Below are 57671 nucleotides of genomic sequence, written 5' to 3' on the forward strand. Positions count from 1 at the left end.
CCACCAGGTTGCGCACATTTGTAGTAATCTGACCTCGGTTGGTCACCCAGACCTCCAGGCGGGTGATCTGTACCTGGCTGCGGATGTAGGGGTAATCCGCCAGGGCCTGATCGTACTGGTCGCGGAAAAACTGGGCCAGGAAAAAGTGGCGGTCTTCGTCGTAGTCCAGGGCCGTAAGCTCAAATTCGTTCAGGGTGCCCCCGCCCTGGGCCACCACGGTGTTGTTCTGGGAACGCTGCTCGGAAAAGACGGCCGTAACGGTGGTACGGCCAAATTGCAATTGGGTCTTCACCCCAAAGAGGCTCTGGGCCCCGGAGATCAGGGAACTGTTCAGGGGCATGTTCACGTTCCCCACCTCAATCTTGCGGATGATGTCGTCTTCCGTGGGGGTATAGTCCAGTTTAATCAGGTTCTGGAAGTCGAAGGTAGCCTCGGTGTCGTATTGGGCCGTGACCTGCAGGCGCTCGCCAATGCGCCCCAGCAAACTCAGGCTGATGCGCTGGTCAAAATCGAAGGCCAGGTTGGTGCGGTTGCGGGGGGAAAGGGCCGGGTTGTCGTTCTTTTGCCAGATCACCCCCAGGTCCATGGCCACGGACCCCTGGGGTACCACCTCAATGGTATTGCCTCCAAAGAGGGTTTCAAAGAAATTGTTATTGACGTAAAAGTTGGGCAGCAGGTTCTTGCGGGCTTCTTCGCTCCCGGCTTTCTTACCGGAAAAAGCGTCGATCTTCTGCTTGAAGTAGGCCTTCATGTCCTGTTTGCGGACCAGCTCCAGGTATTGCTCCGGCGTCAGGATAATGGGGTATGAAATATCGTAGTCCCCCACGGTCTCGGTGTAGATATACCGGTCCAACTGGGGGTCGTAGGTGTATTTGGAGAGGATGCTCGGGGGGTTTTCGAGCTCGATGCGGCCCAGGGACGCCCCGGTGCGAACCGTATCCGCCTCCGTTTCGGTATCCTGTGCCCGGGTGGCCCAGACGGCCCCCAGCAGGAAGGTGAGGAGGAAAAACGGTTTACAGTAAGCAGTGTAAAATGCTGAAGCCCCTGTTTTCAAACTTTTTACAGATTTTTAAGCGCGGTTTTGATAATGCCCTCCACGCTCAGGTCCGGGTCCTGTTTTAACGCCTTGTCCACCACCTTTTCGGCAGGCTTCCTGGCGAACCCGAGAACCTCTAAAGCTGATAACGCTTCTTCTCTGTGAGTATTGTCTGTTTTCAGGGAAACTTCGTCTGTGTCGTAAATTTTCAGAACCTTGTCCTTAAGGTCCAGAATAACGCGCTGGGCGGTCTTGGAACCAATCCCTTTTACGGACTGTATGGCCCCCGCATTTCCGGAGGCAATGGCATCGCGTACCTGGGCCGGCGTCATAGAAGACAACATGGTACGCGCTGTACTGGCCCCTACCCCGCTCACGGAGATCAGCAGCCGGAATATTTCCCGTTCCTGGGGGGTGCTGAACCCGAAAAGCGTATGGGCGTCTTCCCGCACCTGCAAATGGGTATATATTCGAAGCTGCTCCCCTTCGGGAAGGGTGCCATAGGTGTTCAGGGAAATATGGACCAGGTAACCCACGCCGGCGCATTCCACCACCAGGTGGGTCGGGTATTTTTCAAGGAGCCTGCCGTTTAATTGGTCAATCATTGGTTAGGTTGGTTTAGGCCACAGGCCGGAATCTAGGATTTGCTGTTGCGGCGCTTCTGACGTTCCTGGGCGTCAATCACGGCCACGGCCGTCATATTGACCATCTCCTCTACGCTGGCGCCCATCTGCAGGATGTGTACCGCCCGGCGCAGCCCCAGCATAATGGGCCCGATGGTATCCGAGGCCTGTAGCTCCTTGATAAGCTTGTAGGTAATGTTGGCAGATTCCAGGTTCGGGAAGATCAGGGTATTAACCTGCTTGCCTGCCAGCTTGGAAAAGGGGAACTGACTCTGGTGCAACTTGCTGTTCAGGGCAAAATCCGTCTGGATTTCCCCATCTACCACCAGGTCTGGGTTTTGTTCGTGCAAAATTCGGATGGCTTCCCGCACCTTCACGGCCCTGGGGTGGCTGGACGACCCAAAGTTCGCATAGGACAGCAGGGCCATCACCGGGTCGAAATTAAAGGCCTTGGCCAGGTTAGCCGTCATCCGGGTAATCTCGGCCAGCTCTTCGGCACTGGGGTCGATATTGATGGAGGTGTCCGCCAGAAACAGCGGCCCCCGGGAAGTGATCATGATGTGTACCGTAGCGGCCCGGGTTACCCCGGTAGCCCGCCCGATGACCTCAAAAATGGGCTTCACCACCGTACTATAGGCCCGGGAATACCCGGTAATCATCCCGTCTGCATCCCCTTCGCGCACCATCATGGACCCGAAATAATTCCGCTCCCGCATCTTACTTCGGGCATTGTACAGGGTACATCCCTTGCGCCGGCGCATTTCCCAGTATTTCCGGGCATAGCGCTCCCGCTTCTCCTGGGAGGCCTCCTCGTACTGGTCAATGATGGGAACATCCGCGTCAAACTCCAGTTCCTGTTTCAGGGACTCAATGGTTTTGCGGTTCCCCAGCAGGATGGGGTGGGCAATGCCTTCTTCAAAAGCGATCTGCGCCGCCTTAAGCACATCCAGCTGGTCGGCTTCGGCATAGACGATGGTCTTGGGCTGTGCCTTGGCCCGGTTCATCATCAGGCGCATCACCTTTTTGGTATCCCCGGAGCGCTGCAGCAGCTCTTCCCGGTAGCGGTCCCAATCCTGAATAGGCGCCTTGGCTACCCCGCTCTCCATGGCTGCCCGGGCTACGGCCGGGGGTACCTCCGCAATCAGGCGGGGGTCGAAGGGTTTGGGAATGATATACTCATCCCCGAAAGTCAGGCGGGTTTCCCCATAGGCGATATTGACCTGTTCCGGCACGGGCTGTTTGGCCAGGTCTGCCAGGGCCTTTACGGCAGCCATCTTCATGGCCTCATTGATCTTGGTGGCGCGAACGTCCAGGGCGCCCCGGAAGATGTACGGGAACCCAAGCACGTTGTTCACCTGGTTGGGGTGGTCGGAGCGGCCGGTGGCCATAATCAGGTCGTCCCGGGTTTCCAGGGCCAGATCATAGGCAATCTCCGGGTTGGGGTTGGCCATCGCAAAGACAATAGGCCGGGGGTTCATGCTTCGCAACATCTCCGGGCTCAGAATGTCTGCAATGGACAGGCCGATAAAGACATCCGAATCCTTTACGGCCTCTTCCAGGGTATCGATCTTCCGATCCGTGGCAAATTCCTTTTTCTCCGGACTCAGGTTGTCCCGGTCGTTGCGGATTACCCCTTTGCTGTCCAGCATCACCATGTTTTCCGGGCGCACCCCAAAGGCGCGGTACAAGCGGCTGCAGGAAATGGCAGCAGCCCCAGCCCCGCTGATCACTACCCGCACCTCTTCGGCTTTTTTCCCGGCCAGCTCCAAGGCATTCAACAAGGCCGCTGCAGAAATAATCGCAGTTCCGTGTTGGTCGTCGTGCATCACCGGGATGTCCAGCTCCTCTTTCAGGCGGCGTTCGATTTCGAAGGCTTCAGGCGCCTTGATGTCTTCCAGGTTTATGCCCCCAAAGGTGGGCGAGAGGATCTTAACGGTCTCCACAAACTTGTCCACATCCTTCGTGTCGAGCTCAATGTCGATCCCGTCGATGTCGGCAAAGATTTTAAAGAGCAGGCTCTTGCCTTCCATGACCGGCTTGGAAGCCTCCGGGCCAATATCCCCCAACCCCAGTACCGCGGTACCGTTCGAAATCACGGCCACCAGGTTGCCTTTTGCCGTGTACCGGTATACCTGCTCCTTGTCCTTTTCGATCTCCAGGCAGGGCTCGGCCACCCCGGGCGAATAGGCCAGGGCCAGGTCGCGCTGGGTGGAATAGGGTTTTGTAGGGACAATCTCTATTTTTCCGGGGGTAGGCTTGGCGTGGTAAATCAGCGCTTCCCGCCGTTTTTTCTCCTTGCTCATATCAGGTGCGTTGTTTCACAAAGGTACGGGTGCAAATCGAATTTTTAGAATGGGCGGCACCTCTTATTTTCAGGCGGCTTCCCTATGAGTCTGAAGCCTGGAATTTGCCAGGAGCAGTACCAGGCAGAGGCTGCTGGGGTATTGCAGGTTCAGGGGGTATCTTGTCGCTGGGGGGCGGGAAGGGGGGAACCCGCAGGCTCCTCCACCCCACTCTATTTCCATCAAAATCTTAGCCTTCCACCTCTGCCTTGGCCTTGGCAACATTCAGCCGCAGGGCCAGCAGGCCCGAAATGGCAAAGAAAGTTCCCGCAAACAACATGGCGTTTACAGAACTCTCCCCCAGTAGGTTTTTAAAGATGGGGCCAAAGGAAACGGTTTCAATCCCCATGGGGATTACGATCATCATATTGAGGATACCCATATACACCCCGCGCCGCTCCTGGGGCACAATTTTGGACACCATACTGTAAGGGATGCCCATCATGGCCGCCCAGCCGATCCCAAACAACACCATGGGGAATAACACATAAGTCGGGTCTGAAATCTGCGGAATGGCAAACAGGGCAAAGGCCGTACCCAAAAGGCTCAGGGCATAAACCCGTTTGCTGCCAAAGCGCATGGTCAATGGCACCAAAATCAGGGCCACCACTGTGGTAACCACATTATAGGTCGTACTCATTTTGGCCGCTTGTGCCGTGGCTTCCGAGGTATCGAAACCCAGGGTAGACCGGAATAGGGGGGTTATGAATTGCCAGTACACAAACAGCGCATACCACTGGAAGAAATACACCCCGGCCAGCTTCCACATAAACTTGGGCATCTCCCGAACCGCCTCGGCAATCTCCATGAAAGGGATTTTTACCCGCTGGCCAAAGGGCAGGGCGCGGTGCTTGTTAATTACATCCATTTCCTCCGGGCTGGGCGGTATTTCGGGGGTTTTTACCACCGACCACAAAATGGTTGAGAGGGAAAGGAAGGAACCTATAAAAAAGGAGTAATACAACCACTTGGGCACCTGACCGGTAATTTCCTCCCCGCCCCCAAACCAATCCTGAAACAGGAAAAGGGAGGCATTGGCCAACAGGATGCCGGCACCCACAAACAGGCTCTGCATCTGGTATCCCAGGTTCATCTGCCGGTCCGGCAATTTGTCGCCCACAAAGGCGCGGTACGGCTCCATGGCCATGTTGTTACCCACATCCAGAATCCACAACAGGCCCACGGCAAACCAGAGGGCCGGGCTCAGGGGGAACAAAAAGAGACAGATACTCCCCAACAGGGCGCCAATCAGGAAGAATGGCTTCCTCCGGCCCCAGCGCGGAGACCAGGTCCGGTCCGAAATGGCCCCGATAATAGGTTGTACGATCAGGCCGGTTACCGGCCCGGCAATGTTTAGGATGGGCAGGATTTCTTCCTTGGCACCCAAGAACAGAAAGATGGGGTTAATGGCGCTTTGCTGTAGCCCGAAACTGTATTGGATTCCCAGAAAGCCAACATTCATGTTGAATATTTGCCAAAAACTCAGCTGGGGCTTCGGAATTTTCATCTTTTCACAAGGTTAGGGGGTTCGCTCTGAAGGCTGAATATAGTGTTTTCATCTTTGGCCCGGGCCGGCATGTGGATAAATTCTCCCCATGCGGCCCAACGAAATCGTTTTCGTTTCAAGGATCAGTGCGAACCCTATTCCTTTTCGGGGTCAGCTTGCAGAAAACGGATATTCCGTTTCAGGCCTTCAAACTTGGTCCGCTTAACCGCAGATTTTTGAAAAACCTTCCCAAAGACACTTTCGGTAATGTCCTGCCAGTCTTCGGGCTGCATCTGCAAAAGGTCCGGGTGGGGCTCAAAGGCGGGTTCCCGGTGGGGTTTGGCAAAGCGGTTCCAGGGGCAGACGTCCTGGCAGATGTCGCAGCCAAAAATCCAATCGTCCCAGGCGCCCTTAAAGGCGTCCGGGATCTCATTTTTCAATTCGATGGTGAAATAGGAGATGCAGCGGCTGCCATCTACCACATAGGGCTGCACAATGGCCTGGGTGGGGCAGGCATCCAGGCAGGCTGTGCAACTGCCGCAATGGTCTGTTACCGGCCCGTCGTAGGCCAGGTCCAGGTCTACAATGAGTTCGGCGATAAAGTAAAAGGAGCCCGTCTTTTGGGTGAGCAGGTTGCTGTGTTTACCTATCCAGCCCAGCCCGCTTCGCGCGGCCCAGGCCTTATCCAGCACCGGGGCCGAATCCACAAAGGCGCGACCACCCACCTCCCCGATTTCCGTTTCGATAAAATGGTGGAGCTCCCGCAATTTGGCTTTGATCACGTGGTGGTAATCTGCCCCGTAGGCGTACTTGGAAACTTTGTAGGTGCCTTCCGGCTGGGTGGCCTCCGGGTAGTAATTGAGCAGGAGGGAAATCACCGAGCGGGCCCCAGGCACCAGTTTACGCGGGTCCAGGCGTTTGTCGAAATGATTTTCCATATAGGCCATCTCCCCGTGCATCCCCTGCCGGAGCCAACGTTCCAGGCGGGGCGCTTCCTCCTCCAGGAATTCGGCCCTGGAAATCCCACAAGCCATAAAGCCGAGGCGCTGGGCTTCGGCTTTGATCATTTGGCTGTATCGGGAAAGGTCCATAGGACCAAATTACGCTATTCGCCAGGAATACGAAATGTTCAGGACCCGGGGGGCGGCTGGTATGCAGGCACCACGTTGTCTTTGGGTTCCAGGGACTGCAGAAAGGCGAACATGGCTTCCAGGTCCGCATCGGTGAGGTTGCGCAGGGTCAGGGACGCGGGATCAGGGAAAGGGGTACCTGCCCGGGCTTAAGGGAAATTAGGGGCTGTATCTCCAGGGAACGGACAGGGGTATTGATTTGAAACTGGTGCAGCATCCACCCCAGGGCCAGGACCATTTCGTACATGGCAAAATTATTCCCGATACACATGCGCGGGCCGGCGCCAAAGGGATAAAAATGTTCGGATGGGCGCCGCGGGTTTTCGCTGGCAAACCGCTCCGGCCGGAAAGCATCCGCCTCTTCCCAAAGTTGGGGCAGCCGGTGCAATTCCACTACGCTCAGCAGCCAGGTAGTGCCTTTGGGGAATCGCTGGCCCCCGAGGGTTTCTTCCCTCAGGGAAACCCGGTCAATCACATACACCGGCGGGTACAGGCGCATGGCTTCTTCCACGCACTGGCGCACCAGGGGCAGGCCCTGCAGCAGGGCCATGGGCGGAGTGCGCTCCCAGTCCAGGCTGCGCGCCTGGGCTGCCGCCTTGTCCTGTACCTCCGGGTTACAGGCCAGCAAGTGCAGGGCAAAACTCAGGGCATTGGCCGTGGTTTCATGCCCGGCAGTAAAGAGGACCATAACCTCATCGATCAGCTGGGCACGGGTCATGGGCGTGCCGTCTTCATAGCGTGCAGCCAGCAGCATATCCAGTAAGTCGTGCTTTTCCTGGCCGGAGGCCACCCGCTTCGAGATGATGGTATCGAGCAGGCTGCGGGCATCGGCCGATAGGGACAAATGCCTGCGGATCCGGCCGGTAAGCCTGAACCACCAGACCAGGTAAGGCTGCCGCATTTCCCGGATCAGCATTTCCTGGTTATCCTGGGTGATTTGCTGCAGCCGGCGCATATCCCTGCGCAGGTCGCCCGCGCTGAACAGGGATCGGGCCACCACCTGAAAGGCCAGGTCACTCATATGCGGGAACACATCGAATTCCCTGCCCTCGGGCAGGGATGCCAACTCCGCCCGGATGGTTTGGAACATCAGCCCCAGCAGGCCTTCCAGCTTTTCTTTATGGAAGGCGGGTTGGATCAGCCTGCGGTGGCGTTTCCAGAATTTCCCTTCACTGGTCAGGATTCCATGGCCGATATATTTGGCCAGGTCCCGGGTCTGCAGGGTGGATTTGGAATACCCCCGGTGGTTTTTTTGCAGGATATGCCGGATCAGGTCCGGATGGCGGGTAAAGACGACCGGGGATCCCAACCCGATCTGCACCCGGAAGGTATGCCCGTGGCGTTCAAAATTTTCCCGGTGGAAGGGCAGGGGGTTTTTAAGGATGCGTTTGCGGTTGCGCAGGACTGTGCCGGTAGTCACCGTATGCAAGGCGGTCAGGTCCGCCTCCGGCACCGCCCCGGGGCCTTGCCCGCCCTGCGGCGCTCCGGGAACCGGCCGGGCCTCAACCCTCTCCACGGAACAAATCCGGTTGTGCCCCGCCTTTCATCCGCCCCAGGTGGCGGTAGGCCAATTCCGTTACTTCCCGGCCCCTGGGGGTACGCATAATAAAACCTTGCTGGATCAGGAAGGGCTCGTACACCTCCTCTATGGTTTCGGCGTTTTCGGAAACCGCTGTGGCCAGGGTGGTAATGCCCACCGGTCCCCCTTTGAATTTGTCGATGATGGTGGCCAGGATTTTGTTGTCCATCTCATCCAGGCCATAGGCATCCACGTTAAGGGCTTTCAGCCCAAAACGGGCAATGTCCATCCCGATATTCCCATCTCCCTTAATCTGGGCAAAGTCCCGTACCCGGCGCAGCAAGGCATTGCAGATCCGGGGGGTGCCCCGGCTGCGACCGGCAATTTCTATGGCCGCTTCCTCGGTAATGCGCACTTTCAGGATATCCGCCGACCGCTGCACGATGGTAGACAGCAGTTCGGTGTCATAGTATTCCAGCCGGCTGGCAATACCAAAACGCGCCCGCATGGGGGCCGTGAGCAGCCCGGAGCGGGTGGTGGCCCCTACCAGGGTAAAAGGTTCCAGGTTTATTTGTACGGAACGGGCGTTGGGCCCGGATTCGATCATGATGTCGATCTTGTAATCCTCCATGGCGGAATACAGGTACTCTTCCACCACGGGGCTCAGCCGATGAATCTCGTCTATAAAAAGCACATCCCGGGGTTCCAGGTTGGTCAACAGCCCGGCCAGGTCGCCGGGCTTATCCAGCACGGGGCCGGAAGTAACTTTTAGGCCCACCCCAAGCTCATTGGCCAGGATATGCGCCAGGGTGGTTTTCCCCAGCCCCGGGGGGCCGTGCAACAGGGTATGGTCCAGGGCTTCACCTCTCAGGTTGGCAGCCTGTACGAACACCTGCAGGTTCTCCAGTACCTGCTGCTGTCCGGTAAAGTCGTCAAAGGACACCGGCCTCAGGGCCCGTTCAATATCGAGTTCTTCTGGGGAAAGGTGTTCGCCGGTTGGATCCAGGTGCTCATTCATCGCCAAACAAAGATAACAAAAGCGCGGGTGCGCAACCAGCATTTAAAAGCTGCCGGCTGGGAATTGTCATTGATAATTGTCATATTTAACCCCAAAGCTCCCCCCTACCTTTGTCCGATACCCCCGGCTAAAGGCCCCGTGCCGGCCAGGGGCAAAAACAATCCTTAAAACCATTCGTCAATGGCAAGTTTTGACCTTTCCCAATACGGGATCCACGTAAATGAAATCCATCGCAATACCGCTGTCCCGGTGCTCTATGAAATCGGGCTGCGCAAGGAACCCGGCACCGCCATCTCGGATGTGGGCGCCCTGTTGGTGTATTCAGGCGAAAAAACCGGGCGCAGCCCCAAGGACAAACGCATTGTCCGCAGCCCGGAATCCGAAAAAAATATCGACTGGGGCGACATCAATATTGGCCTGGACCAGCACACCTATATGGTAAACCACGAGCGGGCCATCGATTACCTGAACATCTGCGAACGCCTCTTTGTGGTGGATGCCTTTGCCGGGTGGGACCCGAAGTACCGCATCAAGGTGCGCATTATCTGCACCCGGGCTTACCACGCCCTGTTTATGCAAAACATGCTGATTATGCCCTCGGCCGAGGAACTGGAAAACTTTGGGGAACCGGATTATGTGGTCTTTAACGGAGGGGGCTTCCCGGCCAACAGCTATACCTCCGAAATGACCTCCAAAACCTCTGTGGATGTACACCTGGAGCGGCGGGAGATCGTAATCCTGGGCACCCAGTATGCCGGGGAAATGAAGAAAGGCATCTTTGGGGTGATGAATTACCTTATGCCCCTGCAGGGCGTACTGCCCATGCACTGCTCGGCCAACGTGGGTACGGAAGGAGATGTAACCATCCTCTTCGGGCTTTCAGGCACCGGGAAGACCACCCTGAGTGCCGACCCCAAACGCAAGCTGATCGGAGACGACGAACACTGCTGGACGGACGAGGGCACCTTTAACATCGAAGGCGGCTGTTATGCCAAGGCCATTAACCTTTCCGCGGAAAGCGAACCGGATATTTTTAACGCCATCCGGTTTGGGACGGTCCTGGAAAACGTGGTTTACGACAAGGTAACCCGCGAGGTAGATTATACCGATACCTCCATCACCCAGAATACCCGGGCCTCCTACCCCATCCACCATATTGAAAACGTGCAGGTACCCTGCGTGGCCGGGCACCCCAAACACGTGATCTTCCTGACCTGCGACGCCTTTGGGGTACTGCCCCCGGTAAGCAAGCTCAGCCCGGAGCAGGCCAGTTACCATTTTATTTCCGGATATACGGCCAAAGTAGCCGGTACGGAAATGGGTATCACCGAACCCCAGGCCACCTTTAGCGCCTGCTTTGGGGCGGCCTTTATGATGTGGCACCCCAACACCTATGCCGAATTGCTGGCCGAGAAAATCCGCAGACATGAGGTAACCGCCTGGCTGGTGAATACCGGCTGGACCGGAGGGGCGCACGGTACAGGCTCCCGGATCAAACTGAAATACACCCGCGCCATGATCGACGCCATCCACCACGGGGATTTTGAAGGGGTCGACTTTACGGAAGACTCGGCCTTTGGCTTCCAGATCCCTAAATCCTGCCCCGGAGTACCGGATGAGGTTTTGGTGCCCGAAAACACCTGGGAGGATCAACAGGCCTATCAGGCTACCAAGGCAAAACTGGTGGGGTTGTTCCAGGAGAACTTCAAGAAATTTGAAGCAGGCGTGCATGCAGCCATCCGCGCTGCCGGCCCGAAGCTTCCCTAACCATGATGATGAAAAAGCCCCCTGAACCGGGGGCTTTTTTATTCGGGTTCCTTGTGAAGTTCGGCCCGGTCTGTAAACCGCTGAAGCTGTATGGCGGGCTGGCCGTAGAGGTAGGTGCGCGTTTGTCCGCTCAGGTCCAGCAGGGTTTCCTGCCGTGCCTGGACGCGGGCGGTCGCAGATCCCGCCAGTCGAAGCTCCAACTGGTCCGAGTGCAGGCGGGCGGCCTTTAAAGAGGTGTTATCACCCCCTTCAACCCGTGAAAAAACAGAGAGGCCTTCCAGGGTCAGGCCGGCATTCTGGGCCAGGGTAGCGGAAAGGCCGTCGGTAACCGTATAGAGCACCGCATCGGCCCGGGCCCCCAGGCGCAGGGAAACGGAATCCGCCTCCACATTCAGGTCTGCCCGGCTGCTGTCTTCCATAAAAAGGTCGAACCAGGCGGCCCGGGCGCGCAGGTTTACGCGTGCCCCGCCGCGGGCTACCACGGTTAATAGGTCCGTGGTAACCGGATTCTCCGAAAATACCTCTCCATCCAGGGCTTCCACGGCATTGAGCTGGTTGGCATAGACCACTATCTTAAGGGCCTTACTGGCGGTAATATTGTAAAACGAAGATACCTGTAGCACACTGTCCCTCACCTCAAGGCGCAGCACGTCTACCAGGTTATCGTCCACTTCCAGCAGGTAGCCGGGGGCAGCTCCCATCCGCACCTCCACCTCCAGGGGGTCTGCCAGCCTCAGGGTATGGAAGCCCGGGAGGTCCTGGCGTACCTCTACGGGTACGCGACTGCCTTTAATCTTGGGTTTGCGCTGGGCGTTTGCCTGCGCCGGGGCCAGGATAAACAACAGGGCCAGGCCGCATGTCATTTGCCAAATACGTTTCATAGGTTCTCGTTTTTCGCCTTTTAAAGATATCACAATTCCGGACCAAACTTACCGGATACGAAAAAGGCCCATCAAAAGACGGGCCGTTTTTCGTTCAGAATGAGCTGGGGAGCTTAGTGATGCATCTCCTCTTCTCCTTCCTGAAGGGGAATGTGCTGAGGCACAAAATCCTGTCCTTCCAGAATGTATTCCCCGTTTTCGTACGTTTTGCTGTAATCATACGGCCAGCGGTGAACTTCCGGAATGGCACCCGGCCAGTTGCCGTGAATGTGCTCCTGCGGGGCCGTCCACTCCAGGGTAGTGGCACCCCAGGGGTTTTGCGGGCCGCGTTTGCCGTAGAAGATGCTGCGTACAAAGTTGTAGACAAATACCAGCTGGGCGGTGGCGGTAATGATGGCAAATACGGTCATGAGCACCTGTACGTCCACCAGTTCGTCGAACATGGGGAAGGCGGTGTTCTGGTAGTAGCGTCGGGGGACCCCGGCCATCCCCACAAAGTGCATGGGGAAGAAAATCCCATAGGAACCGATGGCGGTAATCCAGAAGTGTACATACCCCAGATTCTTGTTCATCATACGGCCCTGGAACATTTTGGGGAACCAGTGGTATACCCCGGCAAACAGGCCGTATAGTGCAGAGATACCCATTACCAGGTGGAAGTGGGCCACTACAAAATAGGTGTCGTGGACGTTGATGTCCAGGGTGCTGTCTCCCAGGATAATCCCGGTAAGACCGCCGGTAATAAAGGTGGAAACCATCCCGATAGAGAAGAGCATCCCCGGGTTCAGCTGCAGGTTTCCTTTCCACAAGGTGGTAATCCAGTTAAAGGCTTTTACCGCAGAGGGGATAGCGATCAACAGGGTGGTAAAGGTAAATACGGATCCCAGGAAGGGGTTCATCCCGGAGATGAACATGTGGTGCCCCCAAACAATGGTAGACAAAAAGGCGATTGCCAGAATGGAGGCAATCATAGCCCGGTATCCGAAGATGGGTTTGCGCGCATTTACAGACATCACCTCAGAGACAATTCCCATGGCCGGGAGGATTACGATATATACCTCCGGGTGGCCCAGGAACCAGAACAGGTGCTCGAACAACACGGGGGAACCTCCCTGGTAATGGAGTACTTCGCCCTGGATAAAAATGTCGGAGAGGAAGAAAGAGGTGCCAAAGCTGCGGTCCATGATCAGCAACAGGGCTGCAGACAGCAGTACGGGGAAGGAAATCACCCCGATTACCGCGGTCACAAAGAAGGCCCAGATGGTCAGGGGCAGCCGCGTCATGGACATCCCTTTGGTACGCAGGTTCAGTACGGTTACGATATAGTTCAGCGATCCCAGCAGGGAAGAAGCGATAAAGATCGCCATAGACACCAGCCAGAGGGTCATCCCGGCCCCGGAGCCTGGTTGTGCCATAGGCAGGGCACTCAGCGGGGGATAAATGGTCCACCCGGCAGCAGCAGGTCCGGCTTCGACAAAAAGGGAGATAACCATGATCACACTGGAAAGGAAGAACATCCAGTACGAGAGCATGTTCAGGAAGCCGGAGGCCATATCCCGTGCACCAATCTGCAGCGGAATCAGCAGGTTACTGAAGGTACCGCTCAGGCCCGCGGTAAGTACAAAGAACACCATGATGGTCCCGTGGATAGTTACCAGTGCCAGGTAAATATCGGCATCCATTACCCCGTCGGGGGCCCATTTGCCCAGCAGTGCCTCGAAAATGGGGAAGGATTCACCCGGCCAGGCCAGCTGCATCCGGAACAACAGGGACATGGCAATCCCGATGAATCCCATGATCAGACCTGTAATCAGGTACTGTTTGGAGATCATCTTGTGATCCTGGCTGAAGATGTATTTGGTTACAAATGTTTCCTTGTGGTGGTGACCGTGATCGTCCGCGTGATCATCGGCGATGGCATGTGCATGTGCTGACATAGTCCTTCTTGTTTTGTCTTCTTCCTAAAATAGCAATTTTATTTTCCCATAACGGTCTGGGCAAACGTCTGTTGTTCACTCAGCCAGGCGTTAAAATCCTCTTCGCTTTCCACAATGATTTTCATCTGCATGTTGTAGTGGGATTTCCCGCAGATTTTGTTGCAAAGCAGAACATAGTCGAACTCCCAGGGATCGGAATTCGGCTCGCCGTTGGCCGCCCGCTCAGCGCGGATGGCATTGGTGCGCTGCACCTTTTCGATGATCTCCGGCCGCAACCGCATTTCTTCGGTGGTTACCGTAGGGGTAAAGGAGAATTCGGTAATCATTCCCGGAACACAGTTCATCTGAGCGCGGAAGTGCGGCATGTAGGCAGAGTGCAGCACATCCTGGGAACGCATCTTAAAATTCACCTTCCGACCTACGGGCAGGTGTAATTCCTTCACGATCACATCGTCCTCTGCGTTGGGGTCCGCTTCATCCAGTCCCAGCACGTTGGCCTTGTCGATGTCGATCATCCGGACATTGGACTCCCCCAGCACATTGTCGGCACCGCCGTAGCGGGCCGTCCAGTTAAACTGCTGGGCGTAGAGTTCCACGATCAGGGGATCGTCTTCCTCGTTTATGTCCATAATGTTGGTCCAGGTATACAGCCCCCAGAGGATCAGGCCGGCCAGGACAATTACCGGGATAATGGTCCAGATAAATTCCAGGCGGTCATTGTCTGCATAGAAAAGGGCCTTTTTCCCTTTTTCACCCCGGTATTTAAAGGCGAAGTAGTGCAACAGGGCCTGGGTGATGATCTGTACGATAAAGATGATCACAAAGCTCCAGAGCATCAGGGAATCGTACTGGCCTCCGTGGGCGCTGGACGATTCCGGGAGGATGTACTTCCCGTATTTCCAGAAGGAAAAGATGGTGAGCAGGTAGATGAACACCAAAAAGGCGAACATCAGGTACCCGTTTTTCTTGTTATCCTCGTCTGTGGCTACTTCCGAATTCGCTGCCTTAGTCCCGATCTGAGACAATTCAAAAATCTTGGTCATCTGCCAGATGGCGATGGCCACTAAAACTAAAACAGTGATCGTCAATAATGCTGTCATTGTCTGAACGGATATGATTCGCTAATGCTGTTAATAATGAAACTGCCGGCTCTCCTCGATGAACGGGTTATTGGTCGGTTGCAGGGGCGCCTTGGTAAGGGTATTGAAGACCCAGTAAATAAAGGCTCCTGCAAAAAAGAGTACGCCTCCGATTTCGGGGATCCCGATGTACCACTGGTCTCCCACGGTAGCCGGCATGATCATGACAAATACATCCAGGTAGTGCCCCATCAGGACCACAATCCCGGTCATGACCACAAACCAGTTCACCCGTTTGTAATCGCTGTTCATCAGCACCAGCAGGGGGAACACAAAATTCATGGCAACCATGCCAAAGAAAGGCAGTTTAAAGTCTTCGATCCGGGTTACGAAATAGGTGACTTCTTCCGGAATATCCGCATACCAGATAAGCATGAACTGTCCGAACCAGAGGTAAGTCCAGAAGATGCTGATACCGAACATAAATTTAGCCAGGTCGTGGATGTGGCTGTTGTTTACATCCGGCAGGTAACCGCGGGATTTCAGGTAGATGGTCACCAGGGCAATGGTGGTAATGCCGGAGACAAACATGCTGGCAAACACGTACCAGCCAAACAGGGTGCTGAACCAGTGCGGGTCCACACTCATGATCCAGTCCCAGGACATCATGGATTCCGTTACCAGGTAGAATACCAGGAAGGCGGCGGACCATTTAAAATTCTTTTTGAAGTTGCTGTGGTCATCGGCCTTGTCCTGCGCCAGGGAAAGCCGGCGAGAAATCTCCCGGTAGGCAATCCAGCCCCCCAGGAAGATGGCAGCGCGCACCAGGAAGAAGGTCGGGTTCAGGTACCCGGCCTTGCCCTGCAGCAATTCGTCGTGGGCCACGGTTTCGGGGTCCATCCAGGTAAAGAGGTGGTTCATGTGGAGTACGGAGAGTACCAGGATCACAAAAACCACAATACCTCCCGGCACCAGGTAGGCGGTAATCCCTTCCATAACGCGGAAGAGCAAGGGGGACCAGCCGGCCTGGGCGGCCCGCTGAATGGCGTAAAACGCCAGCACCCCAAGGGCGATCATAAAGAAGAAGAACGCTGCCACGTACAGGGCCGCCCAGGGGCGGTTCTGCAGTTGGTGCAGCAGGTGCTCATCGTGGGAAGACCCATGGCTTTCCTCGCCGTGGGCGGCTTCCCCGTGGGCCGCTTCTCCGTGGTCGGCTACTGCAGCCGCTTCCCCATGGCCTGAACCGTGCCCGTCGTCGTGGGCAGCCACCAGTGCCTTGGCTTCCTCCACGGTAGAAGGTGCAGAGACAAATCCGATCGCCATCCCCATCAGGCCCAGGGCCATAAGGATAACGGATCCTATTTTTAGTCTGTTCGAGAAGGTATACATCTGCAGTGCTATCTTATTGAGTTAGGTCTTCCTTGAGTTTCATCACGTATTCGGACACCTGCCAGCGCTCCTTGGCGTTCAGCTGGTTGGCGTAGGATCCCATGGCGTTAAGGCCGTAGTAGATCACGTGGTGGGTGCTCCCCACAGTAATGTTACGCCCGGCGTCCGCATAGCTGGGTACCCCCAGGATTTTCTCCCGTTTCACCAGGTTCCCCTGTCCGTCTCCCTTGTTGCCGTGGCAGATGGCGCAGTTGATCCCGTAAAGCTCCTTCCCAATGGCCAGGTTTTCCTCCCGGTTCAGGGAATCCAGCGGGCTTTCCAGGGTGCGGGCCATTTCTCTACCCTCCAGGGTGTTCGCATAGCGGTAGGGCATTTTGCCACGTGCCACGGTGTGTTCTGCAGGCAAAAGCGCCTCGGACCCCCCGGGGAGCCAGTCTACCGGCTGATAGGTTTCATACCCTACGGATTCGTACATATTGGGCATATACTGATAATTGGGCTGACGGGTATCCTGGCAGGACACCACGGCCATTACGGCAGCAACTATCACAAGGCCTTGTATCGTTTTCTTCATCATTCCGATGTTACTTTTCTACGGTTTTGATCTCCACAGCTCCGGTTTCCTGCAGCAGGGCGGCCAGCGCATCGGCACTGCCGTGTGCTTCCACTTCCATGATGAAGTGGTCGTCCGTGCTGCGCGCATCCGGGTTCTCAGCTTTTTTGAAAGGCCAGAGGCGGCTTCTCAGGTAAAAGGTAATCACCATCAGGTGGGCTGCAAAAAATACGGTCAGCTCAAACATCACCGGAACAAAGGCCGGCATGTTTTCGATGTAGCTGAAGCTCGGCTTTCCGCCAATATCCTGCGGCCAGTCCTGAATCATGATGTAATTCATCATCACAATGGCCACGGTAAGCCCGAGACAACCGTACATAAAAGAGGTAATCGCGATACGGGTGGGGGCCAGTCCCATGGCCTTGTCCAGCCCGTGCACCGGGAAGGGGCAGTACACCTCTTCGATGTGGTGCTTGGCAGCCTTCACCTTCTTGACAGCGTGCATCAGCACGTCGTCGTCGTCGTAAAATGCCTGTATTACTTTAGATGCCATCTGTGCTTACTTGTTTTCGTTAAAACCTTTTGCCTGCCCTGCCCAATCGTCGCGCTGGGCCCGGCCCGGGAAGGAGCCGGTAATGGAATCGAGCAGGTCGTATTCGCGCTGGGTCATGCGGCCCACCTGTGCAAAGGTGAAGATACCGAGCTGGTTCAGGGCCTGCTCCATCTGCGGACCTATACCCTTAATTTTCTTGAGGTCGTCCGCTTGCTGGGTTGCCGGGTCAAAAGTACCCAGGGTTTCCAGCAGGCTGCTAACCTGTTCTTCTTTGGCTTCCGGGGTGGGAGCCGCAGCCTTCACCGGCGCTGCAGTTGCAGACACCTGGTACAGGGGCTTGCCTGCATCCCGAAGCTTTTTATAGCGCTCCCCGGAGGATTTCAGGATGGATTTAACCTCGGCCTGTGCAATTACGGGGAAGGTACGGGCATACAGCAGGAACAACACGAAGAAGAACCCGATGGTACCGATAAAGATCCCGATGTCCACAAAGGTGGGGGAGAACATGGTCCAGGAGGACGGCAGGTAATCCCGGTGCAGGGAGGTTACGATAATCACGAAACGCTCGAACCACATCCCGATGTTTACCACAATGGAAATGATAAAGGAGACCATGATGCTGGTCCGGATTTTCTTGAACCACATCACCTGGGGGGAGACCACGTTACAGGTCATCATCAGGGTATAGGCCCACCAGTAAGGCCCGGTGGCACGGTTCAGGAAGGCGTATTGCTCGTATTCCACACCGGAGTACCAGGCAATGAAGAGCTCTGTGATATAGGCACAGCCCACAATGGAACCGGTGATCATGATAACGATGTTCATCAGTTCGATGTGCTGTACGGTTATATAAGCTTCCAGGTGACTTACCTTCCGCATGATAATCAGGAGGGTCTGTACCATGGCAAACCCGGAGAAGATCGCCCCGGCCACAAAGTAGGGCGGGAAGATGGTGGTATGCCATCCGGGAATCACCGAGGTGGCAAAGTCGAAGGATACGATGGTGTGTACGGAAAGTACCAGGGGGGTAGCCAGACCGGCCAGTACCAGGGATACTTCCTCAAAACGCTGCCAGTCTTTGGCCCGGCCGCTCCAGCCGAAACTCACCAGGCTGTAGATCTTTTTCTGGAAAGGCTTTACGGCACGGTCGCGGATCATCGCAAAATCCGGCAATAATCCCGTCCACCAGAATACCAGGGATACGGAAAGGTAAGTGGAGATCGCGAATACGTCCCACAACAGGGGGGAGTTGAAGTTCACCCAGAGGGAACCGAACTGGTTCGGGATCGGCACCACCCAGTACGCCAGCCAGGGGCGGCCCATGTGGATGATCGGGAAAAGCCCGGCCTGGATTACCGAGAAGATGGTCATGGCCTCCGCAGAGCGGTTGATGGCCATACGCCACTTCTGGCGGAAAAGCAACAGTACGGCGGAGATCAGGGTTCCGGCGTGACCGATACCCACCCACCATACAAAGTTGGTAATGTCCCAGGCCCAGTTAACCGTACGGTTCAGACCCCAGGTCCCGATACCGGTGGAAACGGTATAGATGATACACCCGATTCCCCAAAGGAAAGCAGCCAGCGCGATGGAAAAGACAATCCACCAGTGCTTGTTGGCCCGGCCTTCCACGGGGGCGGCAATATCCACAGAAACATCGTGGTAGCCCTTATCGCCCAGTACCAGGGGTTTGCGTATCGGTGCTTCGTAATGCGACGCCATAGAATATCGTTTTCGTTTCTTAAGAATTATGCTTCGTCTGTGTTGCGGACCTTAACCTGATAGAATACGTTAGGCTGTGTGCCAACGTGCTCGAGCAGGTGGTACATACGCGCGTCCGCTTTCAGCTTGGACACTTCGCTTTCCGGGTCGTTGATGTCCCCGAAGACTATCGCCCCGCTGCTGCAGGCATTGGAACAGGCCGTCTGGAATTCTTCGTCCGTTACGGCACGGCCCTCCCGCTTGGCGTCGAGGATGGATTTCTGGGTCATCTGGATACACCAGGAGCACTTCTCCATCACCCCGCGGGAACGTACGTTGACGTCGGGGTTGAGTACCATTTTGCCCAGGTCGTTGTTCATATGGTAATCGAACTCGTCGTTGTTGTTGTAGAGGAACCAGTTGAAACGACGCACCTTGTAGGGGCAGTTGTTTGCGCAGTAACGGGTTCCCACGCAGCGGTTGTACGCCATGTGGTTGTGGCCCTGACGGCTGTGTGCCGTGGCGGCAACCGGACAAACGGTTTCGCAAGGGGCGTGGTTACAGTGCTGGCACATCACCGGTTGGAAAGCTACCTGCGGGTTGGCCGCCGGGTCTTCCATTTCCTCAAAGCCGCGTTTGGACTCCAGGGCACCGGAGAATTCATCCTTCTTCACATTGTCGCCCTCAAAGGTATCCTCGGAGGAATAGTAACGGTCGATTCGAAGCCAGTGCATATCGCGCGACTTGCGGATTTCCTCTTTTCCAACAACCGGAACGTTGTTTTCGGCGTGGCAGGCAATCACACAGGCCCCGCAACCCGTACAGGCGTTCAGGTCAATGGACATGTTGAAGTGATGCCCGATGGAGCGGTCGAAGGAATCCCAGAGGTCCACGGTGGTGGCGGGCACCTCCTGGTGGTTCAGGGAAACCTGGGGCACATGGTTCCACTCGGCAGCATCCTTCGTATTGAAGATCTCCAGGGTGGTTTCCTTGATGATGTCGCCGCGGCCCATCAGGGTCTTCTGCAGCTGGATGCAGGCAAACTCGTGCATGCCGGCAGCCTTTTCAATGCTCACTTCCTGGGCGGTGTCAAAGCCCTGGTAAAGCGGGAAGGCATTTACCCCGGTCTGCATCTCGGCTTTCAGGCCGGTGGTCTTCCCGTACCCGAAGGCCAGGCCAAACGTACCTTCCGCCTGTCCGGGCTGGATCACTACCGGAACCCCGGAAACCGTGGTGCCATTTACCGTAATATTTACATAGCTGCCATCCAGGCCGCCATTAGCTGCATATTTGTTTACCAGGCCTAATGCCTGGGCATCCTTCTTGGATACCGTCAGGTAGTTGTCCCAGGACACCCGGGTTATGGGATCCGGGAATTCCTGCAACCAGGGGTTTCCGGCCTGGCGGCCATCGCCCATCCCCACCTTGCTGTAAAGCACCAGGGTTTTCTCGGCAGTTTGGGCCGCAGCCAGGCGGCTTACGGCTCCGGCCAGGTCGGCTACCGTACTGGTGGCACCTTCCCCTTCGGCATTTTCCTTATCCTGTTGGGCCGTGGCTCCCATTTCGGGGTCCGCCATGGCCGCGCCGGCAAAGAAGCCGTCGTGGAGGGCTTTGTTCCAGTCCGCACCGGAAAGGATTCCCCCTTCCCAGGTTTCGCGAACAAAATCGTACCAGGTCTGCTCCTCGCCCATCCAGGTTAGCAGGGACTGCTGGAACTGGCGGGTATCGAACAGCTGGCGGATTACCGGCTGGGTAAGTCCGTAATGCCCCTTTTTCAGTTGGGTGTCGCCCCAGGATTCCAGGTAGTGGCTGGCGGCAGCGGTAAAGGTAGCAGCCTCGGTGGTAGCGGTGCGGTTGGTCGAAAAAGCCACGGACAGGTCTACCTTCCCGAGGGCCTCGGCAAATGCCGCGGCGTTGGGCAGGGTGTAGAGCGGGTCAACCCCGTCCATCAGCAGCACCCCAACCTTCCCGGCCTGCATATCGGCCATCAGTTGCTCCAGGGCTTTGGCATCCCCCTGTCGGGTGTAGCGCGGAGCTTCCGGCTGGAAGGCCTCGCTGCCCAGCATTTCGTTCATAGCCAGGACCACGGCCTGGGCATCGGCGTCCTGCAGCCCGGTTACCACTACCGCTTTCCGGCCGGCTTTGGCCACGGCGGCAGCAAGTTCCTCCACCGCACGAGCGGCAGCTTCGGGCAATTCCCCGCCTGCGCTGCTGCCGTTCAGGGCAGCAAACAGTTTGGCGAGGGCAATTTTTTGGTGGGCCGGAGACAGAGGCACGCGCTTGTCTGCGTTGGCACCGCTCAGGCTCATGTTGGCCTCAAAGTGTACGTGGCGGGACATCTTCCCTGCCTTGGGCACACGGCCGGCAGCATAACCGCTGTCGTATCCGCCGCCTTGCCAATCCCCGAGGAAATCGGCACCGAAGGACACAATCAGGTCTGCTTTGGAAAAATCGTAATCGGCCAGGGCGCGCTCGCCGTACTTGGCCTGGTAGGCATCCAGGGCAGCGTTTTCCCCCACGGCATCATAAGACACGTGGGTTACGTTGCCGTAGCGCTCGGCAAACTGCGCAATCAGCCGGTCGGTAGACGGGCTGGCATAGGTTTGGGTCAGCAGGGCAACCTGCTTTCCGCTGGAGGCCAGGGAAGCCAGGCGCGCTTTTACGGTAGCATCCAGAACGTCCCACTCCACATCGCCCTCGGCATTGCGCGGACCCTGCAGGCGGGTGCTGTCGTACAGGGAGAGGACTGAGGCCTGGATCCGGGCATTGGTGTCCCCCTTAAAGGCTGCCTCTTTGTTGCGCTCGATCTTGATCGGACGACCCTCGCGGGTCTTGACCAGGATGCTGGCAAAATCGAAACCATCCGCTATGGTAGTGGCATAATAGTTGGCCACCCCGGGGATGATGCGCTCGGGCTGCACCACGTAAGGGATAGACTTATGCACCGGGCCCTCACAGGCTGCCAGGGAAGCGGCGGCCGTGCTGAAGCCCACGTATTTCAGGAAATCCCGCCGGCTGGTCTGGCTGGAAGCCAGCTGCTCCTTTTCGCCCAGAAAGGCATCCACCGGGAGCTGCTCGGGGAATTCGTTTTGTCTCAGCGTCTCAACAATGGAAGCATCCGCGGATAACTCCACTTCGCTCTTCCAATACTTCTTGTTTGATGCCATAGGTATATGGGTCTATTTAGCTGCTCGGATTAATAGTGACACTTGCCGCATTCCAGGCCGCCCATCTGGGCTGCAGTAACCTGTTCCACGCCGTACTTCTTGGCAAGTTCCTCGTGGATTTTTTCGTAATAGTCGTTGCCTTCCATCTGTACGTTGGTCTCCCGGTGGCAGTTGATACACCAACCCATGGTGAGGGGAGAGTACTGGTACATGATTTCCATTTCCTCCACGGGGCCGTGGCAGGTCTGGCATTCGATCTTGCCCACACTTACGTGCTGAGAGTGGTTGAAGTACGCGAAATCCGGGAGGTTGTGGATCCGCACCCACTCTACGGGCTTGGGCTCGTTGGCGTAGCTCTGGGTCTCTTCGTCCCAGCCGACGGCAGCGTAGAGCTTCTTGATCTCGCCGGTGTAGAATTCGTTGGTGTACCCGTTGGCCAGGTCTTCGGCAGAAGGCCCTTCGGGATTGCCCTTGTATTCGTAAATGGACTTGTGGCAGTTCATACACACATTCAGGGACGGGATGCCGGAGTGCTTGGACACCCGGGCAGAGGAGTGGCAGTACTTACAGTCAATGCCGTTGTCCCCGGCGTGGATTTTATGGGAATAATGGATGGGTTGGATGGGGGCATACCCCTGGTCCACTCCAACCTGCATGAGCCAGCCGTAGGCGAAGTAGGCCGCGCCCAGCATCAGGAAAATCACAGTTACCAGGACCAGGAACTGGTTCTGGGCAAAGGCCTTCCAGATGGGCAGTCCTTTCTCGGCTTTTTCCTTTTCCACCATGACCCCGTTGGCCTCGGCAATGCGGCGCAGGGTACGGTTTACCAGGAACAACATCATCACCAACAGGGCAAAGACCAGGGCCAGGGCACCAAGGATAATTTCATTGGAAATTCCGGATTGGGCAGCCGGATCCCCGGTCCCACCGCCAGCAGGCACAGCGGCAGCAGCCGGTGCAGGGGGCGGGGCCTCGGTATAGGCCAGAATGTCATTGATGTCCTGATCGCTCAGGGTGGGGAAGGCGGTCATGGCCGCCTGGTTGTACTCGTTGTAAATGCTGTTGGCGTAGCTGTCTCCGGAAGCAATCACCCCGGCGCTGTTGCGGATCCATCCGTAAATCCAGTCGCAGTCCAGCCCCTCCTCTTCCGTGAGGCGGGTGGCTACATTTGCCAGGGCCGGACCGGTCATCCGACGGTCCAGGGCGTGGCAGGCCGCACAGTTCTGATTAAACAATTGCTTCCCTTTCGCAGCATCCCCCGGGCCACAAGGGCTCCCATCCCCGGCGTCAGCCGCGGCCTCTGTAGACGCAGCAGCAGCCGCATCGTCCTGGGCGGTAAGGGTGGGTGAAACAAGCAGGGAGAGGGCAAGAGAAAAAGCTAAAATCGCAAAGTTCGGATGGCGGTTTGGAACCTTTTTCATGTGTTGCTGTTCAATATATGTTGCATCCCGCAGCACTGGGCTAAAGCTTGGCATGCTTTTGGCTGGTAAACCTACCAAAAGCCAGTGATACGGGCTTTTTTGTTCAGTTTGGCGGCGCGCAGGCCCGGCGCAAAACCGGATTAAAATAGCGATTTAAAACCGCCCAAACGGTCAGCAAAAATACAAACTAGACTTTATTCAGGAAATCTTAAAGGTTTTATAATTTATAATTTATAATCTTTCTAAATAATTACTTTTATGCCCCGGAAAGCCCCTAAAAAAGTACCTTTATCCATATCGGAAAACTAGAAATTTACGGGATGAAAACTGCGATTTTTACCCTTATCTGCCTGCTGGGGCTGGGGCTTTCTGCCCGGGCCCAAAACGGGCAGCTCCATATTGAACAGGAACCCGGGATCGAAAAACTCCTGGCCATTTATGCCCAGGGGATAGCCAAAGCCGGATACTACACCATCCAGGTGGGCTTTGGCTCCTTCAGCGCTGCAGAAGAACTCAAGCGGGATGTGGAAATTGACTTCCCGCAATGGCAGGCGAAGATCGTGTTCGACTCCCCCACGTATCGGGTGCAGGTAGGCCGGTTTAAAAGCCGGTTGGAAGCCGAACGGGAATACCGCGAAGTCCGCAAAAAATTTCCCGCCGCCCTCCTGCTCCGCCCCGAGGAAAAATAGCACCTCCTCGCCGCCTATCCCGATGCGGGCGGCCCAAAAAAGAAAATCCCAAACACCACCGGCGTTTGGGATTTTTTATTGCCAATTTATCAGGTCTTACAGGGTCTTTTTGACAGCCACTTCCTGGAAGGCCTCTACGATATCGCTCTCGCGGATGTCGTTGTAGTTCTTGATCTGCATCCCGCAATCGTACCCTTTGGATACCTCCTTCACATCGTCCTTGAAGCGCTTCAGGGAAGCGAGCTCCCCAGTGAAGATCACCACGCCGTCGCGAATCAGGCGGATGTTGGAGTTGCGGAAAATCTTGCCGCTGGTAACCATACACCCGGCAATGGTACCGATCTTGGATATCTTGAAAGTCTCGCGGATCTCGGCCGTACCGGTAACCTCCTCCTTGATTTCGGGGGAGAGCATCCCTTCCATCGCATCTTTAACATCGTTAATGGCGTCGTAGATGATGGAGTAGGTCCGGATATCGATTTCCTCCTTGTCGGCCACTTCGCGGGCATTGCCCATGGGACGTACGTTAAACCCGATAATGATCGCATCCGAGGCCGAAGCCAGCAATACGTCGGATTCGGTAATGGCACCCACCCCTTTCAGGATGATATTCACCTGGATCTCGTCGGTGGAAAGTTTCAGGAAGGAATCCGAGAGGGCTTCCACGGAACCGTCCACATCCCCTTTCAGGATAATGTTGAGCTCCTTGAAGTCGCCCAGGGCAATTCGCCTTCCGATCTCGTCCAGGGTAATATGGCGCTGGGTGCGGACATTCTGTTCGCGCTGCAGCTGGGAACGTTTGGCCGCAATTTGCTTGGCTTCCCGTTCGTCTTCCAGCACATTAAATTTATCCCCGGCCTGGGGCGCCCCGTCCAACCCTAGGATGGAAATAGGCACCGAAGGCCCGGCCTCCTTAATGCTTTTTCCGCGTTCGTCCTGCATGGCCTTAACCTTACCACTGCAGGTTCCCGCCAGCACGTAGTCCCCAATCTTCAGGGTTCCGGCCTGAACCAGCACGGTAGAGACATAGCCCCGTCCCTTATCCAGGAAGGCTTCCACCACCGTACCGTTGGCCAGCTTGTCCGGGTTGGCTTTCAGTTCAAGCAACTCCGCTTCCAGCAGGACCTTTTCGAGCAGTTCCTTAACGCCCTGCCCGGTTTTGGCAGAGATGTCGTGGGACTGGATTTTCCCACCCCAGTCTTCTACCAGTAAGTTCATATTCGCCAGGCCTTCCTTGATCTTGTCCGGGTTGGCCGTGGGCTTATCGATCTTGTTGATCGCAAAGACAATGGGAACCCCGGCAGCCTGGGCGTGGCTGATCGCTTCCTTGGTCTGGGGCATGATATCGTCGTCTGCCGCCACCACAATAATAGCGATGTCGGTCACCTGAGCCCCACGCGCCCGCATGGCGGTAAAGGCCTCGTGCCCGGGTGTGTCCAGGAAAGTGATCCGTTGCCCGTTATCGAGGGTTACCCCGTAGGCGCCAATGTGCTGGGTAATTCCCCCGCTTTCGCCTGCGATTACATTCTCTTCGCGGATGTGGTCCAGCAGGGAGGTTTTACCGTGGTCTACGTGACCCATCACCGTAACGATGGGGGCACGGGCTTTCAGATCTTCCGGAGCATCCTCTACCTCTTCAATGGCCTCCTCGATTTCAGCGGTCACGAATTCCACGTCAAACCCGAACTCCTCGGCCACGATGCTGAGGGTTTCGGCATCGAGGCGCTGGTTCATGGTGACCATGATTCCGAGGGACATACAGGCCGAAATAATATCCGTAGTGGGGACGTCCATCATGGTGGCCACCTCCTGGGCGGTCACAAATTCGGTCACTTTCAGGGTACGGCTCTCGCGTTCCTGCTCCTGCAGGTCCTTTTCGGTCTGCTGACGGTGCATGTCCCGCTTGTCGCGGCGGTACTTGGCCCCTTTGCCTTTCTTGGATTTCCCCTGTAATTTTTCCAGGGTTTCCCGTACCTGCTTTTGTACTTCTTCCTCGGTGGGTTCCACCTTGGCAGTGCCCCCCCGTTGTTTGCGACCTCCTGCCTTCCCACGGCCTGCGGCATCGGTCCGGCTGGTGATGCGGCGGCGCTTGCGCTTGCGGTCCTGGTCGTCCTTGTCTTCTTTTTTCTTTTTCGGCTTCTCGAACTTGGAGAGGTCGATCTTATCTTTGATCTTGGGGCCAGAGAGTTTCTGGTACTCCGTCTCGATCTTCTCTGGTGCGGCCTGAGCTGCGGGCTTTTCTTCGGCTTTAACTTCGGGTTCGGCCTCGGGTTTGGCTTCGGCCTTGGGTTCGGCCTCTGCCTTGGGTTCGGCCGGGGCCGGGGCCTCTGCTTCTTTGGCTGGGGCAGGCACTTCTGCCTTGGGGGCTTCCTCTGCCACCGGTGCCGGTTTGGCCTTGGGGGCATCCAGATCTATCTTGCCCACCTGTTTGGGACCGCTCAGTTCGGCCTTGGCGCGTACCACCTCAGTCTTGGCCTGGCGGCGTTCGCGGGCCAGCCTGCGCTCTTCCTGCTCCTGTTCCAGTTGCAGGCGCAGGGCTTCCTTCTCCTTGCGTTTCTCCTCCCCTACCTCTTGCGAAGCAACCTTTTTGCTCATGTCGGACTTGAACTCATCCAGGAGCACCTGATATACTTCGTCGGAGATTTTGGTGGTCGGGCGCGCGTCTACCTCATGCCCCTTGGAGGCAAGGTAATCCACTGCCCTATCCAGCGAAATATTGAGTTCTCTGAGGACCTTGTTAAGCCTTATGGTTGCGTTGTCTGCCATAAAAGAATTCCAGCGTTCTAAATAATAAGTTGCTAATATATAGCTTAATCTTCAAACTCTTCCTTGAGGATACGCATCACATCCAGGATGGTTTCCTCCTCCAGATCGGTGCGTTTTACCAGGTCGTCCACGTCCTGTTCCAGGACGGCGCGGGCCGTATCCAGGCCAATCTTGCGAAGCTCCGCAATGATCCATTCCTCGATCTCGTCGCGGAACTCGGTGAGCTCCACATCTTCTTCCACCCCTTCGCGGAAGACATCAATTTCATACCCCGTAAGCTGGCCGGCCAGACGGATGTTGTGGCCGCCGCGGCCAATAGCCTTGGAGACCTCTTCCGGCTTCAGGTATACCTGGGCGGTTTTGTTTTCATCGTCCAGTTTTACCTGGGTTACGCGGGCGGGGCTCAGCGCCCGGGACACCATCAGCTGGGGGTTGTTGGTCCAGTTGATCACGTCGATATTCTCATTGCCCAGTTCGCGCACAATCCCATGGATGCGGGAACCCTTCATCCCCACACAGGCCCCGACGGGGTCTATACGGTCGTCATAGGAATCCACGGCAACCTTGGCTTTCTCGCCCGGGATACGCACGGCCTTTTTGATGGTAATCAGCCCGTCGAACACCTCCGGGATCTCCTGGTGGAAGAGTTGCTCCAGGAACTTGGGAGAGGTGCGGGACATGATGATCAGCGGCTTGTTGCCTTTCAGTTCCACGCTCTCGATAATCCCGCGCACGTTGTCGCCCTTGCGGAAGAAATCCGAAGGGATCTGCTTCTCCTTGGGCATGAGGATTTCATTCCCCTCGTCGTCCAGCAGGATAATGGCCTTGTGGCGGATGTGGTGCACCTCTGCGGTGTAGATCTCGCCTTCCAGGTCTTTGAATTGCTTATAGATGGTGGTGTTGTCGTGCTCGTGGATCTTGGCGATCAGGTTCTGGCGCAGCGCCAGGATGGAACGCCGCCCCAGGTCGATCAGCTTTACCTCCTCGGATACGTCTTCCCCTACCTCAAAATCCGGTTCGATCTTGCGGGCCTCGGAAAGGGAAATCTCCTCGTTGGGCTCTTCTACTTCCCCGTCCGGCACCACCACGCGGTTCCTCCAGATCTCGAGGTCGCCCTTGTCCGGGTTGATGATGATGTCGAAGTTGTCGTCCGAACCGAATTTGCGCTTGAGGGCAGCCCGGAATACTTCCTCCAGGATAGCCATCAGGGTTACCCGGTCGATAAACTTGTCGTCCTTGAATTCGGAAAACGATTCGATCAGTGCGAGATTTTCCATGTTTTTGCGTTACCGTTAAAAGGTTAAAACCACTTTTGCCTGTTCAATGTCGGAATAGGGAATTACCTCCTCTTTCCGAACCGTATGCTTCCCCTTGCCAACCGGCTTGGGTTCCCGGGCCTTCCAGCCCAGGGTTATGCCATGTTCATCCGCGGCCTGCAACGTGCCTTCCAGGTCTTCCCCGGAGCGGCGCACCGCCAGTTTCCGGCCCACGTGTTTCTTGTATTGCCTTGGCATTTCCAGCGGGGCCGAGGCCCCTGCCGAACTTACCTCAAGCGAAAAATCGAAGGCATCCCGGTCCAGCTGGTGCTCCACCGCCCGGCTCACTTCCATACAATCCTGCAGGCTGATCCCCGAATCTCCGTCAAGGGTAATGCGGATGGACTGGTCCGACCCGACTTTCAGGTCGATCAGGAACAAGTCCGGCCGCGCCCGGAGGGCTTCCTCGAGCAGGGCACTGACGCGCTGTTGTAAACTGCTTGGTTCCATCACCATGAATGACTGCTAACAAAAAAGGGGACTTTCGGTCCCCTTATCAATTCGCAATGCTTCGATAAGTGGCGCAAAGATATACCTTTTTTCGGGAATTGACAATGTAATCCCATGGAAATTAAGCCGGTTGAAATGCCCGAATTCCGTTACCTTTAAACCCAAAGCCCGGCCTATGGAACTCTTTTCTTCCTACAACCTGATCATTGAAGGCGCCCTGATCCTGATCCTGTCATTCTGGTTCAATACCCTGTCGCGGAAAACGAACATCCCCTCGGTCCTGATGCTCATTGTGCTGGGGGTGATCCTCCAATATGCAGTAAGCGCCCTGGGCAACCGCCTGCCGGACCTGTTTCCCGCCCTGGAGATCCTGGGTATAGTGGGGCTGATTATGATTGTGCTGGAAGCCGCCCTGGAACTGGAGCTGCGGCGGGACAAGGTATGGCCCATCCTCAAAGCCATGGGGGTGGCCGTTGCCGGCCTGCTGGCCTCGGCCTGGGTGGCCGCCCTGATCCTGGAGGCCCTGGTGCCCGGCATGAGCACGGCCTCGGCCTGGTTGTACGCCACGCCCCTGTCCATCCTGTCCAGCGCCATCATCATCCCCAGCGTGGGCGGGCTCCCGGAAGCCAAGAAGGAATTTCATATTTACGAGAGCACCTTCTCGGATATTGCCGGGATTATCCTGTTCTATTTCCTGGCTGGGCAGCTGAACCCCGCCGAAGCCGTGGGCCCCGCCGGGTTTGCCGGCACCCTGCTGCTCACCGTGGTGGTGGCCATTGCGGCCAGCTACCTGCTGATCCTCATTTTCCAGGGCATCCGCACCCAGGCCAAGCAATTCCTGCTTATTGCGGTGCTGTTGCTGCTCTATGCCATCGGGAAGAAGCTGCACCTGTCTTCCCTGATCATTATCCTGGTCTTTGGCCTGGTGATCGCCAACATGAAACTGTTCTTTTTCGGCCCCCTGCGCCGGTACCTGCAGCCGGATCGCGCCCGGCAGATCTACCACGAACTCCACATTATTACCCTGGAGACCGCCTTTGTGGTGCGCACCTTCTTCTTTGTGGTCTTCGGGCTTACTATAGTATTGAGCAGCCTGCTCAGTATTAAGGTACTGCTGATCAGCCTGCTGATTATCGCCTCCATCTACATCATCCGCTTTGGGCTGTTGCGCATTGTATTCGGGAGCGATATTCGGCCCCAGCTCTTTATCGCACCCCGTGGATTGATTACCGTACTGCTGTTCTATGCCATCCCGGCAGAGGCCAAGATCGAAACCTTTGAACCCGGCATCCTGCTGTTTATCATCATTGCCACCAGCCTGATCATGACCTGGGCCATGATCCGCGACAAAAAGAAACCGGGCACTGTCCTGGACGGGATCGAGGAGGAATACGACGCCCTGGATGAGGCCTACGATGCAGAGCAGGAGGCGGAGGAGGAATGAAGAGCCTCCATGAACTCCACTAAAGATAGGGCTGAAAACTCATGTGCCGAAAGCGCATTTGAGGCACTCACCAGGCCCCTTACTTGATTGTCTATGGAACGTCTTCGCCTACGGAAACCACGCCTTACCCGCAAAAGCATCGGGCTTACCAAATTCTGGTTTGGGATTGGCGCAGGGCTCTTCGTGGCCGTGGCCCTGAATTCCTTCTTTTCTGTAGGAATGGAATTGATGCGCCTGGTCACCTCCATCTGGTCGGACTTGTGGGATTTGGACGAATTGGAAAGACCCTTCTACCAGTACTTCTTTGCCTCCGTCTCCTACCTGCTGGGTCTCAATATAGCCCTGAGTATTTGGTTTGGCAGGATCCGGGGAAACTTTCGGGGACATCGCCCGGCCTTGCGAACCGGTTGGCTGATGAACCAGTTATCCCTCTGGGTGGTCATTTTGGTAGTCTTTCGCTATTGCAGCCTGGTGCCCATCCTGGTATTTGCCATGCCCGATGTCAATAACCAACTGCGGCTGATCGATTCTTATCCCTTCCTTTTCGGGCTAATCCCAATGGTATTTTTCCTGCAGTCCTGGCACATTTATCAGAAATGTTTTAGGGCGGGACGGTGGATGCTGGCTTCCCTTTTGCTTGGGATGCTGATTATTTTTCTCCTGGGCCGCTTTCTGGTGGTGGGGCCGGAGGTGGTGAACCGGGAATATGCCGGTTGGTACAAGGAGGAATTCGAATATATAGCCGCTCAAACGTCCCGAGCGAAATTCCTGTATGGTATCGAATACACCAGGGAAACGATCTCAGATTTAAAAAAATTCTATTCCATAAGGTCGGCCATTCAAATGCACGGGGTAAGCCAGGCCTTCGAACAGGACCATCCGGTATCTTTGGACACGATCATCCTGGCGCGTATGATTATCGATTTGCAAAAGGAAATGCCCTGGGAATTCAAATGGGAATACGCAGGCAAGCCCACATTCTGGTATTACCCCCTCCCACACGAAACCTACAGGCAATTAAAGGTTTACCCGGGGAATTCCCCGGAAAGCCGGGAACTGATGGAATTGCTCCTCGCTATGTACTCGATACGGGAGAACACTTTGAAATATTACGACATCATGTACGGCAAGGGTCCGGAACCCGATGCAGATGGAAATCGGGAGTTTCCCAGGTTCCTCTCCAATGGTTTTTACCCGGAACAACTTCTCTACCTGGACCTATTGGGATGGGATCTGGAAAACGTCCGGGATAGCATGAAGCTTCGGGAGGAGTTTATAGAAATCCGGGCGCTTTACCCGCAGTGGGATAGCCTCAACATTTCGCCGGCAAGGGATTTGCAACTCAGGTAGATGTTTTTGGGAAAGGGAATTGGGCAGGTTAACCATAAAGGGGCACCCCCGCCCGCCCGGCTTCAAAGTACCCCGCAACCCTGAAAAATCCTTGCACCACAAGCCATTCCCATCCTCATTTTTATCACCCCATTGCCAATAGCCTATCGATTTGGCACCCCACCGGTTTCTGATGTACCTTTGCACCTGTGAGACCCAACGTTTTATATCGCTTGCTGCTGGTCTGCTGCCTGCTGCCGGGCCTGGCCCCGGCCCAGGAAACTGCGGCCGATTCCGTACCGGCCTACCAGGCCCTGGCGGATTCCCTGGCTAAGGTGAACCGGGTACACGGCCCCTACGTGGGGTTTAACGGGGAAACCACTAACCAGTACCGGAACTTCCTGCAGCTTACCGAAACTGCTAGTGAAGGGCAACTCCTTGAACTGTGCAACCACGACAATGCCGTGGTACGCGCCTATGCCTTCTGGGGCCTGGCCCGCAACCAGTTTACCCGCCTGGATTCCCTGCTGCTGGCCCATGCCCGGGACGAGGCCCCTGTATCCGAGGTACAGGGCGGGGTGATCACCCGCATCCCCCTGGTGGACTTTATGCAATGGGTGGTAGATCCCAACATGATGGACACCCGCAGTAAAAAGCTGGACCCGGCCGTCATACGCCGCCTGGCAGAATTGCGGTTTGCGGATCGATAAGTTACTCCTGCATATTCCGACAGTTGCATATTATCCCCGAATCAAAACAGTGCCGGGAGTGATTGAGACACATTACCTATCTTGGACGCACAAACCCCATAACGGACCTCCCCGGTTCGAAACCTATCCCACCCCGGCATGAAAGCCAAGAAAGAAGTTACCATTTACGACCTGGCCAAAGCCTTGAACTGCTCCGCCTCTACGGTATCGCGTGCGCTTAACAACCATAAGAGCATTAGCCAAAAAACGCGGAAGGCTGCACAGGAAATGGCGCGGGCCATGGGCTACCGCCCAAATGTCCTTGCGGCCGGGTTACGGAACAACAAGAGCAAAACCATTGGCGTACTGGTATCCCGGATCAACCGCCCCTTTAGTGCCGCACTGATCAGCGGCATAGAGGAAACGGCCCGAAAAGCAGGTTACAATGTCCTGATCAGCCAGTCCAGCGACCTTTATGAAAATGAGGTGAGCAACAGCAGGGCCCTTTACGATAGCCGGGTAGCCGGGCTTATTGTTTCCCTGGCCATGGAAACCCGGGATCTGGAACACTTCCGGAATTTCTCCGACCAGGGCATCCCTATCGTCTTTGTAGACCGGGTTCCCGATGCCTTCGATGCCTGCAGGGTGGTTATTGACAACTACACAGCAGGGTACCAGGCCACCAAACACCTTATTGACCAGGGCTGTAAACGAATTGCCCATTTTGCCGGCTCACAACACCGTAACATTTACGACGGTCGGACCAGGGGATACCGGGATGCCCTTAAGGATCACGGCCTTCCTGTGGAAGAGGAACTGATTATTCCGTTTAAGACTCTCAGTTTTAAGGAGGGTCGTAAGGCCACCAAAAAACTGATGCGACTGGAAAACCCTCCGGATGGGATTTTCTCTGCCAACGATACGGCAGCCGTAGGTGCCATCATGTATGCCAAAAAGTTGGGCATTGACGTTCCGGGGCAATTGGCCATCATCGGTTTTAACGATGACCCTATCGCTTCCATCGTGGAGCCCCCCCTGTCTACCGTTTCCCATCCGGCAGGAAAAATGGGGGAGATTTCCGCCCTGAAGATCGTGGACCAATCGGAAAGCGAAGGGGACACCACCCCTCCGGAAACCATTGTTCTGGAGACCGAAATCATAGCCCGCCAATCTTCCTTGCGCGAATTCCCCATGCCTGGAACGCCTGCCCTGGACAGGTAGCCAGGCAACGGTGCAAGCGCACTGAACCAGTCCCTTATGCCGCTAATGCTCCGGCAGTTGTGCCGCATCATTTTTTGGGGCAATCGTACATTTCGACAGCAATTTTGATGTACCTTAGCGAATGGCTTTCGCAATCGATTGCATCCTAAAATACCTTATCCCTTGCCTTGTACCAGGGCTCCAAATGAAACAGACATGGTTGGTTTCTTCAGACGCATCCGTTTAACGGCCTCTTTTTGCCCCATTTCAGGGCTGCTTGTGTTGATTTTCACCCTTATTCCCTTCACATCAGTGACCGCCCAGGCCGGCCCGGGCGACGGCTATGACTTGTGGCTCGATTACCAACCCGTGTCCGATACAGCCCTGCTGCTGGATTATCAACAACAACTCCTGCGTATCCAGGCCCCGGAAGGTGACGGTACCCCCAGGGTAATCCGCGAGGAATTGCAACAGGGCCTGAGTACCATGCTGGGCCGGGAACCTGTTTTCGAAACCCGGGATGCCTCCCGGGCAGGGCTGGTGGTGATGCCCTACGAAGCACTCCCGGAATCCCTGCGCAAAAACATCCCTGCCCCCGAAGCGGGAATAGAAACCTACCGGATCCACAGGGTGCAAAAAGGAAAACACCGCCCGCTGGTGGTGACCGCCCATGGCGATAGCGGGTTGCTATACGGCACCTTCCACCTGCTGCGCCTGCTGCAGATGCACCAGCCCCTGGCAAGACTGGATCTTTCGGAAGCACCCCGTACGGATATTCGAATGCTCAACCACTGGGACAACCTGGATCGCACTATCGAACGTGGGTATTCCGGCTTCTCCATCTGGAACTGGCAAACCCTCCCGGACTATATCGACCCGCGCTATATGGATTATGCACGCGCCAATGCCTCTGTCGGCATCAATGGTACAGCCCTGACCAGCGTAAACGCCAACGCCCTGATCCTGACCCCCCATTACCTGGAAAAAGTTAAGGCCCTCGCAGATCTGTTCCGCCCCTACGGACTGAAGGTATACCTGACCGCACGGTTTTCGGCCCCCATGGAAATAGGCGGCCTTTCCACCGCCGACCCGCTGGACCCCGGGGTTATTGCCTGGTGGAGACAGAAAGCCGACGAGATTTACGCCATGGTCCCGGACTTTGGGGGCTTCCTGGTAAAAGCCAATTCAGAAGGACAACCCGGGCCCCAGAATTATGGCAGAACGCACCTGGACGGGGCCAATATGCTGGCAGACGCCGTGGCACCCCATGGTGGGGTGATCATGTGGCGGGCCTTTGTCTATTCGGAACACGACCCCACGGACCGGGCCAAACAGGCCTACAGCGAATTTGTGCCCTACGACGGGAAGTTCCGCGACAACGTCCTGCTCCAGGTTAAAAACGGCCCCATAGACTTCCAGCCCAGGGAACCCTTCCACCCCATGTTCGGGGCCATGGAGCACACCCCGCTCATGATGGAGTTCCAGATCACCAAAGAATACCTGGGGTTTGCCACCCACCTGGTTTACCTGCCCAAACTTTTCGAAGAAACCCTGCAATCGGACACCTACCGCAAGGGAAAAGGATCTACCGTTTCAAAGGTGGTAGACGGCAGCCTTTTCGGCAACCGGCTAACCGGAATGGCCGGGGTGTCGAATATCGGTACGGACTACAACTGGACCGGACACCTTTTCGGGCAGGCAGACTGGTACGGCTTTGGCCGTCTGGCCTGGGATCCGGACCTGTCTTCCGAAACCATTGCCGGGGAATGGTTGCGATGCACCTTCTCGAACGACCCCGGGGTGATAGCACCTTTAAAGGCCATGATGCTGGAATCCCGGGAAGCCGTAGTCAACTATATGAATCCCCTGGGGCTGCACCACATTTTTGATACCGGACACCACTATGGGCCAGGCCCCTGGGTGGATAATCTCTCCCGCCCGGAATGGAACCCGGTGTATTACCACCAGGCGGATGCCGAAGGTATCGGCTTTGACCGGACGGCCACGGGCAGTGACGCCCTGTCTCAATATGCCCCGGAGGTGGCCCGTTATTTTGGCAACCTGGAGACCTGTCCGGAAGAATACCTGCTCTGGTTCCACCACCTGCCCTGGGATTACCCGCTAAAAAACGGACGCACCCTTTGGGACAACCTGGGGATGAAATACCAGCAAGGGGTAGACCAGGTTCGGGAGATGATCTTGACCTGGGAAAGCCTGGAGTCGCAAATACCCCCGGAACGGTATCGGCAGGTACACATGCTACTGGGGATCCAGCTTAAGGAAGCCCAGTGGTGGCGCGATGCCTGCATGCTGTATTTCCAAACCTTCTCCGGGCGGGAATTCCCCCCGGAAATGGAACCCCCGCAACACACCCTGGAATATTACAAGTCCCTGAAATTCCCTTATGCCCCGGGCATCCGCCCCAGGTGGAACTAAATCCTATCCGTTATGAAGAATCAAGCAAACTCCTTCCGGAAACTCACCTGCCTCCTGCCCGCTATGGCTATCCTGCTGGGGAGTATTTCCTGTATGGACAGAACCGATAAAACTGCCGCCGAGGCCAGCCAGGCCATGCAGGAAGAACCTGCCGGGGACAACGTTGTATATGAACTCACCCGTGACCTGTACACCGCAGACCCCTCCGCACACGTGTTTGAAGGCAAAATCTACGTCTACCCCTCCCACGATTATGAGTCCGGCATCCCCCAAGACGACCTGGGAAGCCACTTTAACATGAAGGACTACCATGTATTCTCCATGGACAGCGTGGGCGGGCCCGTAACGGACCACGGCGTAGCCCTGGACCTTGCAGACGTCCCCTGGGCCGGCCGGCAGATGTGGGCCCCGGATGCAGCCCATAAAGGGGATACCTATTATTTCTATTTCCCGGTAAAGGATAAGGAAGATATTTTCCGGATCGGGGTAGCCACCGCCTCCAATCCCGCGGGGCCCTTTTCGGCCCGGGAAAATCCCATTGCCGGCAGCTACAGCATGGACCCCGCCGTGTTCCAGGACGGGGAGGATTACTATATGTATTTTGGCGGCATCTGGGGTGGGCAACTCCAGCGATGGAAAGACGGGGAATACCACGGGGAGGACGTTTACCCGGCAGACGACCAGCCGGCCCTGGCACCCAAGGTGGCCAAAATGGCCGATGACCTTTTGGAATTTGCGGAACCCCCCAGGGATGTCCTTATTGTGGACGCCGGGGGCAACCCCATTACTGCAGGAGATAATGAGCGCCGCTTCTTTGAGGCCGCCTGGGTGCACCAATACGAAGGCACCTACTACCTCTCCTACTCTACCGGAGACACCCACAACATCGCCTATGCCACCGCAGACAACCCTTATGGCCCCTTTATCTACCGGGGGGTACTACTCAGGCCCGTACTGGGCTGGACCAACCACCACTCCATCGTGCAGTACAAAGGGGATTGGTGGCTGTTTTTCCACGACAGCTCCATGAGTGGCGGCCAGACCCACCTGCGCAATGTGAAGTACACCCGCCTGCACCACAATGCTGACGGGACCATCCGTACCGTAGACGCCCTGGTCGAACCCTGATCCCTGTGCACCAACCGCAACAAAATAAAGAGCCCCCGAACGCATTTGCATCCGGGGGCTTTCTCTGTTGGCCCACTAGGACTCGAACCTAGAATGACTGAACCAAAATCAGTAGTGTTGCCAATTACACCATGGGCCAGAGCCTTAGGAGCGGCAAATTTAAAACAAAGTTTGATTACGCCAAACAAAAAATAATGCCAATTCGCCCCGGACGGGCCAATGCCCTGTTAAACCTTTCACACAGAAGGGGCGGAAATGGGGGTTATTTACTAAATTCGCCCAAAGTCCGATAAAGCAGCCTACATGTTTGCGAAAAACTTCCAGCGATGGAACACCCTTACCGGGTGGTTCGTTTTCCTGATTACCTTCATCACCTATTACCTCACCACCGAACCTACCGGCAGCTTCTGGGATGCCGGGGAATACATCGCCACCTCGGCCAAACTGCAGGTGGCCCACCCGCCCGGGGCACCCTTCTTTCAAATGTTGGGGGCCTTTTTTGCCCTATTTGCCCCCAATGCGGAACAGGTGGCCTTTATGGTAAATCTGATGTCCGGGGTCTCTTCGGCCTTTGCCCTGCTTTTTATGTTCTGGACGCTTACCAACCTCAGTCGTAAACTCACCGGCTGGCACACGCCCACCAACCCCCAGGCTCTGGTGTTGCTGGGGGCCGGGGCAGTAGGCTGCCTGAGCCTGGCCTATTCGGATAGTTTCTGGTTTAACGCTGTGGAAACCGAGGTGTATGCCATGGCCAGCCTGATTATGTCGCTCTTGCTCTGGCTGGGCCTGAAATGGACGGACAACCTGGACGACCCGCGCGGGAATCGCTACCTGGTGCTGATCTCCTTCGTGATCGGGTTAACCTTCGGGATCCAGTTTATGGGCTTCCTGGCCATCCCTTCCATCGGGTTGCTCTACTATTTCAAACGTTACGACCGGATTACCCCTTTAAATTTCATCCTGGCCAACGCCGCCGTGATCGGGGTGTTGATCCTGGTGTATAAATTTTCCCTGACCTACGTCTTGATGTTCTTTGGCTGGGGCGAGGTCTTCTTTGTAAACGACATTGGCCTCCCCTTCAATTCCGGAACCATAATTATCGGGTTGGTTTTTGCCGCAGCCTTTTATTTTGGATTGCGGTATACGCGCCGCAACAATTATATAAAGGCCAATACCCTTATCCTTTGTGGTCTCTTTATGTTCCTCGGCTTCTCCTCCTGGCTGATGCTGCCCATCCGGGCCAACGCCAATGTGGTGATTAACGAGAACAACCCCGCAGATGCCCGGGCTCTGCTGGCCTATTACAACCGGGAACAATACCCAGGGGTAGACAGTCCCATTTACGGGGCCTACTTTTCGGACCGTTTTGCAGAAGCCGGCCCCAACCGGGACGACAAGCCCAAATACGAACAGGATACCAAAACCGGCAAATACGTGGTGGTGAACCACTATGAAGAAGCCCTGCCCGGGCCCAACCCGGAGCATGTTGGCCTGCTACCCCGCATGTGGAGCGACCAGCACGCCGAAAACTACATGCGCTACTTTGGCCCCCTGGAATTTTCCGTAACCGAGAACAATGCGGAACTCCGGGCTGCCGCCCAGCAAATGCGCGATGGCCTGGCCAACGGGGAAATTGACGAACAACAATACATCGGCTTTTTGAACCGCTTTCGGGACTACCTGGAAGTGCACCCTCCCAGCCTGGGGCAGAACCTGGATTACATGTTCCGCTTCCAGTTCGGGTATATGTACTGGCGGTATTTCCTCTGGAACTTTGTGGGCAAACAGGACGATAAACAGGGCCGCTACAACGGCAACGGGGAGTGGATTAGCGGCATCCCCTTTGTAGACAGCCTCTTTAAAGGCACCCAGGCCAACCTGCCCCAGGACCAACTGGACAACAAGGGCCGGAACACCTATTTCTTCCTGCCCCTGATCCTGGGGATCATCGGGCTGATCTTCCAGCTGAGCCGGAACCCGAAACAATTCTGGGTGCTGCTGGTATTCTTCCTCTTTACCGGCCTGGCCATACAGTTCTACACCAACCCCTATATCTTCCAGCCGCGGGAACGGGACTATTCCCTGGTGGGTTCCTTCTACATCTTCGCCATCTGGATCGGAATGGGCGTGGTAGGCCTGTATGAGGAATTTAAAAAATGGATAACCCCAAAAATCTGGGCCCCGGTCATTACCCTGGTGTGCCTGCTGGCCGTACCCGCGGTAATGGCATACCAGAACTGGGACGACCACGACCGTTCCGGGCGCTATACCGCCCGGGCCGCCGCCAAATCCTATCTGGACAGCTGCCAGGAAGATGCAGGGGCCATGCTCTTTACCATTGGGGACAACGATACCTTCCCCCTGTGGTATGTGCAGGAAATCGAGAAATACCGCACCGATGTGCGCGTTATCTGTACCAGCCTGTTTGCCACGGACTGGTATGTAGACCAGATGAAACGGCAGGCGTACGAGAGTGACCCCATCCCTTCCCAGCTCACCCACAACCTGTATCGCTACGGTAACCGGGACGTGATTTACCACCAGGCCCTGACCGAGAACCGTTGGGATATCCGGGACTTTATGAACTGGATTGGCAGCGACAGGCCCGAAACCAAGATGCGATCCTACCTGGAGCGGGTGGGGGCAGACCCCTCCCAATACCCGGAGAGCACCCTGGAAACCGTATTTTACCCCACCAACAAGATCCGGGTGCCGGTAAACAAGGAAAACGTACTGGCCTCCGGCCTGGTCAAAGCCAAGGATTCGGCCCTTATTGTGGATTACATCGACATTGACCTGCCCGGAGTCCTGCCCAAGCACCGCATCCTGATGCTGGACATCCTGGCCAATAACGACTGGAAACGTCCCATTTATTTCTCCGGGGGCAGCTTTGACCGGGCGGAATACATCTGGATGAAGGAATACCTCCAACTGGACGGGATGGCGTACAAACTGGTCCCTATCCGCACGGAAAACCGGAACAGCTTCGAAATGGGCCGCATCGACACAGACCTGATGTACGATGTAGTCATGGGCTGGGACTGGGGCAACTCCGGCAGCCCGGAGATATACCACGATCCTCAGACCCGTTCGCAAGGGCTCTCCATGCGCGCCAACCTGGCCCGTCTGGTGGAGGCGCTCATTGCCGAGAACAAAATTGAACGGGCCCGGGAAGTCATTGACCTGGCTATGGAAAAAATGCCCGTGGCCTACTATGATTTTTACACCTTTGTGGAGCCTTTCGTAGACGGCTACTACAAGGTGGGCGCCACCGAAAAGGCCCGGGAACTGTACGCACAGCTGAAGGCCATTTATCTGGACCGGCTGGACTACTATGCCGGGATGCCCCTGGATGAGCAATACGACAAGGCCGAAGCCATCCTGGACAATCTGGAGGGCTTTAAGCGCATTACGGATATCCTGATTGCCAACCAGGACGACACCCTGGCCGAAACGGAAACCAACCTCTTTAACGAGCAGTTTGACCGCTTTGCCATTTTCGGGCAGCGCAGCCTGCTGCAGGACCTGGAAAGTCAGGGGGTTCCGGACACCACCGGAGAAACACCTGCAGGGATGGATACCACTACTTCAGCCACGGACGGGACGGAGGTAGTTCCGGACAGCCTGGCGCAGGTGCCGGAATAAAATGCCCTATTGCCATAGGGCGCACTGAGGAATTTATACGTATTCGTTCAGGATCCCGATCAGGGTATTGGCATCCTGCTCGCCGCTCTGGCGCCAGACCATTTCCCCTTTCTTGTAGATCATCAGGGTCGGGAGCCCTTTAATGCGAAGTGCCTGGGACAATTCCTTGTTCTTGTCCACGTCAATTTTAATGACCTTTCCCTTGTCGCCCAGGGCAGCGGCAACATCTCTCAGGACAGGGTGCATAGCTGTGGACTGGTCGTTCCACTCGGCATAGAAGTCCAGGAGTACCGGGACCTTCTGGTCGATGAGTTCACCGAATTTCGACATAAAGCAGGCGTTGATTTACCCCTCAAAAGTAAGAAAAAATGTTAAACACGGCTTGAAACCGCCTGTGATAGAGGGGGCTCGGTCGTTAAATTCAAGTTAAACCGGTTTTCTTCAGGGTGATGACGGTAATCTCCGGCCAAATGCCTACCCGCCCGGGATAGCCCAGGAACCCGAAGCCGCGGTTTACATTGATAAACTGCCCCAGTTCCTCATAGATTCCCGCCCAGTACTTATACCGCCACTTCACCGGGCTCCATTTTACCCACCCCGGGATCTCGATCCCGAATTGCATGCCGTGGGTATGCCCGCTCAGGGTCAGGTGGTAATGCATGGGATGGTGGATAACCACGTCCTCCCAATGGGAAGGGTCATGACTTAGAAGAATTTTAAAATCGGAGGGGTCCACGGCACCGCAGGCCGCATCCAGGTCTCCCGCCTTCTTGAAGCCGCCTCGCCCCCAGTTTTCCACGCCAATCAGGGCAATGCGGTCTTGGCCTTTTTGCAGGTACCGGTGTTCGTTCAGCAACAGGTCAAAGCCCATTTCCCTTTGCATGGTTTTCAGGGATTCCAGGTTTTCGGCCTTTTCCTCTTCGGTATCCCAGGGAATATAATCCCCGTAGTCGTGGTTGCCCAGGATGGAGTACTTCCCGTCCGGCGCACTCAGGCGCGAAAAGAGTTCCGTCCAGGGCTGCATTTCACTGGCCTTGTTGTTGACCATGTCCCCCGTGAAAAAGAGGACATCACTCTCCTGCCGGTTGATCAGGTCTACCCCGTATTCGATTTTCTTCCGGTTGTCGAAACTGCCGCTGTGCACATCGGAAATCTGGGTAATGGTGTAATTGTGGAAGGCCTCCGGCAGGTCTTTGAATTCCAGGTTATACCGGAGGACGCGAAAATTGTATTTCCCCCGATACATGCCATAGAGCAACGCCCCGAAGGGCAGGGAGGCAATCCCCAGGGCCATCAGGCTCAGGAAGCGGCGGCGGCCCGGGATGCTGAATTCCCGGGTGTTCCCGGCCAGCTTGTGGTAGGCAGCCACCACCAGGCGGAAAATGTCTTCGGAAAACAGGAAAAAAATGGTAATCAGGTTAAAGGTGAGCAGGGCCAGCAAAAACCCGAAGGCATAGCTCTTGGGCCGGCTCAGTACCCGCCCGGGGTCATCCCCCGCGGTAAACTGCCAGATAAAATTCCCCAGTACCACCAGGGCCACCCCCAGGTACAGGTAGTATACCCAAGGGAAGCGCGTTCCGGAGCGCAGGGCTTGCAGGGTATACAGGGACATGGCCAGGTAAAGGACGGTAAAAACGATCCAGCGTAGCATGGTGGAGGCTTTCTACAAATATACCGATTTTCAGGCGGTTCGGGGCGCTCCGGGGCCGGGATTTACAGCAGCCACCACCTCCCGGATCAGGGCCGTATCAGTAACCGGCGGAGGGCCGTCCGTGAGCAGGCCGGGGCTGTTCATCCCCGGGCCGTGTGCCGGGGGTATGCTGCGGAAACCTGCCGTCCCGGATACATGCAGGGTACGGAACCCCTTTTCCAGAAACAGGTGGGCATTGTCGGGCCGTATACCCCCACCGGGCATGATCTGGCAATACTGCGCCTCGGCCTGCAGTTTTTCCAACAGCGGCAAGCCCGTTACCGCGTCCGCGGCCTGCCCGCTGCTGAGGAGGGTATCTACCCCCAGGGCGTCCAGGTGGGCCAGGGCCTCCAGGGGCTGCGGGCACTGATCAAAGGCCCGGTGAAAGGTGAAATGCCCCGGGAAGGCATCCCGGACCATGGCTGTGCGGTGCCGGTCCAGCTGCCCGTCCGGCAGCAGGAAGCCGCAAACCACCCCGGCCATCCCGAGCTCTGATACCCAGGCAATATCCCGGAGGATGATGTCGAATTCCGCATCTGTATAGCTGAAATTCCCGCTTCGGGGACGGATAAGTACGTGTACCGGCAGGGAGAGCTGTTCGCAGACCACTTCCAGCAAGCCCGCAGAAGGCGTAAGCCCGCCCACAGCCAGCTCCGAACAAAGCTCAATGCGGTGGGCTCCCCCGGCCTTTGCAGCCCGGGCAGAGGCCAGGGAATTGGCGCAAACTTCTACCTGCATAATACGTATATTTAATCCCTAAATGTAAATCCTTCCCGCCATGCACCGAAGAAAATTCCTGAGAAATTCCTCCATGGGAACCGCCGGCCTGCTGGGCGCTTCCGCCCTGGCCTCCTGTCGCGAAACCAGTCCGGAACCCCTCCCCCCAACCGAGGCAAAGGGGCCTGTTGCCGTGTGCACCTGGGATTTCGGGAATGCCACCGCACGCGCCTGGGAGGTACTCCAACCCGGGGGCCAGGCCCTGGATGCCGTGGAAGCCGGGGTTATGGTGGAAGAAGCGGACCCCAAAAACCAGACGGTGGGCCTGGGCGGACGGCCGGATCGTGAGGGGCGCGTAACCCTGGATGCCTGCATCATGGATGCTAAAGGAGGCTGCGGCTCAGTCATGGGGCTGGAGGGCTTTGTACACCCGATTTCCGTAGCCCGGAAAGTGATGGAAGAAACCCCGCACGTGATCCTGGTGGGCGAAGGGGCAGGGCAGTTTGCCGAAGCCCAGGGATTCGAACGGCAGGATCTGCTTACCGAGGCTTCGCGCCTGGAATGGGAAGCCTGGAAAGAGGAGGCCAACTACCAGCCCATCATCAACATCGAAAACCACGATACCATTGGTATGCTGGCCCTGGACGCCCAGGGCAACCTGGCCGGCGCCTGCACCACCAGCGGCCTGGCCTACAAGATGCGCGGGCGCGTGGGGGATTCCCCGGTGATCGGGGCGGGTCTTTACGTGGATAATGAGGTAGGGGCCGCCACGGCCACGGGCCTGGGCGAGGAAGTGGTGCGCACCGTAGGCAGCTTCCTGATTGTGGAGCTGATGCGGCAGGGCATGAGCCCTCAGGAGGCCTGTGAGGAAGGGGTGCGCCGTATCCTGCAGCGCAACCAGGGCAGGGAAGATTTCCAGATTGGCTTCCTGGCCCTGAATAAGCGAGGGGAAACGGGTGCCTATTGCATACACCCCGGGTTTTCCTACCGCCGCTTTGACGGTAGCGGGCACCGGAATATCCCGTCCGAAAGCGTCCTGAAGTCCTGAGATTTTCTGTAGTTTTATCCCTCACCCAAAGCCTTAGACATGTCTGAGAAAAAACGGCTCTTCCTGCTGGATGCCTATGCCCTGATTTTTCGCGGGTATTACGCCCTGATCAAAAACCCCCGCATCAATTCCAAGGGCATGGACACCTCTGCCATTATGGGGTTCATGAATTCCCTGCTGGATGTAATCCGGCGGGAGAAGCCGGACCACCTGGCGGTGTGTTTCGACAAGGACGGCAGTGCGGAACGCACCGAACTCTTTCCCGAATACAAGGCCAACCGGGACGAAACCCCGGATGCCATCCGCATCGCCGTCCCTTGGATCCAGAAGATCCTCAAGGCCATGCACATCCCGGTAATTGAACGCTCCGGCATGGAGGCCGACGACATTATCGGCACCCTGGCCCGGCAGGCCGAAGCCCAGGGTTACCAGGTCTTTATGGTTACCCCGGATAAGGATTTCGGGCAGTTGGTTACCGAAAACATCTTTATGTACAGGCCTTCCCGCATGGGGAACGGGATTGAGATCTGGGGCATCCCCGAGGTGCAGAAACGCTTTGGGGTAGAACGGCCCGAACAGGTGATCGACTACCTGGGCATGATGGGCGACAGCAGTGACAACATTCCCGGCTTTCCCGGGGTAGGCGATAAGACAGCCAAGAAATTCATCGAGCAATTTGGCTCTCTGGAAAACCTGCTCGAAAACACGGACCAGCTAAAGGGCAAGATGAAGGAACGCATCATTGAGAATGCCGAACTGGGACGACTTTCCAAAAAACTCGCCACCATCTGCGTGGATTGCGACGTAACCTTTGACGAGCACGATTTTGAGCTGAGCATGCCGGACAGCCAGCAGGTGCAGGAACTCTTTGAAGAGCTGGAATTCCGCCGGCTTCGGGAACAGTTTCTCAAACTCTTTTCCGGAGAGGCAGCAGAGGCCACAGCAGTCAGCAGTACGGAGACCGCACGACAACTGGACAAGCCCGCCGGCAGCGGGCAGTTTTCCCTTTTCGGGGAGGCTCAGGGCGAGGGGGAAGCACCCCGGGAATACTCCAGCCGTAAAACCATCAAGGAAACAGAACACCATTACCAGACGGTTCAGGAAGGCATGGGCATGAAACTCTTTATGCGCAGCCTTATGGCTCAGGGCCGGGTCTGTTTCGACACCGAAACCACTTCCCTGGACCCCCTGCAGGCCGAACTGGTGGGCATTGCCTTTTCCTGGGAAGCCCACAAAGGGTATTACGTCCCCATTCCGGGTGGGCGGGAAGCGGCCAGCCAGGTTCTGGAACAGCTGCGACCCTTCTTTGAATCTGAATCCATCGAGAAGGTGGGACAGAACCTGAAGTACGACATCAAGGTGTTGAGCACTTACAACCTCCCGGTAAAGGGCCCGCTTTTCGACACCATGCTGGCCCATTACCTGATTAACCCGGATATGCGCCACAACATGGATGTGCTGGCGGAAACCTACCTGAACTACACCCCCGTACCCATCAGCGACCTGATCGGGAAGAAGGGCAAGAACCAGCTGAGTATGCGGGAGGTGCCCGTGGAGGAACAGACCGAATACGCGGTGGAGGATGCGGACATTACCCTGCAACTGGCCGACCACTTCCAGCCGGAATTGAAGGCCGCCCAAACCGAGACCCTGTTCCGGGACATTGAGATCCCGTTGCTGCGGGTCCTGGCAGACATGGAGCTGGAGGGGATTAATCTGGATACGGCCTTCCTCAAAAGCCTTTCCGGGGACCTGGAAAACGACATTGCATCCCTGGAACAGGGTATCTACAAGGCTGCCGGGGAAACCTTCAACATCGGATCCCCCAAACAGCTGGGGGAAATCCTCTTCGACAAGATGAAACTGGTGGACAAGCCCAAAAAGACCCGCACAGGCCAGTATTCCACTGCAGAGGAAGTGCTTTCGGACCTGGCCAAGGAACACGAGATTGTTCGCATGGTCCTGGACTACCGGGGCCTGGCGAAACTCAAGAGCACCTACGTGGACGCCCTGCCCGAACAGGTTTCTGCCGTGACCGGGCGGGTTCATACGGATTATATGCAGACGGTAGCCGCTACCGGCCGCCTGAGCAGCAACAACCCCAACCTGCAGAACATCCCCATCCGCACTGAACGGGGCCGGCAGATTCGCAAGGCCTTTATTCCCAGGGATGCCGATTACCAGCTTCTGGCAGCGGATTACTCCCAGATAGAGCTGCGCATTATTGCGGCCTTAAGCGAAGAGGAAAACATGATCGAGTCCTTTCGGCGGGGGGAAGACATCCACGCGGCCACGGCAGCCCGGGTTTTCAAGGTCCCCCTGGAGGCAGTGACCCGGGAACAGCGTTCCAACGCCAAGACCGTGAACTTTGGGATCATTTACGGGGTATCGGCCTTTGGCCTGAGCAACCAGACCAACCTGAGCCGCAGCGAGGCCAAGGAATTGATCGACACCTATTACCAGACCTATCCGAAATTGCGGAACTACATCAGCGACCAGATCGACTTTGCCCGGGAAAACGGGTATGTACAGACCGTACTGGGCCGCCGCCGGTACCTGAAGGACATCAATGCCGGAAATGCCGTGGTGCGGGGGGCGGCGGAACGCAACGCCGTAAATGCCCCCATCCAGGGGAGCGCCGCAGACATCATCAAGATTGCCATGATCCGCATCCACCAAAAACTACAGGAGGATGGGTACCGCACCCGCATGCTCCTTCAGGTTCATGATGAACTGGTCTTTGACGTTTACAAACCCGAGTTGGAAAAGGTAAGCGCCATGATCAAATCGGAAATGGAAAGCGCCTACAATCTGGCCGTACCCCTGGTAGTGGATGTAGGGGTGGGCGCCAATTGGCTGGAAGCGCATTAAACTACCGCTTGCGAAACACCAGCTGCCCGCCGCTGATCTGGTCTGCAAACACAGAACCCTCCAGATCCATGGTGAGCAGGTTCCCGGAAAGGGTTACGTTTACGGAAGAAGTGGCCCCGGCGGCATCCGTAATGGTTACCACCCCGTTTTCATAGGTATAGGTGCCGGAATCCGCATCGGCCTGGGTCGGGCAAGGGATGTCGAAGTTCCCGACCGCCAGGCCGCTCAGGTCCAGGTAATCAAAGGAATTTTCAGCAGTGGCCTCCCCATTGGCCTCGAAGGTAAGGGCCAGAATATAACAGTTACGGGCGGCCAGGATCCGTAAAAAATCGCTGGCCAGCAATTCGTCCTGGGTGGCTGTATTGGCATCCAGTTGCAGTTCCACGGCATCCCAGGTGCCAATTATGGAAGGCGGTTCGGAACCCCCTCCGTCGTTGGAACAGCTACTTAGGAACCCCAGGGCCAGCAGGCCCGCCGCTATTGCTTTTCTCATAACCTTTGTTTTAAACGATAACGGCAAGATACCCAATATCTTTTACCCTTTTCGTTAAAAGGCAAAGCGGTAGGTGGCCTTCACCAGGAAAATATTGGCCGGCTGCTGCGCGCCCCCAAAGACGTTGTCCTGTAGCCCGGCCCACAGGCTGTTGCCGGGGTCCCCCGAAGCGGTAAGGTCCTGTGACCACACCAGGAAAAGCTCGGACCCGGGGATGTATTCCCAACGCACCACCAGGTTGGACCGGAATTGCACAAAGGAAAAATCGGGGTCGGCAAAGCTGAAATCCGGGGTGCCGTCCAGGGATTCGTCAATCTGGTAAGCCCCGTCCGCATAGGTGAGCTGGGCATCGCTGTAGGCGGTAATGCGATCTTCAAACCGGGCTGCCAGGGGGTCGGTTACATGTTTGAAGGCACTGTACTGCCCCTGGGAAATAAAGGGCTGCCCCCAGTACTGTATGGTCAGGTTGGGATTAATGGTATAATTCACCCGCAACGAGAGGGAAAGGGTCTGCTGGTCTATAGTCCCGTTCAGGTAGCGCACAGACCCGCCCAGATCGATATTCTGGATATACTGCAAACGGTCCTTATTCACAGTATAGCTGGGATTTGCCGAAATACTGAGGGCGTTGGTGGGCTGATACGTGATTCCCCCTTGCAGGTAATACCGGCGGAAGGAATCGTCAAAGGCCTTCCGGCCATTCTGGAACAGGTTAAAGCGAAGTTTTTTCCGGCGGTCCGTATTAATGCCGTTCCAGAAGGATACCCCGGGGGAATTGCGCAGGCGGGGACCACCCCTGAGGTCAAAATTGGAGTACTGCAACGGCTGCACGGTAACCCCCAGGTTGGTAAACCAGTTGTTGGCCCAGTTCTGCCAGCTGTTGGCATTGAACTGCAGCAGGTTGTGGTTCCCCCCAAAATCCCAGGCGCTCCAGTGGTTGTAGTTGATCCCCACCCTGCGAAAGGTATTGTCCGGCTTCAGGCTCTGATACGCCACCCAGGTATAGTGGCGGATGTCGTCTGCCTGCCGCTGGAAGCCAATATCGTTGAGTTCCAGTTCCGGGGAGCGCCAGGTGGCGCCGCTTTCAAACCGCCAGTGGCCGTTGCCTACCTTCCCCACCTGCAGGTTCCCGCCCGTCCCGGTCAGGGAAGTACGGTCAGGGTCTACCTCCAGGTAATCCGCCCCGGCCCGCTGGAAGAGATGGGCTATGGACTGCTGGGTGCGGGTTATGGCTTCCGGGCTGCCGCTAACATGGCTCCAGACCAGGCTGCCGCCCAGGTACCAGTCCCGGTTGTTCCACTGGTGCTTGAAATCCACCCCCCCGGAGTAGGCTGCACGGTGGAGCCAGCCCATGGATTCGGGCAACTCTTCCCGGTTGGTGGCCGTAACGATGGTCCCGATATAAGTATCCCCCTCGTTAAAATCTTTCTGGATACGCCCCACCAGATAGTTGGTCAGGGGCTCCACGGTTTCGCGCCGGCGGCTGCCCTGGTTGTCGATAACGGCCCGGCGGCGGGCCGTCAGGCTTTCCAATAAGCCCACAGACCACCCGTCCTGCGTCTTGCCGCTGAATTTCGCCGCCCCCAGGATGGGCGTGGTTGTGGGTTGGTCTACATATTCCCCGGCCGCGGTTGCCGGGTAGCCCTGCGGGCTGCGGCCAATGCGGCGGCTGTAAAAGACATTGTCGGACCCGAAGGTATCCCCGGCAATGGATTCGGACACGGGGTAGTTGAAAATGTTTTTGTTTTCCACGAAAAAGGGCCGCTGTTCCCGGAAAAAGATCTGGAAGCCGTCCAGGGCAATGGCGGATGGGTCCGCCTCCACCTGTCCGAAGTCCGGGTTCAGGGTCAGGTCCAGGGTCAAGTCATTGGTAATGCCGATCTTGGCGTCCAGCCCACCGGTAAGGGTAGTTTCCTGCCCATCCTCGAAGGGGTTTCCCGCCTCGGCTTCAAAACTGCGGGTGCGGGCCACCGTGTAGGGCTGGATCTCCAGCTGATTCTGGGATTCGATATCCCGCAATCCTTCCAGCAGGCCAAATTCACTTACAAAGCCCGGGGTGTCTACCGGCAGGCGCTGCCATACCGAACGCTCTTCGTCCCGGAAAAACCGCCGCATCACCTGCAACCCCCAGGTCTGCCGGGGGGCCTCTGCAAACTTAAGCTGGCTTAAGGGGATGCGCATCTCGGCGGTCCAGCCCTGGGCATCGGTCCGGGTCTTCACATACCAGATCGGGTTCCAGGTATCGTCCTCATTGTTGCCGTTGTTGGATTCAAATACGTCCCCCTTTACCCCGGCCGCCGAAACGATAAAGCCGAAGGCCGTGCGCTTGTCGAAGTAACTATCGATAAAGATCCCAACCCAATCCCCGTCAAAACCATCCCTCCGGGAAAGCCGCTTTACGATCTTCCCGGGTTCCGTATCAAAAGCCCGGATCCCCACATAAAGGTTGCTGGCATCGTAGAGGATACGGAATTGGGTTTGCTGGGCCGGGGGGGTATTCTCATCCGGCCGGTGTTCGATAAAATCCCCGCCCCAGGGCACCTGCTCCCAGGCCGCATCGGACAGATCCCCGTCTATAGTCGGGGCCTGCGCGGGCATAATGCTTTGTGTGGTATAGGTTTTACGCGGAACGGCATCCGGATCTGCGGTGGCAGAAGGGTCTGAGGGGCCGGCACCGACAGAAGCATCCTCCTGGGCGGAAAGGGAAAATACAGGAACTGCGAGCAGCAGCGCCCAGAGTTTCAATCGCGTCATGACTGTCAGGTTGATTGATGATACTTTAAGGACGGCTGCTGCAAGGCGGTGTTACAGCTTTCAGGCAAGTTTTCACAAGGCTTTAACAAAAATTCGGCCCGGCTTTGTAAATTTGCCGGATTGCAAAAAATATTGCCCAACAAGCATTTGCAATTCAACTTAATAATCGTACATTTGCAGCCCGTTTATCGGGATTGAAGTGTTTAATGCGTAAATATTCAGTAGTGGATACATTGAGCTACAAAACTTTATCTGCCAACAAGAACACCGTGAAGAAAGAGTGGGTTCTGGTAGATGCCGAAGGCCAAACCCTGGGGCGCCTCGCCTCCAAAGTGGCTAAAATCCTGCGCGGTAAGTACAAGCCGGATTTCACCCCCCATGTGGATTGTGGTGACAACGTGGTTGTAATCAACGCCGCCAAGGTTGCCCTTTCCGGCAACAAAATGGATGCCAAGGAATACATCCGGTACACCGGTTACCCGGGAGGCCAGCGCGTTCGTTCTGCCAAGGAGATGCTGGAGCAAAAGCCCATCGCCGTGGTGGAAATGGCTGTTAAGGGGATGCTCCCTAAAAACCGCCTGGGGGCTCAGCTGTTCCGCAACCTGCGGGTATACCCCGGCGCAGAACACGACCAGGAAGCCCAAAAACCGAAGGCCATCAATTTAAACGACCTTAAATAATGGAGGTAATTCACAAAATCGGGAGAAGAAAGACAGCGGTTGCCCGGGTATACGTATCCGAAGGCAAAGGGAATATCACCGTAAACAAGCGGGACCTGACAGAATACTTTCCCACTGCCACCCTGCAATACAAGGTAAAGCAACCTTTCACCCTCACCGAGAACAACGATAACTACGACGTAAACATCAACGTTTACGGCGGGGGCATCACCGGGCAGGCAGAAGCCATCCGACTGGCCATCTCCCGGGCCCTCTGTGAAATTGACAGCGAAAACCGCGGCGCCCTCAAACCCGAAGGCCTGCTGACCCGCGACCCGAGAATGGTGGAACGCAAGAAATTCGGACAGAAGAAAGCCCGTAAGAAGTTCCAGTTCTCCAAACGTTAATATCCTGTCCCCGGGTTTTCCCGGGGACCCCTTTTTATATCGAGTTCCCTGCCCCGGCAGGATTGAAGTATTAACCCTGTTCCTTGAAACCGCTCTCACGAGCAACTACTGACTAACCGAATCCCGCAAGACGGGTTCGGTAGCCGATTTAGTTTAGCATCTAAATGCCGGAGGCAAGCCCTGCCAGAACAGGGCCTACCACTTCGGGATTGCGAATTCAAAGAACGTAAACTAAGTTTCAAAAAATGGCTGCAAAAGCTGAAGTAAAAGACCTATTGGAAGCAGGGGTGCATTTTGGGCACCTCACCCGTAAGTGGAATCCGAACATGGCGCCCTACATCTACATGGAGCGCAACGGGATCCACGTTATCAACCTCTACAAAACTACCGCCAAGCTGGAAGAAGCCTGCGAGGCCCTGAAGAAAATCTCCGCCTCCGGGCGCAAGGTGCTGTTCGTGGCCACCAAGAAGCAGGCCAAGGACATCGTGGCCCAGAAGGTTTCCGAAACCAACATGCCGTACATCACCGAGCGCTGGCCCGGTGGTATGCTCACCAATTTCGTAACCATCCGCAAGGCGGTAAAGAAGATGACCTCCATCGACCGGATGAAGAAGGACGGCACCTTTAATACCCTTTCCAAAAAGGAGCGCCTGCAAGTAGAGCGTCTGCGTGCCAAACTCGAGAAAAACCTCGGATCCATCGCAGACATGACCCGCCTGCCCGGTGCCATCTTTGTGGTAGATACCATGCGCGAGCACATTGCCGTAAAGGAAGCCCAAAAACTGAACATCCCGATCTTTGCGATGGTCGATACCAACTCCGACCCACGCCCGATCGACTTTGTGATCCCGGCCAACGACGACGCCTCCAAGTCCATCGAGATCATCATGACCCATGTGACCCAGGCCATCAACGAAGGCCTGTCCGAGCGTAAGAGTGAAAAAGCCGCTGAAAAGGAAGGCGAACAGAAAGCTGCAGTGGAAGCCCCCAAGGCAGAAGTCGCTGAAAATGAAGAAGTTAAGGCTGAAGCCCCCAAGGCCGAGGCCCCGAAAGCCGAGGTGGTAAAGGAAGAAGCCCCGAAAGCCGAAGCCCCGAAAGCCGAAGCCCCTAAAGCCGACGCTGCAGAAGCTGAAGACCTGACCAAGGTAGAAGGTATTGGCCCTAAAGCCGCCGAAGCCCTGGTGAATGCAGGGATCAGCACCTATGCTGCCCTGGCCAAGGCCAAACCGGAAGCCATCAAGGAAATCCTGACGGAAGCCAGCTCCCGTATGGCCCACCTGGACCCGGGTTCCTGGCCCAAGCAGGCCCAAATGGCTGCAGACGGTAAATGGGACGAGCTGAAGGAATGGCAGGACAATGCCAAAGGCGGCGTGGAGTAGGCCTTCCGCAGCAAAGAAACTAAACTGAATTGCGTAAACGGGGTGCCGGGTGCACCCCACAAATCTCATATCAAAAATGGCTAAGATAACCGCCGCTGAAGTAAATAATTTGAGAAAGGCCACCGGTGCCGGAATGATGGATTGTAAAAACGCCCTGGTCGAGGCCGATGGCGATTTTGACAAGGCCATCGAAATCCTGCGCAAGAAAGGCCAGAAGGTAGCTGCCAAACGTGCAGACCGCGACTCCGCCGAAGGCGCTGCCATCGCCAAGGTAAATGCAGACAACACCCAGGGGGTGATCATCTCCCTGAACTGCGAGACCGACTTTGTTGCCAAGAACGACAGCTTTGTGACCCTGGCCAACGACCTGGCTGACCTGGCCCTGGGCTTTGACAGCAAAGAGGACTTCCTGGCTGCCGATTTCAAAGGTATTTCCGTTCAGGAAAAACTGATGGAGCAAACCGGGGTAATCGGTGAAAAAATCGAGATCGGAAGCTTCCGTCGTCTGAACGCGCCCTTCGTAGGGTCCTACATCCACGCCGGGAACAAGATCGCAACCCTGGTTGGACTGTCTGCCAATGTGGATGGTGCCGCTGCTGCTGCAAAAGACGTGGCCATGCAGGCTGCTGCCATGAGCCCCATCGCCCTGAATGAGGAAGGTGTGGATCAGGAGACCATCGACAAGGAAATCGAAATTGCCAAGGAAACCCTTCGTAAGGAAGGCAAGCCTGAGCATATGCTGGACCAGATTGCCAAAGGGAAACTGACCCGTTTCTTTAAGGACAATACCCTGGTAAACCAGGATTTCATCAAAGACAGCAAAATGAGCGTAAAGCAATACGTAAAGTCTGTCGATGCCAACCTGGAAGTAACCGGCTTCGAACGGGTAGCCCTGGGTTAACCCCAATGCCACCTAAAAGCAAAAAGCCACCCTTCCAGGTGGCTTTTTTTATTGGCCGTTAAGCCAGGCATTTCTCAGGGCCACCGCCTCCGGCGGGGCATCTGGGTCCGGGGCCAGGCGGTTGTCCGTCACCGTGGGGGAACCGGCCTTGCCTTCCAGCAACAGGCGTTCGCCGTCCCGATCCACTTCCATCCGGATGTCCGTATCCGGGGTCCAGCCCAGGCTCTGCCCGATAATCATCCGGATACCATTCAGGTTCACTTCGGTTCCGTTAATGCTTTTCAGCACATCCCCGCCCCGGGCCCCCAACCCGGTCAGAAAGGAATTCAAGGGGATCCCGCGCCGGATAAAGATGCGGTCGGTATCGTCGGGGTCCACATCGATGAAGGGTTCCTGGCTGGCCAGGTCCTTCAGGAAGTACCCACTGGGCACCTGCCGCTCACCGCTCAGCAGGCCCACCTTGCGGAAAACGGCCGCGTAATCGATGGGAGTGCCCCCAATGACGTGGGTCTCAAAGAAGGTTGCCACCTCCGGGTAGGTCATGGCTGCTATTTCCGCCAGCAGCTCGCTGTCCTTGAACGGGGTATCCAGGTCGTACTTTCGGGACAGGTCCTTCATGAGTTCCAGCACCCCGTACTGCCCCCCGCTCTGCTCCCGGAGCAGGATATCCAGGGCCAGGTTGATCAGGGTACCCTTTTCATATACATTGGGGTACTGGGAAGCATAAGGCTCCTCCAGTACCTTCCGGCTCATCTCCGTAAAGGAAAGGGAGTCGTTATAGGCCGCCGCATTTCGGATTTTGCCCATCAGGCGGGCATAAAATTCATCCGGACCAATCAGCCCTTCCCGCACCTGGAAGAGGTTGGCAAAATATTCCGTAGTTCCTTCGTACATCCACAGGTGGCGCGACATCTTCGGGGCGTTGTAATCAAAATACTGGATCTCCTCGGAATGGACATTCAACGGGGTCACGATGTGGAAGAATTCGTGTGAAACCACATCGGTCATGGCTTCCTCCAATTGCGGGAGGGGGAGCACCTCCGGCAACACCACCACGGTAGAGGTGTGGTGCTCCAAAGCCCCAAAGCCCATGGCGTCGCCCTGCATGGTGGACAGGTATAGCAGGATGTTGTATTCCGTGGTACCATCGATATCGCCCAGGAAAGCTTTCTGGGCCCGCATCATCTTTTCCATGGACGGTTTGAAATCTGCCGCGGAATACTTGCCACCCGGGGAGTATACGCTCAGGACCACATTAATGCCACCCACCCGGAACACTGCCGGGGCCGTGGGGGTAAACTGTATGGGGTTGTCGATCAGGTCAAAATACCGCCCCACTTTATAGGTGCGCCACCCATCTTCAACAGGTCCTACCGGAAGGGAACTGGAGGGGTAAATCCCATTAGGCGCCTTGAGGAAGAACGTATACGGCTGCTCGGTCATGCCCTCGAAGTATCCTACAAATCCATGGAGGTTCAGCATATAATGCCTGCCCTCAAGGATATTCGTGCCTGCCGGGGAAAAAGGCGCATCTTCCCCTCCCCCTTCAGCGTCAAAGGTATCGTTCACCTCGTACACTATACGATCCAGAACCTTTCCGTCGGGAATTTCCCAGGTGTTGGGGCCCAGCCGGTGAACCTCCAGGGCATCCCCGCGGCTGTCCTGGGCGGAAAAAGCCTCCACATACCGTCCGTAATTATCCGTACTGTAAGTGCCCGGCACCGTTTTAGGGATATAGAACCGGACGGGGCCGGACCCAAAGGCCCCCGGGTCTACCTCCACCCTAAGGCGGTCGTCCCGGGTTTGGTTTAAATCCATATACACCTGAACGGGGGAATCCTTGGCCGAAACCGTTTTGCGGGCAGCCCCGCAACCCAGGGCCATAATGCTCAACAGGGTGAGCATCAGCCCATTTCTTATTGCAGTCATTTCAGAGGGATCTATTTTGAGCAAGGATATCGATTTCTGCTTGGATTGGAGCCGGATTTTAGAAATTATTGGCAATTCCCGGAAGACCCGGTACAGGTCAGGGCTAAAGAATTTTAGTTATTTTTGTGTGCAAATAAGCGGCATTTCATGCAATACAAACGCATCCTCCTCAAGTTGAGCGGTGAGGCCCTGATGGGCGACCAACAATACGGAATTGACCCCAACAGACTGGAATTGTACGCCAGCCAGATCAGGGAGGTAGTAGACAAGGGCGTGGAAGTGGCCATTGTGATCGGCGGAGGGAACATCTTCCGGGGCGTGGCCGGTGCCAGCAGTGGTATGGACCGCGTTCAGGGCGACCATATGGGGATGCTGGCTACCATTATTAACGGCCTGGCCCTGCAATCCGCCCTGGAAAACCAGGGGGTGGATACCCGCCTGCAGACTGCGATTAAAATTAACGAGGTGGCCGAACCCTTTATCCGCAGGAGGGCCATGCGCCACCTGGAAAAGGGACGGGTGGTCATTTTCGGAGGGGGTACGGGGAACCCGTATTTCACCACGGACTCTGCCGCCGTTTTGCGCGCCATTGAAGTAGAGGCAGATGTGATCCTGAAGGGCACGCGGGTAGACGGTATCTACACCAGCGACCCGGAGAAGGATAAAACGGCAACAAAGTTCGACACCATAAGCTTCCAGGATGTGTTGCGGCGCGGCCTGAAGGTCATGGATACCACCGCCTTTACGCTGAGTCAGGAAAACGAACTCCCCATTGTGGTGTTCGACATGAACAAACGCGGCAACCTGTTGAAGATCGTCTCCGGGGAGAACATCGGAACGGTGGTGAATTTATAAATACAAACCAAGCGCTTTACATCAAGCTCAGGATATGAACGAAGAAGTAACCTTTGTAATCGACAGTGCCAGGGAAGCCATGGATAAGGCCATAGCCCACCTGGAGAAGGAATTGGTGAAAATCCGCGCAGGCAAGGCCAGCCCGTCCATGCTTTCCTCCGTTATGGTGGATTATTACGGGAGCCAGACCCCCTTGTCTCAGGTTAGCAATGTGAACACCCCGGATGCGCGAACCATTTCCGTACAGCCCTGGGAAAAAGCCATGATTCCCGTAATCGAAACGGCCATCATGAATGCCAACCTCGGGTTTAACCCCATGAACAATGGGGAGATGGTTATCATTAACGTGCCCCCGTTAACCGAAGAGCGGCGCCTGCAACTGGTAAAGCAGGCCAAGGCCGAGGCCGAAGATGCCAAGGTAGGGGTACGCTCCGCACGGCAGGAAGCCAACAAGGATATCAAGAACCTGGATATTTCCGAAGACCTGGAAAAGAATGCCGAAATCGACATCCAGGAACTCACCGACGATTATACGGCTCGCATCGACAAGATCCTGCACAACAAGGAGGCGGAGATCCTGAAGGTCTGATACGCCTGAAACGCCTTAGAAACCTCCCCTTGCCGGGAGGTTTTTTTATGCTCCGCGGTACCGGTACCAAACCAGGGCCGCCAGGATCAGGGCCAAGCTACAAACTACGATAAGCAGCCGGTAAAACCTCCGGGCTATTCTCCGGTATTTGCGATGGGGAGTTTCCATGGACAGGCGGGACTTTATTTAAAGGTAGGGAATGCCTCCAAATTTGGGTACAGTGCCCGGAGTTTTCTACCTTTGCCGCCGAATCCTGGTGGCATGGTAGCGAAACTGACACAAGGCTTTTGGGCCAAGACCGCGCGCATTATCCTGCGCAACCGCATCCTGATCCTACTCGGGATTGCGGGGGCAACCCTGCTACTCTCCACCCAATGGCAGTACATGCGGTTTTCCACCTCCGAAGCCAACCTGCTGCCGGATGACCACCCCACCAACCTGGAGTATCAGACCTTCCTGCAGCAATTCGGGGAAGAAGGCAATGCCATTGTCCTGGCCGTGGGGGATTCCGCCCTGTTTAATCCGGAGAATTTCAATGCCTGGAATGTACTGAGCCGCCAGCTCGAGGCCTTTCCAGAGATCGATCTGGTGGTCTCTACGGAAAATCTGCAGCGCCTGGTCAAGGACAACGACAAGCAGGAATTTGTGCTGCAACCCTGGCTGGAAGGGCAGATCACCCGGCGGT

Annotated in this window: 43 protein-coding genes and 1 tRNA gene (2 of these 44 cut by a window edge); 18 read left to right on the top strand and 26 right to left on the bottom strand. The window is 56.2% G+C overall.

The window, feature by feature from the left end; translation table 11 throughout:
- The 7 genes from sov to ruvB all read right to left on the bottom strand — a co-directional run.
- Positions 1-1054, bottom strand: the beginning of a protein-coding gene (gene sov / locus OZ410_RS01680) for a T9SS outer membrane translocon Sov/SprA (RefSeq protein ID WP_277706174.1). Its footprint begins 6116 nt before the window's first position; 1054 of the gene's 7170 nt are visible here — the first part of the coding sequence; its start codon is at positions 1052-1054; its stop codon lies off the left edge, out of view.
- A 5-nt stretch (positions 1055-1059) separates the two neighbouring features.
- Positions 1060-1641: a Holliday junction branch migration protein RuvA gene (ruvA, locus tag OZ410_RS01685; RefSeq protein WP_277706175.1), complete on the bottom strand. Its 582-nt coding sequence runs from the start codon at positions 1639-1641 to the stop codon at positions 1060-1062.
- A gap of 32 nt (positions 1642-1673) precedes the next feature.
- Positions 1674-3962 carry an NADP-dependent malic enzyme gene (locus OZ410_RS01690; RefSeq protein WP_277706176.1) on the bottom strand — a complete coding sequence of 763 codons (2289 nt, stop codon included), beginning with the start codon at positions 3960-3962 and terminating at the stop codon, positions 1674-1676.
- A gap of 229 nt (positions 3963-4191) precedes the next feature.
- A complete protein-coding gene (locus OZ410_RS01695; protein ID WP_277706177.1) occupies positions 4192-5508 on the bottom strand; it encodes an MFS transporter in 1317 nt (438 codons plus the stop codon).
- Positions 5509-5642: 134 nt separating this feature from the next.
- The gene (queG, locus tag OZ410_RS01700) at positions 5643-6578 is read right to left on the bottom strand and encodes a tRNA epoxyqueuosine(34) reductase QueG (protein WP_277706178.1); all 936 of its coding nucleotides are present in this window, start codon (positions 6576-6578) and stop codon (positions 5643-5645) included.
- 148 nt (positions 6579-6726) lie between these two features.
- On the bottom strand, positions 6727-8133 hold the full coding sequence (locus tag OZ410_RS01705; RefSeq protein ID WP_277706179.1) for a cytochrome P450: 1407 nt from the start codon (positions 8131-8133) through the stop codon (positions 6727-6729).
- Positions 8120-9154, bottom strand: a complete 1035-nt coding sequence (ruvB, locus tag OZ410_RS01710) for a Holliday junction branch migration DNA helicase RuvB (RefSeq protein WP_277706180.1) — start codon at positions 9152-9154, stop codon at positions 8120-8122. Before ruvB ends, OZ410_RS01705 begins: the two co-directional genes overlap by 14 nt.
- A 180-nt stretch (positions 9155-9334) precedes the next feature.
- Between ruvB and pckA the strand changes: the two genes are divergently transcribed.
- Positions 9335-10921, top strand: coding sequence for a phosphoenolpyruvate carboxykinase (ATP) (gene pckA / locus OZ410_RS01715; protein ID WP_277706181.1), 1587 nt, complete (start codon positions 9335-9337; stop codon positions 10919-10921).
- Positions 10922-10959: 38 nt separating this feature from the next.
- On the opposite strand, the gene OZ410_RS01720 is transcribed toward pckA, so the two are convergent.
- From OZ410_RS01720 to OZ410_RS01760, 9 genes are all read right to left on the bottom strand, one after another.
- Positions 10960-11802, bottom strand: a complete 843-nt coding sequence (locus OZ410_RS01720) for a GIN domain-containing protein (protein ID WP_277706182.1) — start codon at positions 11800-11802, stop codon at positions 10960-10962.
- A gap of 113 nt (positions 11803-11915) precedes the next feature.
- Entirely contained in the window at positions 11916-13739 is a 1824-nt protein-coding gene (locus tag OZ410_RS01725) for a cytochrome c oxidase subunit I (RefSeq protein ID WP_277706183.1), read from the bottom strand.
- A gap of 38 nt (positions 13740-13777) precedes the next feature.
- Positions 13778-14839, bottom strand: coding sequence for a cytochrome c oxidase subunit II (locus OZ410_RS01730; protein WP_277706184.1), 1062 nt, complete (start codon positions 14837-14839; stop codon positions 13778-13780).
- Between the two features lie 30 nt (positions 14840-14869).
- Positions 14870-16207 (bottom strand): quinol:cytochrome C oxidoreductase, encoded by a 1338-nt coding sequence (locus OZ410_RS01735; protein ID WP_277706185.1) that lies wholly within the window; start codon positions 16205-16207, stop codon positions 14870-14872.
- Positions 16208-16220: 13 nt separating this feature from the next.
- The gene (locus OZ410_RS01740; RefSeq protein WP_277707159.1) at positions 16221-16781 is read right to left on the bottom strand and encodes a c-type cytochrome; all 561 of its coding nucleotides are present in this window, start codon (positions 16779-16781) and stop codon (positions 16221-16223) included.
- A 10-nt stretch (positions 16782-16791) separates the two neighbouring features.
- Positions 16792-17313, bottom strand: coding sequence for a DUF3341 domain-containing protein (locus tag OZ410_RS01745; protein WP_277706186.1), 522 nt, complete (start codon positions 17311-17313; stop codon positions 16792-16794).
- 6 nt (positions 17314-17319) lie between these two features.
- Entirely contained in the window at positions 17320-19035 is a 1716-nt protein-coding gene (gene nrfD, locus OZ410_RS01750) for an NrfD/PsrC family molybdoenzyme membrane anchor subunit (protein WP_277706187.1), read from the bottom strand.
- Positions 19036-19061: 26 nt separating this feature from the next.
- Entirely contained in the window at positions 19062-22181 is a 3120-nt protein-coding gene (locus OZ410_RS01755) for a TAT-variant-translocated molybdopterin oxidoreductase (protein ID WP_277706188.1), read from the bottom strand.
- 29 nt (positions 22182-22210) lie between these two features.
- Positions 22211-23602, bottom strand: coding sequence for a cytochrome c3 family protein (locus OZ410_RS01760; RefSeq protein WP_277706189.1), 1392 nt, complete (start codon positions 23600-23602; stop codon positions 22211-22213).
- 320 nt (positions 23603-23922) lie between these two features.
- Between OZ410_RS01760 and OZ410_RS01765 the strand changes: the two genes are divergently transcribed.
- Positions 23923-24291, top strand: a complete 369-nt coding sequence (locus tag OZ410_RS01765) for an SPOR domain-containing protein (RefSeq protein ID WP_277706190.1) — start codon at positions 23923-23925, stop codon at positions 24289-24291.
- 96 nt (positions 24292-24387) lie between these two features.
- On the opposite strand, the gene infB is transcribed toward OZ410_RS01765, so the two are convergent.
- The 3 genes from infB to rimP are packed head-to-tail and all read right to left on the bottom strand — an operon-like array spanning position 24388 to position 28823.
- Positions 24388-27057: a translation initiation factor IF-2 gene (gene infB / locus OZ410_RS01770; protein ID WP_277706191.1), complete on the bottom strand. Its 2670-nt coding sequence runs from the start codon at positions 27055-27057 to the stop codon at positions 24388-24390.
- Between the two features lie 44 nt (positions 27058-27101).
- Positions 27102-28334: a transcription termination factor NusA gene (gene nusA, locus OZ410_RS01775; protein WP_277706192.1), complete on the bottom strand. Its 1233-nt coding sequence runs from the start codon at positions 28332-28334 to the stop codon at positions 27102-27104.
- Between the two features lie 15 nt (positions 28335-28349).
- Positions 28350-28823, bottom strand: coding sequence for a ribosome assembly cofactor RimP (gene rimP / locus OZ410_RS01780; RefSeq protein WP_277706193.1), 474 nt, complete (start codon positions 28821-28823; stop codon positions 28350-28352).
- A gap of 175 nt (positions 28824-28998) precedes the next feature.
- On the opposite strand from rimP, the gene OZ410_RS01785 reads away from it, so the two are divergent.
- The 6 genes from OZ410_RS01785 to OZ410_RS01810 all read left to right on the top strand — a co-directional run bounded on the left by OZ410_RS01785 (position 28999) and on the right by OZ410_RS01810 (position 37049).
- Complete coding sequence (locus OZ410_RS01785; RefSeq protein ID WP_277706194.1) at positions 28999-30267, top strand: cation:proton antiporter domain-containing protein; 1269 nt, start codon at positions 28999-29001, stop codon at positions 30265-30267.
- 93 nt (positions 30268-30360) lie between these two features.
- A complete protein-coding gene (locus OZ410_RS01790; RefSeq protein WP_277706195.1) occupies positions 30361-31617 on the top strand; it encodes a hypothetical protein in 1257 nt (418 codons plus the stop codon).
- A gap of 188 nt (positions 31618-31805) precedes the next feature.
- Positions 31806-32306: a hypothetical protein gene (locus OZ410_RS01795; RefSeq protein ID WP_277706196.1), complete on the top strand. Its 501-nt coding sequence runs from the start codon at positions 31806-31808 to the stop codon at positions 32304-32306.
- A gap of 138 nt (positions 32307-32444) precedes the next feature.
- On the top strand, positions 32445-33506 hold the full coding sequence (locus OZ410_RS01800) for a LacI family DNA-binding transcriptional regulator (RefSeq protein WP_277706197.1): 1062 nt from the start codon (positions 32445-32447) through the stop codon (positions 33504-33506).
- Positions 33507-33701: 195 nt separating this feature from the next.
- Positions 33702-35921 (top strand): alpha-glucuronidase family glycosyl hydrolase, encoded by a 2220-nt coding sequence (locus tag OZ410_RS01805; RefSeq protein WP_277706198.1) that lies wholly within the window; start codon positions 33702-33704, stop codon positions 35919-35921.
- A gap of 12 nt (positions 35922-35933) precedes the next feature.
- Positions 35934-37049 carry a glycoside hydrolase family 43 protein gene (locus OZ410_RS01810; protein ID WP_338156638.1) on the top strand — a complete coding sequence of 372 codons (1116 nt, stop codon included), beginning with the start codon at positions 35934-35936 and terminating at the stop codon, positions 37047-37049.
- Positions 37050-37116: 67 nt separating this feature from the next.
- Here OZ410_RS01810 and OZ410_RS01815 read toward each other — a convergent pair.
- Positions 37117-37188 (bottom strand) — tRNA-Gln (locus OZ410_RS01815).
- Between the two features lie 164 nt (positions 37189-37352).
- Between OZ410_RS01815 and OZ410_RS01820 the strand changes: the two genes are divergently transcribed.
- Positions 37353-40694, top strand: coding sequence for a glycosyltransferase family 117 protein (locus OZ410_RS01820; protein WP_277706199.1), 3342 nt, complete (start codon positions 37353-37355; stop codon positions 40692-40694).
- A gap of 33 nt (positions 40695-40727) precedes the next feature.
- Here OZ410_RS01820 and OZ410_RS01825 read toward each other — a convergent pair whose 3' ends face one another.
- From OZ410_RS01825 to OZ410_RS01835, 3 genes are all read right to left on the bottom strand, one after another.
- Positions 40728-41024 carry a thioredoxin family protein gene (locus OZ410_RS01825; protein ID WP_277706200.1) on the bottom strand — a complete coding sequence of 99 codons (297 nt, stop codon included), beginning with the start codon at positions 41022-41024 and terminating at the stop codon, positions 40728-40730.
- A gap of 91 nt (positions 41025-41115) precedes the next feature.
- Positions 41116-42345, bottom strand: a complete 1230-nt coding sequence (locus OZ410_RS01830; RefSeq protein ID WP_277706201.1) for a metallophosphoesterase — start codon at positions 42343-42345, stop codon at positions 41116-41118.
- A 30-nt stretch (positions 42346-42375) separates the two neighbouring features.
- Positions 42376-43122, bottom strand: coding sequence for a copper homeostasis protein CutC (locus OZ410_RS01835; RefSeq protein ID WP_277706202.1), 747 nt, complete (start codon positions 43120-43122; stop codon positions 42376-42378).
- A 40-nt stretch (positions 43123-43162) separates the two neighbouring features.
- Here OZ410_RS01835 and OZ410_RS01840 point away from each other — a divergent pair, with 40 nt between their 5' ends.
- Positions 43163-44149: an isoaspartyl peptidase/L-asparaginase family protein gene (locus OZ410_RS01840; protein ID WP_277706203.1), complete on the top strand. Its 987-nt coding sequence runs from the start codon at positions 43163-43165 to the stop codon at positions 44147-44149.
- A gap of 39 nt (positions 44150-44188) precedes the next feature.
- On the top strand, positions 44189-47020 hold the full coding sequence (gene polA, locus OZ410_RS01845; protein ID WP_277706204.1) for a DNA polymerase I: 2832 nt from the start codon (positions 44189-44191) through the stop codon (positions 47018-47020).
- Position 47021: 1 nt separating this feature from the next.
- Here the strand turns inward: polA and OZ410_RS01850 are convergent, their stop codons facing one another.
- Together OZ410_RS01850 and OZ410_RS01855 are read right to left on the bottom strand one after the other, a co-directional pair.
- Complete coding sequence (locus tag OZ410_RS01850; protein WP_277706205.1) at positions 47022-47513, bottom strand: lipocalin-like domain-containing protein; 492 nt, start codon at positions 47511-47513, stop codon at positions 47022-47024.
- 54 nt (positions 47514-47567) lie between these two features.
- Complete coding sequence (locus tag OZ410_RS01855) at positions 47568-50267, bottom strand: DUF5916 domain-containing protein (protein WP_277706206.1); 2700 nt, start codon at positions 50265-50267, stop codon at positions 47568-47570.
- Positions 50268-50491: 224 nt separating this feature from the next.
- Here OZ410_RS01855 and rplM point away from each other — a divergent pair, with 224 nt between their 5' ends.
- The 4 genes from rplM to tsf all read left to right on the top strand — a co-directional run bounded on the left by rplM (position 50492) and on the right by tsf (position 53613).
- Positions 50492-50947, top strand: a complete 456-nt coding sequence (gene rplM, locus OZ410_RS01860; RefSeq protein ID WP_277706207.1) for a 50S ribosomal protein L13 — start codon at positions 50492-50494, stop codon at positions 50945-50947.
- Complete coding sequence (gene rpsI, locus OZ410_RS01865) at positions 50947-51333, top strand: 30S ribosomal protein S9 (RefSeq protein WP_277706208.1); 387 nt, start codon at positions 50947-50949, stop codon at positions 51331-51333. The genes rplM and rpsI overlap by 1 nt, the downstream gene beginning before the upstream one ends.
- A 245-nt stretch (positions 51334-51578) precedes the next feature.
- Positions 51579-52712: a 30S ribosomal protein S2 gene (gene rpsB, locus OZ410_RS01870; protein WP_277706209.1), complete on the top strand. Its 1134-nt coding sequence runs from the start codon at positions 51579-51581 to the stop codon at positions 52710-52712.
- 76 nt (positions 52713-52788) lie between these two features.
- Positions 52789-53613, top strand: coding sequence for a translation elongation factor Ts (gene tsf / locus OZ410_RS01875; RefSeq protein ID WP_277706210.1), 825 nt, complete (start codon positions 52789-52791; stop codon positions 53611-53613).
- Positions 53614-53661: 48 nt separating this feature from the next.
- On the opposite strand, the gene OZ410_RS01880 is transcribed toward tsf, so the two are convergent.
- Positions 53662-55542, bottom strand: a complete 1881-nt coding sequence (locus OZ410_RS01880) for a M61 family metallopeptidase (protein WP_277706211.1) — start codon at positions 55540-55542, stop codon at positions 53662-53664.
- A 147-nt stretch (positions 55543-55689) separates the two neighbouring features.
- On the opposite strand from OZ410_RS01880, the gene pyrH reads away from it, so the two are divergent.
- The 3 genes from pyrH to OZ410_RS01895 all read left to right on the top strand — a co-directional run.
- Complete coding sequence (gene pyrH, locus OZ410_RS01885; RefSeq protein ID WP_277706212.1) at positions 55690-56397, top strand: UMP kinase; 708 nt, start codon at positions 55690-55692, stop codon at positions 56395-56397.
- Positions 56398-56431: 34 nt separating this feature from the next.
- On the top strand, positions 56432-56986 hold the full coding sequence (gene frr, locus OZ410_RS01890) for a ribosome recycling factor (protein ID WP_277706213.1): 555 nt from the start codon (positions 56432-56434) through the stop codon (positions 56984-56986).
- A gap of 261 nt (positions 56987-57247) precedes the next feature.
- Positions 57248-57671 carry the beginning of an efflux RND transporter permease subunit gene (locus tag OZ410_RS01895; protein ID WP_277706214.1) on the top strand. Its footprint extends 1970 nt past the window's final position, so 424 of the gene's 2394 nt are visible here — the first part of the coding sequence; the start codon lies at positions 57248-57250; the stop codon falls past the right edge of the window.

This window comes from Robiginitalea aestuariiviva, from assembly GCF_029537735.1.
GTDB classification, from domain to species: Bacteria; Bacteroidota; Bacteroidia; order Flavobacteriales; family Flavobacteriaceae; genus Robiginitalea; species Robiginitalea aestuariiviva.

Bases quoted from the DNA above. Each gene is read 5' to 3' on its own strand.
- ruvA (WP_277706175.1), bottom strand. From the start codon at position 1,641: ATGATTGACCAATTAAACGGCAGGCTCCTTGAAAAATACCCGACCCAC.
- OZ410_RS01690 (WP_277706176.1), bottom strand. From the start codon at position 3,962: ATGAGCAAGGAGAAAAAACGGCGGGAAGCGCTGATTTACCACGCCAAG.
- OZ410_RS01695 (WP_277706177.1), bottom strand. From the start codon at position 5,508: ATGAAAATTCCGAAGCCCCAGCTGAGTTTTTGGCAAATATTCAACATG.
- queG (WP_277706178.1), bottom strand. From the start codon at position 6,578: ATGGACCTTTCCCGATACAGCCAAATGATCAAAGCCGAAGCCCAGCGC.
- ruvB (WP_277706180.1), bottom strand. From the start codon at position 9,154: ATGAATGAGCACCTGGATCCAACCGGCGAACACCTTTCCCCAGAAGAA.
- pckA (WP_277706181.1), top strand. From the start codon at position 9,335: ATGGCAAGTTTTGACCTTTCCCAATACGGGATCCACGTAAATGAAATC.
- OZ410_RS01720 (WP_277706182.1), bottom strand. From the start codon at position 11,802: ATGAAACGTATTTGGCAAATGACATGCGGCCTGGCCCTGTTGTTTATC.
- OZ410_RS01725 (WP_277706183.1), bottom strand. From the start codon at position 13,739: ATGTCAGCACATGCACATGCCATCGCCGATGATCACGCGGACGATCAC.
- OZ410_RS01730 (WP_277706184.1), bottom strand. From the start codon at position 14,839: ATGACAGCATTATTGACGATCACTGTTTTAGTTTTAGTGGCCATCGCC.
- OZ410_RS01735 (WP_277706185.1), bottom strand. From the start codon at position 16,207: ATGTATACCTTCTCGAACAGACTAAAAATAGGATCCGTTATCCTTATG.
- OZ410_RS01740 (WP_277707159.1), bottom strand. From the start codon at position 16,781: ATGAAGAAAACGATACAAGGCCTTGTGATAGTTGCTGCCGTAATGGCC.
- OZ410_RS01745 (WP_277706186.1), bottom strand. From the start codon at position 17,313: ATGGCATCTAAAGTAATACAGGCATTTTACGACGACGACGACGTGCTG.
- nrfD (WP_277706187.1), bottom strand. From the start codon at position 19,035: ATGGCGTCGCATTACGAAGCACCGATACGCAAACCCCTGGTACTGGGC.
- OZ410_RS01755 (WP_277706188.1), bottom strand. From the start codon at position 22,181: ATGGCATCAAACAAGAAGTATTGGAAGAGCGAAGTGGAGTTATCCGCG.
- OZ410_RS01760 (WP_277706189.1), bottom strand. From the start codon at position 23,602: ATGAAAAAGGTTCCAAACCGCCATCCGAACTTTGCGATTTTAGCTTTT.
- OZ410_RS01765 (WP_277706190.1), top strand. From the start codon at position 23,923: ATGAAAACTGCGATTTTTACCCTTATCTGCCTGCTGGGGCTGGGGCTT.
- infB (WP_277706191.1), bottom strand. From the start codon at position 27,057: ATGGCAGACAACGCAACCATAAGGCTTAACAAGGTCCTCAGAGAACTC.
- nusA (WP_277706192.1), bottom strand. From the start codon at position 28,334: ATGGAAAATCTCGCACTGATCGAATCGTTTTCCGAATTCAAGGACGAC.
- rimP (WP_277706193.1), bottom strand. From the start codon at position 28,823: ATGGAACCAAGCAGTTTACAACAGCGCGTCAGTGCCCTGCTCGAGGAA.
- OZ410_RS01785 (WP_277706194.1), top strand. From the start codon at position 28,999: ATGGAACTCTTTTCTTCCTACAACCTGATCATTGAAGGCGCCCTGATC.
- OZ410_RS01790 (WP_277706195.1), top strand. From the start codon at position 30,361: ATGGAACGTCTTCGCCTACGGAAACCACGCCTTACCCGCAAAAGCATC.
- OZ410_RS01800 (WP_277706197.1), top strand. From the start codon at position 32,445: ATGAAAGCCAAGAAAGAAGTTACCATTTACGACCTGGCCAAAGCCTTG.
- OZ410_RS01805 (WP_277706198.1), top strand. From the start codon at position 33,702: ATGGTTGGTTTCTTCAGACGCATCCGTTTAACGGCCTCTTTTTGCCCC.
- OZ410_RS01810 (WP_338156638.1), top strand. From the start codon at position 35,934: ATGAAGAATCAAGCAAACTCCTTCCGGAAACTCACCTGCCTCCTGCCC.
- OZ410_RS01820 (WP_277706199.1), top strand. From the start codon at position 37,353: ATGTTTGCGAAAAACTTCCAGCGATGGAACACCCTTACCGGGTGGTTC.
- OZ410_RS01825 (WP_277706200.1), bottom strand. From the start codon at position 41,024: ATGTCGAAATTCGGTGAACTCATCGACCAGAAGGTCCCGGTACTCCTG.
- OZ410_RS01830 (WP_277706201.1), bottom strand. From the start codon at position 42,345: ATGCTACGCTGGATCGTTTTTACCGTCCTTTACCTGGCCATGTCCCTG.
- OZ410_RS01835 (WP_277706202.1), bottom strand. From the start codon at position 43,122: ATGCAGGTAGAAGTTTGCGCCAATTCCCTGGCCTCTGCCCGGGCTGCA.
- OZ410_RS01840 (WP_277706203.1), top strand. From the start codon at position 43,163: ATGCACCGAAGAAAATTCCTGAGAAATTCCTCCATGGGAACCGCCGGC.
- polA (WP_277706204.1), top strand. From the start codon at position 44,189: ATGTCTGAGAAAAAACGGCTCTTCCTGCTGGATGCCTATGCCCTGATT.
- OZ410_RS01850 (WP_277706205.1), bottom strand. From the start codon at position 47,513: ATGAGAAAAGCAATAGCGGCGGGCCTGCTGGCCCTGGGGTTCCTAAGT.
- OZ410_RS01855 (WP_277706206.1), bottom strand. From the start codon at position 50,267: ATGACGCGATTGAAACTCTGGGCGCTGCTGCTCGCAGTTCCTGTATTT.
- rpsI (WP_277706208.1), top strand. From the start codon at position 50,947: ATGGAGGTAATTCACAAAATCGGGAGAAGAAAGACAGCGGTTGCCCGG.
- rpsB (WP_277706209.1), top strand. From the start codon at position 51,579: ATGGCTGCAAAAGCTGAAGTAAAAGACCTATTGGAAGCAGGGGTGCAT.
- tsf (WP_277706210.1), top strand. From the start codon at position 52,789: ATGGCTAAGATAACCGCCGCTGAAGTAAATAATTTGAGAAAGGCCACC.
- OZ410_RS01880 (WP_277706211.1), bottom strand. From the start codon at position 55,542: ATGACTGCAATAAGAAATGGGCTGATGCTCACCCTGTTGAGCATTATG.
- pyrH (WP_277706212.1), top strand. From the start codon at position 55,690: ATGCAATACAAACGCATCCTCCTCAAGTTGAGCGGTGAGGCCCTGATG.
- frr (WP_277706213.1), top strand. From the start codon at position 56,432: ATGAACGAAGAAGTAACCTTTGTAATCGACAGTGCCAGGGAAGCCATG.